Source organism: Paracoccus sigandri, from assembly GCF_003709565.1.
Lineage (GTDB): Bacteria > Pseudomonadota > Alphaproteobacteria > Rhodobacterales > Rhodobacteraceae > Paracoccus > Paracoccus siganidrum.
The window spans coordinates 1-53,761 of the sequence record NZ_QNRC01000002.1; the positions used below are offsets into that span (position 1 = coordinate 1).

Annotated in this window: 61 protein-coding genes, 3 tRNA genes and 1 other RNA gene (1 of these 65 cut by a window edge); 26 read left to right on the forward strand and 39 right to left on the reverse strand. The window is 68.2% G+C overall.

The features are described from left to right. On the forward strand, positions 1-459 hold a 459-nt coding region (locus tag C9E82_RS01470), incomplete at its 5' end, for an integrase core domain-containing protein (RefSeq protein ID WP_147482365.1). Continuing rightward, complete coding sequence (locus C9E82_RS01475; RefSeq protein ID WP_244935984.1) at positions 404-1,219, forward strand: serine hydrolase domain-containing protein; 816 nt, start codon at positions 404-406, stop codon at positions 1,217-1,219. The genes C9E82_RS01470 and C9E82_RS01475, both read left to right, overlap by 56 nt. Positions 1,220-1,799: 580 nt before the next feature. On the opposite strand, the gene C9E82_RS24330 is transcribed toward C9E82_RS01475, so the two are convergent. Further along, a complete protein-coding gene (locus C9E82_RS24330; protein WP_183154031.1) occupies positions 1,800-1,997 on the reverse strand; it encodes a hypothetical protein in 198 nt (65 codons plus the stop codon). On the opposite strand from C9E82_RS24330, the gene C9E82_RS01480 reads away from it, so the two are divergent. Next, positions 1,989-2,681 carry an alpha/beta hydrolase family protein gene (locus C9E82_RS01480; RefSeq protein WP_244935985.1) on the forward strand — a complete coding sequence of 231 codons (693 nt, stop codon included), beginning with the start codon at positions 1,989-1,991 and terminating at the stop codon, positions 2,679-2,681. The genes C9E82_RS24330 and C9E82_RS01480 overlap by 9 nt on opposite strands. A gap of 48 nt (positions 2,682-2,729) precedes the next feature. Here C9E82_RS01480 and C9E82_RS01485 read toward each other — a convergent pair whose 3' ends face one another. Genes C9E82_RS01485 through C9E82_RS01490 form a run of 4 tightly spaced genes read right to left on the reverse strand, consistent with a single transcriptional unit; the run spans position 2,730 to position 4,414 of the window. Further along, positions 2,730-3,485 (reverse strand): hypothetical protein, encoded by a 756-nt coding sequence (locus C9E82_RS01485; protein WP_119897223.1) that lies wholly within the window; start codon positions 3,483-3,485, stop codon positions 2,730-2,732. Between the two features lie 51 nt (positions 3,486-3,536). Continuing rightward, positions 3,537-3,713, reverse strand: a complete 177-nt coding sequence (locus C9E82_RS24335) for a hypothetical protein (protein WP_170162019.1) — start codon at positions 3,711-3,713, stop codon at positions 3,537-3,539. A 24-nt stretch (positions 3,714-3,737) separates the two neighbouring features. Continuing rightward, positions 3,738-4,121 carry a hypothetical protein gene (locus C9E82_RS24020; RefSeq protein ID WP_183154025.1) on the reverse strand — a complete coding sequence of 128 codons (384 nt, stop codon included), beginning with the start codon at positions 4,119-4,121 and terminating at the stop codon, positions 3,738-3,740. 5 nt (positions 4,122-4,126) lie between these two features. Beyond that, complete coding sequence (locus tag C9E82_RS01490) at positions 4,127-4,414, reverse strand: hypothetical protein (RefSeq protein WP_119897224.1); 288 nt, start codon at positions 4,412-4,414, stop codon at positions 4,127-4,129. A 99-nt stretch (positions 4,415-4,513) separates the two neighbouring features. Here C9E82_RS01490 and C9E82_RS01495 point away from each other — a divergent pair, with 99 nt between their 5' ends. From C9E82_RS01495 to C9E82_RS01505, 3 genes are all read left to right on the forward strand, one after another. Continuing rightward, entirely contained in the window at positions 4,514-4,855 is a 342-nt protein-coding gene (locus C9E82_RS01495) for a helix-turn-helix transcriptional regulator (protein WP_119897225.1), read from the forward strand. Between the two features lie 232 nt (positions 4,856-5,087). Continuing rightward, entirely contained in the window at positions 5,088-6,026 is a 939-nt protein-coding gene (locus C9E82_RS01500) for an ADP-ribosylglycohydrolase family protein (protein WP_240643463.1), read from the forward strand. A 67-nt stretch (positions 6,027-6,093) separates the two neighbouring features. Next, positions 6,094-6,285 (forward strand): hypothetical protein, encoded by a 192-nt coding sequence (locus tag C9E82_RS01505; protein WP_119897227.1) that lies wholly within the window; start codon positions 6,094-6,096, stop codon positions 6,283-6,285. Positions 6,286-6,388: 103 nt separating this feature from the next. Here C9E82_RS01505 and C9E82_RS01510 read toward each other — a convergent pair whose 3' ends face one another. Beyond that, positions 6,389-7,366 (reverse strand): nucleoside recognition domain-containing protein, encoded by a 978-nt coding sequence (locus tag C9E82_RS01510; RefSeq protein ID WP_119897228.1) that lies wholly within the window; start codon positions 7,364-7,366, stop codon positions 6,389-6,391. Positions 7,367-7,484: 118 nt separating this feature from the next. On the opposite strand from C9E82_RS01510, the gene C9E82_RS01515 reads away from it, so the two are divergent. After that, a complete protein-coding gene (locus C9E82_RS01515) occupies positions 7,485-7,937 on the forward strand; it encodes an Lrp/AsnC family transcriptional regulator (RefSeq protein ID WP_119897229.1) in 453 nt (150 codons plus the stop codon). A 253-nt stretch (positions 7,938-8,190) separates the two neighbouring features. Here the strand turns inward: C9E82_RS01515 and C9E82_RS01520 are convergent. From C9E82_RS01520 to C9E82_RS01545, 6 genes are all read right to left on the reverse strand, one after another. Continuing rightward, positions 8,191-8,266: transfer RNA gene (locus C9E82_RS01520), tRNA-Val, on the reverse strand. A gap of 115 nt (positions 8,267-8,381) precedes the next feature. Next, complete coding sequence (locus tag C9E82_RS01525) at positions 8,382-8,891, reverse strand: CarD family transcriptional regulator (protein ID WP_119897230.1); 510 nt, start codon at positions 8,889-8,891, stop codon at positions 8,382-8,384. Positions 8,892-9,285: 394 nt separating this feature from the next. Then, positions 9,286-9,624: a ferredoxin FdxA gene (gene fdxA / locus C9E82_RS01530; RefSeq protein WP_119897231.1), complete on the reverse strand. Its 339-nt coding sequence runs from the start codon at positions 9,622-9,624 to the stop codon at positions 9,286-9,288. A 32-nt stretch (positions 9,625-9,656) separates the two neighbouring features. Further along, positions 9,657-9,956 carry an RNA-binding S4 domain-containing protein gene (locus C9E82_RS01535; protein ID WP_119897232.1) on the reverse strand — a complete coding sequence of 100 codons (300 nt, stop codon included), beginning with the start codon at positions 9,954-9,956 and terminating at the stop codon, positions 9,657-9,659. Continuing rightward, on the reverse strand, positions 9,953-12,895 hold the full coding sequence (locus tag C9E82_RS01540; protein ID WP_119897268.1) for a helicase-related protein: 2,943 nt from the start codon (positions 12,893-12,895) through the stop codon (positions 9,953-9,955). The genes C9E82_RS01535 and C9E82_RS01540 overlap by 4 nt, the downstream gene beginning before the upstream one ends. 10 nt (positions 12,896-12,905) lie before the next feature. Beyond that, positions 12,906-13,352 carry a tetratricopeptide repeat protein gene (locus C9E82_RS01545; protein WP_240643459.1) on the reverse strand — a complete coding sequence of 149 codons (447 nt, stop codon included), beginning with the start codon at positions 13,350-13,352 and terminating at the stop codon, positions 12,906-12,908. Positions 13,353-13,552: 200 nt separating this feature from the next. Between C9E82_RS01545 and C9E82_RS01550 the strand changes: the two genes are divergently transcribed. The 3 genes from C9E82_RS01550 to C9E82_RS01560 all read left to right on the forward strand — a co-directional run bounded on the left by C9E82_RS01550 (position 13,553) and on the right by C9E82_RS01560 (position 15,286). Next, positions 13,553-13,837, forward strand: coding sequence for an SCP2 sterol-binding domain-containing protein (locus C9E82_RS01550; protein WP_119897233.1), 285 nt, complete (start codon positions 13,553-13,555; stop codon positions 13,835-13,837). A gap of 12 nt (positions 13,838-13,849) precedes the next feature. Continuing rightward, positions 13,850-14,791, forward strand: coding sequence for an alpha/beta fold hydrolase (locus tag C9E82_RS01555; protein WP_119897234.1), 942 nt, complete (start codon positions 13,850-13,852; stop codon positions 14,789-14,791). Between the two features lie 108 nt (positions 14,792-14,899). Then, on the forward strand, positions 14,900-15,286 hold the full coding sequence (locus C9E82_RS01560; RefSeq protein WP_119897235.1) for a hypothetical protein: 387 nt from the start codon (positions 14,900-14,902) through the stop codon (positions 15,284-15,286). A 40-nt stretch (positions 15,287-15,326) separates the two neighbouring features. Here C9E82_RS01560 and C9E82_RS01565 read toward each other — a convergent pair whose 3' ends face one another. The 10 genes from C9E82_RS01565 to gatC all read right to left on the reverse strand — a co-directional run bounded on the left by C9E82_RS01565 (position 15,327) and on the right by gatC (position 22,783). Next, positions 15,327-15,989 carry a phage holin family protein gene (locus C9E82_RS01565; protein ID WP_119897236.1) on the reverse strand — a complete coding sequence of 221 codons (663 nt, stop codon included), beginning with the start codon at positions 15,987-15,989 and terminating at the stop codon, positions 15,327-15,329. A gap of 10 nt (positions 15,990-15,999) precedes the next feature. After that, positions 16,000-16,434 (reverse strand): ElaB/YgaM/YqjD family protein, encoded by a 435-nt coding sequence (locus tag C9E82_RS01570; protein WP_119897270.1) that lies wholly within the window; start codon positions 16,432-16,434, stop codon positions 16,000-16,002. Positions 16,435-16,597: 163 nt separating this feature from the next. After that, a complete protein-coding gene (locus C9E82_RS01575) occupies positions 16,598-17,701 on the reverse strand; it encodes a Hint domain-containing protein (RefSeq protein WP_240643460.1) in 1,104 nt (367 codons plus the stop codon). A 334-nt stretch (positions 17,702-18,035) separates the two neighbouring features. Continuing rightward, positions 18,036-18,587 carry a glyoxalase superfamily protein gene (locus C9E82_RS01580; protein ID WP_119897237.1) on the reverse strand — a complete coding sequence of 184 codons (552 nt, stop codon included), beginning with the start codon at positions 18,585-18,587 and terminating at the stop codon, positions 18,036-18,038. Positions 18,588-18,866: 279 nt separating this feature from the next. After that, positions 18,867-19,034: a 50S ribosomal protein L33 gene (gene rpmG, locus C9E82_RS01585; RefSeq protein ID WP_011750518.1), complete on the reverse strand. Its 168-nt coding sequence runs from the start codon at positions 19,032-19,034 to the stop codon at positions 18,867-18,869. Positions 19,035-19,178: 144 nt separating this feature from the next. Then, positions 19,179-19,556: RNase P RNA component class A (rnpB, locus tag C9E82_RS01590), an RNA gene on the reverse strand. A gap of 115 nt (positions 19,557-19,671) precedes the next feature. Next, positions 19,672-20,319 (reverse strand): N-acetylmuramoyl-L-alanine amidase, encoded by a 648-nt coding sequence (locus C9E82_RS01595; protein WP_240643461.1) that lies wholly within the window; start codon positions 20,317-20,319, stop codon positions 19,672-19,674. Further along, entirely contained in the window at positions 20,316-20,984 is a 669-nt protein-coding gene (locus C9E82_RS01600; protein WP_119897238.1) for a hypothetical protein, read from the reverse strand. The genes C9E82_RS01595 and C9E82_RS01600 overlap by 4 nt, the downstream gene beginning before the upstream one ends. Positions 20,985-21,017: 33 nt before the next feature. Next, the gene (gatA, locus tag C9E82_RS01605) at positions 21,018-22,499 is read right to left on the reverse strand and encodes an Asp-tRNA(Asn)/Glu-tRNA(Gln) amidotransferase subunit GatA (RefSeq protein ID WP_119897239.1); all 1,482 of its coding nucleotides are present in this window, start codon (positions 22,497-22,499) and stop codon (positions 21,018-21,020) included. Beyond that, on the reverse strand, positions 22,496-22,783 hold the full coding sequence (gene gatC / locus C9E82_RS01610; RefSeq protein ID WP_119897240.1) for an Asp-tRNA(Asn)/Glu-tRNA(Gln) amidotransferase subunit GatC: 288 nt from the start codon (positions 22,781-22,783) through the stop codon (positions 22,496-22,498). The genes gatA and gatC overlap by 4 nt, the downstream gene beginning before the upstream one ends. Positions 22,784-22,861: 78 nt before the next feature. Here gatC and C9E82_RS01615 point away from each other — a divergent pair, with 78 nt between their 5' ends. Both C9E82_RS01615 and C9E82_RS01620 read left to right on the forward strand, forming a co-directional pair. Next, entirely contained in the window at positions 22,862-23,803 is a 942-nt protein-coding gene (locus C9E82_RS01615; RefSeq protein WP_170162020.1) for an AEC family transporter, read from the forward strand. 135 nt (positions 23,804-23,938) lie between these two features. Then, positions 23,939-24,013: transfer RNA gene (locus C9E82_RS01620), tRNA-Glu, on the forward strand. Positions 24,014-24,175: 162 nt separating this feature from the next. Here the strand turns inward: C9E82_RS01620 and C9E82_RS01625 are convergent. Both C9E82_RS01625 and C9E82_RS01630 read right to left on the reverse strand, forming a co-directional pair. Next, a tRNA-Leu gene (locus C9E82_RS01625) sits at positions 24,176-24,260 on the reverse strand. A gap of 48 nt (positions 24,261-24,308) precedes the next feature. After that, on the reverse strand, positions 24,309-25,910 hold the full coding sequence (locus C9E82_RS01630; RefSeq protein ID WP_119897273.1) for an NAD(P)H-hydrate dehydratase: 1,602 nt from the start codon (positions 25,908-25,910) through the stop codon (positions 24,309-24,311). Between the two features lie 155 nt (positions 25,911-26,065). On the opposite strand from C9E82_RS01630, the gene C9E82_RS01635 reads away from it, so the two are divergent. The 4 genes from C9E82_RS01635 (at position 26,066) to grxD (ending at position 28,787) form a co-directional block, all read left to right on the forward strand. After that, positions 26,066-26,404: a P-II family nitrogen regulator gene (locus C9E82_RS01635; RefSeq protein ID WP_090617546.1), complete on the forward strand. Its 339-nt coding sequence runs from the start codon at positions 26,066-26,068 to the stop codon at positions 26,402-26,404. A 77-nt stretch (positions 26,405-26,481) separates the two neighbouring features. Then, positions 26,482-27,888: a type I glutamate--ammonia ligase gene (glnA, locus tag C9E82_RS01640; protein ID WP_119897242.1), complete on the forward strand. Its 1,407-nt coding sequence runs from the start codon at positions 26,482-26,484 to the stop codon at positions 27,886-27,888. Between the two features lie 175 nt (positions 27,889-28,063). Continuing rightward, on the forward strand, positions 28,064-28,306 hold the full coding sequence (locus tag C9E82_RS01645; protein ID WP_119897243.1) for a BolA/IbaG family iron-sulfur metabolism protein: 243 nt from the start codon (positions 28,064-28,066) through the stop codon (positions 28,304-28,306). A 115-nt stretch (positions 28,307-28,421) separates the two neighbouring features. Beyond that, positions 28,422-28,787 carry a Grx4 family monothiol glutaredoxin gene (gene grxD, locus C9E82_RS01650; protein ID WP_119897274.1) on the forward strand — a complete coding sequence of 122 codons (366 nt, stop codon included), beginning with the start codon at positions 28,422-28,424 and terminating at the stop codon, positions 28,785-28,787. A gap of 92 nt (positions 28,788-28,879) precedes the next feature. On the opposite strand, the gene C9E82_RS01655 is transcribed toward grxD, so the two are convergent. From C9E82_RS01655 to alr, 6 genes are all read right to left on the reverse strand, one after another. Further along, the gene (locus C9E82_RS01655) at positions 28,880-29,812 is read right to left on the reverse strand and encodes a hemolysin family protein (RefSeq protein WP_119897244.1); all 933 of its coding nucleotides are present in this window, start codon (positions 29,810-29,812) and stop codon (positions 28,880-28,882) included. Then, complete coding sequence (ybeY, locus tag C9E82_RS01660; protein WP_183154026.1) at positions 29,809-30,309, reverse strand: rRNA maturation RNase YbeY; 501 nt, start codon at positions 30,307-30,309, stop codon at positions 29,809-29,811. The genes C9E82_RS01655 and ybeY overlap by 4 nt, the downstream gene beginning before the upstream one ends. After that, entirely contained in the window at positions 30,302-31,384 is a 1,083-nt protein-coding gene (locus C9E82_RS01665) for a PhoH family protein (RefSeq protein WP_119897245.1), read from the reverse strand. The genes ybeY and C9E82_RS01665 overlap by 8 nt, the downstream gene beginning before the upstream one ends. Before the next feature lie 143 nt (positions 31,385-31,527). Then, positions 31,528-32,247, reverse strand: a complete 720-nt coding sequence (locus C9E82_RS01670; protein ID WP_119897246.1) for an ABC transporter ATP-binding protein — start codon at positions 32,245-32,247, stop codon at positions 31,528-31,530. Continuing rightward, positions 32,244-33,008, reverse strand: a complete 765-nt coding sequence (locus tag C9E82_RS01675) for an MlaE family ABC transporter permease (protein ID WP_119897247.1) — start codon at positions 33,006-33,008, stop codon at positions 32,244-32,246. The genes C9E82_RS01670 and C9E82_RS01675 overlap by 4 nt, the downstream gene beginning before the upstream one ends. After that, positions 33,005-34,021, reverse strand: a complete 1,017-nt coding sequence (alr, locus tag C9E82_RS01680; protein WP_119897248.1) for an alanine racemase — start codon at positions 34,019-34,021, stop codon at positions 33,005-33,007. Before alr ends, C9E82_RS01675 begins: the two co-directional genes overlap by 4 nt. A gap of 148 nt (positions 34,022-34,169) precedes the next feature. Between alr and C9E82_RS01685 the strand changes: the two genes are divergently transcribed. Together C9E82_RS01685 and C9E82_RS01690 are read left to right on the forward strand one after the other, a co-directional pair. Then, positions 34,170-34,481 carry an ETC complex I subunit gene (locus tag C9E82_RS01685; protein WP_119897249.1) on the forward strand — a complete coding sequence of 104 codons (312 nt, stop codon included), beginning with the start codon at positions 34,170-34,172 and terminating at the stop codon, positions 34,479-34,481. Between the two features lie 203 nt (positions 34,482-34,684). Further along, the gene (locus C9E82_RS01690) at positions 34,685-35,455 is read left to right on the forward strand and encodes an isocitrate lyase/PEP mutase family protein (RefSeq protein WP_119897250.1); all 771 of its coding nucleotides are present in this window, start codon (positions 34,685-34,687) and stop codon (positions 35,453-35,455) included. A gap of 92 nt (positions 35,456-35,547) precedes the next feature. Here the strand turns inward: C9E82_RS01690 and C9E82_RS01695 are convergent, their stop codons facing one another. From C9E82_RS01695 to C9E82_RS01720, 6 genes are all read right to left on the reverse strand, one after another. Continuing rightward, positions 35,548-36,330, reverse strand: a complete 783-nt coding sequence (locus tag C9E82_RS01695) for a crotonase/enoyl-CoA hydratase family protein (RefSeq protein ID WP_119897251.1) — start codon at positions 36,328-36,330, stop codon at positions 35,548-35,550. Next, positions 36,323-37,186 carry a hydroxymethylglutaryl-CoA lyase gene (locus tag C9E82_RS01700; protein ID WP_119897252.1) on the reverse strand — a complete coding sequence of 288 codons (864 nt, stop codon included), beginning with the start codon at positions 37,184-37,186 and terminating at the stop codon, positions 36,323-36,325. Before C9E82_RS01700 ends, C9E82_RS01695 begins: the two co-directional genes overlap by 8 nt. Then, entirely contained in the window at positions 37,179-37,856 is a 678-nt protein-coding gene (locus C9E82_RS01705) for a glutathione S-transferase family protein (RefSeq protein WP_119897253.1), read from the reverse strand. The genes C9E82_RS01700 and C9E82_RS01705 overlap by 8 nt, the downstream gene beginning before the upstream one ends. After that, positions 37,853-39,784 (reverse strand): acetyl-CoA carboxylase biotin carboxylase subunit, encoded by a 1,932-nt coding sequence (locus tag C9E82_RS01710; RefSeq protein WP_119897254.1) that lies wholly within the window; start codon positions 39,782-39,784, stop codon positions 37,853-37,855. Before C9E82_RS01710 ends, C9E82_RS01705 begins: the two co-directional genes overlap by 4 nt. Positions 39,785-39,866: 82 nt before the next feature. Continuing rightward, positions 39,867-40,352 (reverse strand): O-acetyl-ADP-ribose deacetylase, encoded by a 486-nt coding sequence (locus tag C9E82_RS01715; RefSeq protein WP_119897255.1) that lies wholly within the window; start codon positions 40,350-40,352, stop codon positions 39,867-39,869. 64 nt (positions 40,353-40,416) lie between these two features. Continuing rightward, a complete protein-coding gene (locus tag C9E82_RS01720) occupies positions 40,417-42,021 on the reverse strand; it encodes a carboxyl transferase domain-containing protein (RefSeq protein WP_119897256.1) in 1,605 nt (534 codons plus the stop codon). Between the two features lie 152 nt (positions 42,022-42,173). Here C9E82_RS01720 and C9E82_RS01725 point away from each other — a divergent pair, with 152 nt between their 5' ends. Continuing rightward, positions 42,174-42,785 carry an OmpW/AlkL family protein gene (locus C9E82_RS01725; protein WP_119897257.1) on the forward strand — a complete coding sequence of 204 codons (612 nt, stop codon included), beginning with the start codon at positions 42,174-42,176 and terminating at the stop codon, positions 42,783-42,785. 91 nt (positions 42,786-42,876) lie between these two features. On the opposite strand, the gene C9E82_RS01730 is transcribed toward C9E82_RS01725, so the two are convergent. The 3 genes from C9E82_RS01730 to C9E82_RS01740 are packed head-to-tail and all read right to left on the reverse strand — an operon-like array spanning position 42,877 to position 45,100. Further along, entirely contained in the window at positions 42,877-43,380 is a 504-nt protein-coding gene (locus C9E82_RS01730; RefSeq protein WP_119897258.1) for a lysozyme inhibitor LprI family protein, read from the reverse strand. Between the two features lie 23 nt (positions 43,381-43,403). Next, the gene (locus tag C9E82_RS01735; protein WP_119897259.1) at positions 43,404-43,940 is read right to left on the reverse strand and encodes a lysozyme inhibitor LprI family protein; all 537 of its coding nucleotides are present in this window, start codon (positions 43,938-43,940) and stop codon (positions 43,404-43,406) included. Next, positions 43,940-45,100 carry an isovaleryl-CoA dehydrogenase gene (locus C9E82_RS01740; protein WP_119897260.1) on the reverse strand — a complete coding sequence of 387 codons (1,161 nt, stop codon included), beginning with the start codon at positions 45,098-45,100 and terminating at the stop codon, positions 43,940-43,942. The genes C9E82_RS01735 and C9E82_RS01740 overlap by 1 nt, the downstream gene beginning before the upstream one ends. Positions 45,101-45,287: 187 nt before the next feature. Here C9E82_RS01740 and C9E82_RS01745 point away from each other — a divergent pair, with 187 nt between their 5' ends. From C9E82_RS01745 to C9E82_RS01775, 7 genes are all read left to right on the forward strand, one after another. After that, entirely contained in the window at positions 45,288-45,785 is a 498-nt protein-coding gene (locus tag C9E82_RS01745) for a winged helix DNA-binding protein (protein WP_119897261.1), read from the forward strand. Continuing rightward, positions 45,779-46,351 carry a histidine phosphatase family protein gene (locus C9E82_RS01750; RefSeq protein WP_119897262.1) on the forward strand — a complete coding sequence of 191 codons (573 nt, stop codon included), beginning with the start codon at positions 45,779-45,781 and terminating at the stop codon, positions 46,349-46,351. Before C9E82_RS01745 ends, C9E82_RS01750 begins: the two co-directional genes overlap by 7 nt. A gap of 12 nt (positions 46,352-46,363) precedes the next feature. After that, entirely contained in the window at positions 46,364-47,269 is a 906-nt protein-coding gene (cbiB, locus tag C9E82_RS01755; protein WP_119897263.1) for an adenosylcobinamide-phosphate synthase CbiB, read from the forward strand. Between the two features lie 169 nt (positions 47,270-47,438). Next, positions 47,439-48,659 (forward strand): efflux RND transporter periplasmic adaptor subunit, encoded by a 1,221-nt coding sequence (locus C9E82_RS01760; RefSeq protein ID WP_119897264.1) that lies wholly within the window; start codon positions 47,439-47,441, stop codon positions 48,657-48,659. After that, complete coding sequence (locus C9E82_RS01765) at positions 48,656-50,611, forward strand: MacB family efflux pump subunit (protein WP_119897265.1); 1,956 nt, start codon at positions 48,656-48,658, stop codon at positions 50,609-50,611. Before C9E82_RS01760 ends, C9E82_RS01765 begins: the two co-directional genes overlap by 4 nt. A 167-nt stretch (positions 50,612-50,778) precedes the next feature. Next, a complete protein-coding gene (locus C9E82_RS01770) occupies positions 50,779-52,854 on the forward strand; it encodes a TonB-dependent siderophore receptor (RefSeq protein ID WP_244935986.1) in 2,076 nt (691 codons plus the stop codon). Then, positions 52,848-53,761 carry the 5' portion of an ABC transporter substrate-binding protein gene (locus tag C9E82_RS01775; RefSeq protein ID WP_240643462.1) on the forward strand. 16 nt of this gene lie beyond the right edge of the window, so only the first 914 of its 930 coding nucleotides appear in the window; the start codon lies at positions 52,848-52,850; the stop codon falls past the right edge of the window. Before C9E82_RS01770 ends, C9E82_RS01775 begins: the two co-directional genes overlap by 7 nt.

The following is a 53,761-nucleotide window of genomic DNA, read 5'->3' on the forward strand; positions in this document are numbered from 1 at the left end:
GAGTTCACCCGGGAATGTCTGGCGATCCGCATCGGTCGCAAGCTCAACTCCACCGACGTCATCGACGTCCTGTCCGATCTGTTCATCCTGCGCGGTGTTCCCGGCCATGTTCGTTCCGACAACGGCCCGGAGTTCATCGCCAGGGCCGTGCGGGAGTGGATCGTAGCCGTCGGCGCAAAGACCGCATTCATCGAACCGGGAAGCCCATGGGAGAACGGCTACTGCGAGAGCTTCAACTCGAAGCTGCGTGACGAACTGCTCAACGGGGAGATCTTCTATAGCCTCGCCGAGGCAAGGGTCATCGTCGAGGCATGGCGACACTACTACAATACCGAGCGGCCGCACTCATCGCTCGGATATAAACCCCCGGCACCGGAGGCCATCATCTGGCCTGCGCCGCCGCGTGGATCGGCACCGTCATCTGCACAGGCCATGGCAGAAAAGCCGATCATGCATTAAAGCTGAAACCGGACCACCCTATGGGGGCAGGCCACTGACAGGTTACGACTTCTCACTACGCCAGCTTTTGGGTCATACCTCGGGCCTTCCGGATTACTACTCTCTCGCCTCCTACAGAAAAGGGGTTGCCGCAAATGAAGAGCCTTGGCCCGCCGCGCAATTGCGGGAAGCGGCGATGGCGCAGGGCAGGCTCTTCGCGCCGGGGAAGGGTTGGTTCTATTCTAATCTAGGTTACATGCTGGCGCGGGATCAGATCGAAGATGTAACGCAGCAATCATTCTCAAGCCTCGTCAAGCAGATGATCTGCGATCCACTCAGCCTCCGGAGTGTCGAACTCGCGCTCACGCGGCGCGATTTCGACCGCATCCATTGGCCGAGCGCTTCAGGATATCACCCAGGCTGGGTTTACCACGGCTGTCTTACCGGCACTGCCGTCGATGCGGCGAAGATCTTGCATGCCCTATTCATGGGTGAGTTGCTCAATGCGCCCACGCTTTCTGAAATGCGGATCCATCATCCCCTCGGTGGAGCCATTGAGGGGCGGCCATGGACAGAATGCGGCTATGCACTGGGCCTCATGAGCGGGCGTTGTGGGGAGGCTGGTCGGGTCATAGGCCACTCTGGCGGAGGGCCGTTTAGCGTCAATGCGGTCTACCATTTCCCCGATCTACCAACGCCCATCACTGTCGCGAGCTTCACAGACGGCAAAAACGAGGGTGTCGCGGAATTTGCGGCTGTCAAAGCGGCACTGCGCGACTGACCGCTTTGTCCCGCAAAGCCGCCGTCATCGATCCCTGTAAGCTCTGCTGGTTCGCGGGCCGCTGACAGCCCAATCTCACAGCCTAACACCCCCGGGGGTATCGCTCTCCCCTGCCCCCTCCCCTGGGTCGCAAGGGCAGTTCTTCGGCCCATCTGGATCCGTCATCCACGCGGCAAGGCACGCCCTTTCCGCCGTCACGACGCGTCACGGGGCTATGCTGGCGGCATCAAGCACCGCGCTTGCCAGGCCGCCAGACCTCCCGCGATTGTGTCCAATACCCCCGCGACATGGTCCTCCGGGGATAGGGGATGGTATGCCCCGCGCGAGAACATATGCACGAGGATAGGGGGTGGGTATCGAGGCCGCTCTGCATGGCCCGCAGCGGCCATCTCTTCCGCTATCCGGGTTCAAGCTCGCCGGTCTTCGGTTGCCCGCTTGGTCCGTATTTCTGCGCACATTCCCGATGCGCAGGATTTTCGTTGCAATGCCGCTCATCCGGTACCCTGCGAAGAACTCGACCGTCCGCACGGCGCCTACGACATCCGGTTGATATTGCCCCCTCGCCAGCTTGACCCCGCGATCACAAAGGGGGCAGCGTCGCGACATTGCAGGAAAAAGGTTCAGAACCGTGCTCCGTCTCGCGCTTCTCGTCGCCGCCACGCTCGCCGCATCGCCTTCCCGTGGCGGAGAAACGGATCTGACGCTGGATCGCGGGATCGCCGCCACGCTCAGCATGCCCCAAGGCGAAGGTCCCTTCCCTGCCGTTCTCATGCTGCATGGCCTCGGCTCGACCCGCAACGAGATCGGCAACATCCATGTCGATAGCGCCGAGGTTCTGGCCGCGAGTGGCATCGCCTCGCTCAGGTTCGATTTCCGGGGATTCGGCAAGTCGGATGGCGATACCGGCGCGTTTACGCTCGACCGGCAGAACGAGGATGCGCTGATCGGCCTCGATGCGCTCATGGCCACCGAGGGCGTGGATCCCGAACGGATCGGCGTCATGGGCTTTTCCTTCGGCGGCGGGGCGGCGATCGAGCTGGCGGCAGCCAGGCCCGATGCGGTCAGGTCGGTGGTGGTCTGGTCCCCGGTCGGAGATTATGTCGCCGACATGCTGGACAGCCTGGGACAGGACGCCTTCGACCGGGCGGCCGAAGAGGGCATCGTGGGACTGGACCTGGGCTGGCGCACCATGGCGCTGAAGAAGGGTTTCTTCGACAGTCTCTTCGCCCATGACCTGCTGGCGGCGTTGGCCGCCTATCCGGGGCCGTTCATGATGATCAACGGCGAGGATGATTTTTACCGGGAATATGCCGCGCCGATGATCGAGGCCGCAGCGGGTGCCGACAAGAAGGCGCTGCTGATCGAGGGCGCCGATCATATCTTTCACGTCTATACGCCCAGCCGCTCGAAGGCTTTTGAGGTGATCGAGGCAACGGTGAAACGCTTCATCGAAACGCTCTGATCTGAACGCGCCACAGCTGCCGGATCTTCAATCCTCGGCGGCCTGCCCTCACCCGCTTGGCCCGTATTTTCGCCGCGCGTTGCCGATGCGCAGGAATTCCATGGCGATGCGGCGATCGTCGCGCCGGGCCTCAAGCTCATGGGGCAACCGTTCCGCGAAGGACAGGATCAGATCCAGCAGGTCGTGATCGCCAGCATGTTCGGCAACGAGTTCCAGTAGGAATTGCGCGATCTCGACCGGCTGGGGCGGGTGGTTTCGGTCGCAGTAATCCAGCATGAACGCGCGGAAGCGCAGCCGCAGGTCGGCCTGCCATTCGGCTTTCGTCTCGGCAAAAGCCCGCATGAGAGCTTGGCGCTGTTCGCGCTGCTTGCGGGCGGCATCGTCTTCGGGCGTGTCAGAGCTTTCGGCGGGGGTGTCGGGCATCTGGTCTCCTGACGGCTGCACTTCGGCGCCCTCGACGCCATGTTTCCCAGGCAACGGCTCCAGTGGCTCCCAGCACTCGGCCTTCCACATATGCCGCCGGTTCTTAAAGCGCCGGACAATCCGTGCTTCCCTGCCGCGCGCCTCGTAAGCCTCGGGCAGCTTCCGCGCGAATGGACCGATGAGCGTGAGCAGGTCGATATCATTCGTCTGTTCAGCCAGGACCTCCAGCATATAGGCGGCAAGATCAACCTTGCGCGGCGGATGCTTCAGCTGGCTCAGATCGGCAAAGACCCGAACCAGATGATCCCGCACGCAGCGCTGCCAGATCGCCTTTTCGGCGTCCGTCTTGTCCCGCTCGGGTCCGTCCGGGTTATGCGTCATCACCTTCCTGCCGAATGATTATCCGCCACCGTTTCCCTGCGATCCCGTGCCTCACCCCCGGTTGCGCCAAGTCCACTGGATCAGCCGCCAGCAGAGCCAGAGGAAGGCGGCTAACAGCACCAGGATAACGACAAAGCCCGCCAGCACGGCGTCGATTGATGCCAGATAGCCCAAGACGGCCACGATGGCGCAAATGGCCAATACGAGACGAAACTGATCAGGGCTCATGTCAAACCACCTATTTGAAAGAGATCATTCAATTATTTTTCCGTCTATATCAAAACGCAACGCAGGCGTGGCATCAGGGCCAAGTTGAGGCGGCTCTTCCAAGTTTCCAAATATTTTTTCCGCTTCTTCTGGCGTCAACGTAATGACTATAGGCTCTCTATCTGCAGGCTGTATCGTTGCGCGATCTGTTTTTGTACCCACGAAGTAAGTGGTCGCCCCAATTGTAACGAGAACAATAAAGGAAACGACGACGATTAATTGCTGCTGCAGATGCTCAAGACCCTCACTCGCCAATATCAGGGTAAAGAATGAAATAACCACGGCCACCACCTGTCCAATAAGCGCAATGCTCAAGAACAACGTCAGCAGCACCTCCCATGACGGCAGCCATGCAGGCAGGTCGGCCAAAGTTATCACAGCCCCGCCCGCCGCTTGCACTCATTGGCACGGGTTCGAAGATGGCCCTCGCGCGCACGATCCGGCTGGATCGCAAACCCGGCGATCCCGAGGACCGGGATCCAGGTCACGCTGTTCTGCGCCTGCCGGGCTTGCTTGTTCGCCGCCTCCTGCCGCTGCAGTTCCTCATGTACGGTGCTGCAGGGCCAGATCGAGGCATGCGGCCCCGACGCTGTCTCCGGGGCCGCCGCGCAACCCGCCAGGACAGCACTTGCCACCAGAACCCCGCCAAGTTTGAACAGCATACCGACTACCTCCCCAAGAACCAAAGCCTGCTTCTAATATCCACAAAAAACAAATCATAGTCGATTTATAGCGTCAAGCCATGAAGCCTACTTGGCTGCATGGACAAGGATCTCAAGCGCTTCATCGCGGGCCAGCTGCGCGCCTACCGCCGCGCCGCCAGGCTGAACCAGGCCGAGCTCGCCGAGCGGATCGACCGCACCTCCGAGGCGATCTCCAATATCGAGCGCGGCAAGAGCCTGCCGGCGCTGGACACGCTGATGGCGATCTCAGAGGCGCTCGGGGTGCCGATCCGCGAGTTCTTCCCCGATCAGGGCTTTGACGACGACAAGAGCCCCAACCGGCTGCGGCTGGAGGCCGAGGCCCAGGCGACGTTGCGCAGCCTCAGCGACGAGCGCGCCAAGATCGCCCTGGCGCAGCTGAAGGCGCTGGCGAGCGCGTGAAAGGCGGCGGCGATCAAGTGCAGCACATGTAGGCGATGCAGGCAATTCACGGGGATGGATCAAGAGGGGCCGTGCCCCTCAGGCGATCTTGCGCGACTCAGCGATTATCGCCCCAAGATCATACGGGTGCAGGTGGAGGCGCTGGCAGGAGCCTGAAACTGCGCTGAATTGCGCAAGTGGTATGAGCGTGCTTTCCTGCGCGGGCTTACTCTCTCAGCTTCGGGCGCAGAACATGAACATACCATCTCTCACGCATTCATCGGGTATAGCGGACCGTGCATGCGGTGCATTGATTGGTCTTGCTGTGGGCGATGCTTTGGGGGCGCCAGTAGAGTTTCGGCCGCGAGGTAGCTTTTCTGCGGTAAGCGAAATGCGCGCCGGTGGGCGGTTTCGCCTCCCCGCCGGGGCCTGGACGGACGACACGGCCATGGCACTCTGTCTGGCCGATAGTCTTCTCGCGGCACCGCATCTGGATGAAGCTGACCTGCTGGACAGATTCTGCCGTTGGGCGGAAACCGGGGAGAACTCCAGCACCGGCGTGGCCGTTGGAATTGGTCAGATAACCTTGCGGAATCTCGGCCATTACCGGAGGACCGGTCATCTGGCGGCGCCCCAGCCACACGGACGCGCTGATGGCAACGGTGCCTTGATGCGGATTGCGCCGGTCGCCATCATGCATCACACATCTGCAGATAACGCCTCTGACACCGCTATTCGGCAAGGCAAGACCACGCACCATTCTGCCCCGTCTGACGCGGCCTGTGGCTTCACCGCGCACCTGATTGCCCAGATGATTCAGGGTGTCAGCTGGACCTCTGCCATCTCCAGCAGTTTAGCAAAGGTTTCCGACGAATACCTGCGATTGCGGATCGACAGGAGACATGACGAAGCTGAGCCGCCCTCAACCGGATTTGTATTGGATACGATTGAGGCCGCACTTTGGGCCATAGAACGCACCGACAGCTTTGAGGCCGCACTGATCCACGCCGTCAATCTGGGCGTTGATGCCGACACGGTAGGCGCGGTGACAGGACAGATTGCCGGGGCGCGATACGGGCTCTCAAGTATTCCAGCGCGCTGGTTGGAGCTGCTCGTACAGCGGGAGCGGATTGAAGCCGTCGCCAGAAGCCTCCTCGCCAAATCAACATCGGAGCAGGATATAAATAATTAAAGCAGATACTTGCGCACGCTGCCCCCGCATTTTTTCATCGGGATGATAACCCAATGAGGAGAAAATCATGGCAGACAAGGATCAAGGCGCAGTCTGGGGCACGGTGATGCTGGCGGGCGCGCAGATGGTGGAATGGCGGATCGAGGGCGCGGACGAACCGGTCGAAGGCACCGACCTGCGCAGCTTCTTCCGAGCCATGGCGGACAGGTCCGAAGGACGGGAGGCAGCGATCAGGGTCAGCTTTCTAGTGAAATGCTGAGTGGGTGGGACTGCAATCCAGCCCGTCTTGCGGATCTTGATGGAGCAGACCGGCGCTGGCTTACCGGTGTTTTGAACCTTTTACCGTCATGCGAGACGCGTCGTCATCGGCTGACCGCCTGCGGGTTTGGTGCCCGGAACGCCCATGTGAAGAAGGTCTCGTCGGAGACGGTTCGAAGAAGGCCGGCAATTGCAGCAGTCGCGGCCACGGCGAAAGCGAGCCGTCCTCCAAGAACAGCGCCGATGTCGGCACCAAGCGCCACGACAATCAGCGTGTCCTCGATGACGCTATGCGCGAACCCCATGAAAACGCACGAGACAAAGACCTGGCGTGGCGATACCGCTCCCGATCGTGCCTCGCGGATCAACAGACCTCCGCCATAGGATATTCCCAGGAACAGACCGACTGCGGTGAAGTGCCCGGCCTCGCCCCGTATTCCAGCAAGCCGCAGCAAGGGCGCGAGCGCCTTCATTACAAGCTTCAGAAGCCCTGTGACCCTCAGCACCTCAAGCCCCCACGACAAGGCCAGGAGGATGACGAGCATGGAGATCATCGTCTCCAGGAGGCCTGCGAAGAATCCTGTCCATTCGGGTGTGGCGCTCATCGGAATCCAGGTCGGGTTCACCGGCGCCGACAACCAGCCCGTGGCGGCAAGCAGGCGATGCAGCAGGAAGGCATAGAGCACGCCGCCCAGGATGCGCAGAAGCGTTGTCGTGATCATCCGGGGCCCCGCCTGCTGGATGATCTTCTGCTCGATCGGCAGGCCATGCGCAAACAGAAGCAGCGCCGAGAAAACCGTGATGTCCGCCACACTCAGCGAACTCGCCGGGACAAGGACGAAGATCAGGGGAACAGCCCCCCAAATTCCGACCAGCATTCCGCTCAGCCATGCCAGCCCCAATTCCGGCGGCAGCCCGACGAGACCCATGACAGGCGCGAATGCAGGAGCAACCGCCTCGATCACACCCATCCGCGACAGCAGTTCCGTCATGATCGTGATCGGAACCATGATCCGGGCGAGCACCCAATAGATTTCGAGCGTTTCCAGGGTCTTGCGCGAGGCGGCTATGAGGACCGGCATCAGAGGGCTCCTGTGACATTGCCCTGACCTTCTACCCCGAGCCCGATCGCATATACGGTCAAAGATTGCGCATCCCTGCAATTTTATTGCATTCTTGGCTTGGGACGGAATGACGCAAATGGACCGGATAGACAGAAAGCTCCTGAACCTTCTGCAACGTGACGCATCGAGAACGAATGTGGCTATGGCCGACGAGGTCGGGCTGTCTCCATCCAGTTGCCTGCGTCGGGTCCGGCGGCTGCGCAAGACGGGCATCATCGACCGCATTGTCGCGATCCTGAATCCCGCCAAAACCGGGCGCGTGCTGAAGGCGCTGGTCACGGTCGAACTGAAGCTTCATGGAGAGCAGCACATGCGCCGCTTTCTGGATCTGGCGATCGCCGAAGAAGCCGTATCGCAAGCCTATGCCGTGACAGGCGAGACCGATGTCGTCCTGATGCTGTCCCTGCGCGACATGGAAGAATTCGACGCGCTCTGCGACAGGTTGTTCCGCGACAAAACCAATATTGCCCGCTTCTTCACCATGATGGTGATCCGCACCGCGAAAGAGGAAACGGCAATTCGTCTTTGAGCGCAGCATATCCGGCAGCCGAGCCAATGGCAGCTTCGTCCCGCACAGCTGCCGCGCCCGGCATCCGTCATGCTGTCATGTCACGTCAGGCATCTGGATCGGCCCCCGAGTGACCTTGTCACCCTGAGCCTCTCCGATTCCGAGTGACCGCGAAGTGACCGCGAACATCTTCGGATATGGTGACAAGATGTCCGGCCCCGCCTCCGAGGGCAGCTAAGCACATCAGAAATATACCAAAAACGCCGCAAGGGAATGGTGGGCGGTGAGGGATTCGAACCCCCGACATCTTCGGTGTAAACGAAGCGCTCTACCAGCTGAGCTAACCGCCCGCCCGCGGCCCTTCTAGCGCGGGAGCGGGGCGGATGCCAGACCCTCGCCGCGTCGCCAGGCATGGAAAAGGGCCGGTCGCTGGGACCGGCCCGGATCGGTGCAACTTCGGCGAAATCAGGCGGCGCGAGAGATCAGGACCTCGTCCACCCGCTTCTGGGCGGCGCCCTCGTCAAGGCCGCCGACGGCGGCCACTTCGCGGGTCAGGCGGTCCAGCGCGGCTTCATAGAGCTGGCGCTCGGAATAGGATTGCTCGCGCTGGTCGTCGTTGCGGTGCAGGTCGCGCACCACCTCGGCGATCGACATCAGGTCGCCCGAATTGATCTTCTGCTCGTATTCCTGCGCCCGGCGCGACCACATGGCGCGCTTGACGCGGGCCTTGCCCTTCAGCGTCTCCAGCGCACGGTCGATCAGGTCCGGGGTCGAGAGGCTGCGCATCCCGATCTCGGCGGCGCGGGCGGTCGGCACGCGCAGGGTCATCTTGTCCTTGTCGAAGGAGATGACGAACATCTCCAGCCGCAGCCCCGCGACTTCCTGCTCTTCGATCGAGACGATCCGGCCAACCCCATGAGCCGGATAGACGACGAAATCATCGGGGCGGAATTCGTTCTTCTTGGTCTTGGACATATGGCTTCCTCTAGGTAGCGCCCCAGGGAACGGGACACAAAAGACCGCAAGCGGCGACTGCCGCCTTCGGTCAGATCTTGTTCTTGTCTCAGACCCCGGCCCGGCAGAGGGCGTTGGGTCGGCAGCATGCCAAACGCATCCAGCAGACCCTGAAGCGGATCAGCGCCTGACGGATGCGACAGCAAGGTGAACATATCACAAAACGCGCGCCAAAAAAAGCACCGCGAAACCCGCATGAATGCAGCTGCAGAATGACGTTAAATCGTTCAAGGACAATGCGTTGGAGAATATTCGGTGAAAATTCACCTCGCCGCGGCGCCGCGAATCGCCCGCAAAACCACGGCGGCCGCAAGACCCGGCCCGCCAGGCTGGCGGGGCCTTGCCGAGGCCGGGATCAGTCGCCCTCGCCCGGCGCTTCCGAGAAATATTTCCCCAGCTTGCCCTCGACCCCGTCCATTTCGGTGGCGGTAGGCAGCGGGTCCTTCTTCTGGGTGATGACCGGCCAGATCTCGGAATATTTCCGGTTGAACTCGACCCATTGATCCATGTCCGGCTCGGTATCGGGACGGATCGCATCGGCCGGGCATTCGGGTTCGCACACCCCGCAATCGATGCATTCGTCGGGATGGATCACAAGCGTGTTCTCGCCTTCGTAGAAACAGTCCACCGGACAGACTTCCACGCAGTCGGTATATTTGCACATTATGCAGTTATCGGTCACCACGTAGGTCATCTGGCGCGCTCTTGCTTGATCCTTGCGGCCATTCACCTAGTCCCTTCGCCCGGATCAATCAACCCGTCAGAATGTTCAAGATAGAGGCCCTGGGCCTCGGTCGCGGGTCCGCGGCGGCTGCCAAGCGCAAGAACCCGCAGCGCGCGGACACGGCCATAGGCGGAAACCGTCAGTTCGTCGCCCACATGCAGCGCCCGGCCGGGCTTGCGGCAGGGCTGGCCATTGACGCGGATGCCGCCGGCCTCGATCCGCTCGGCCGCCAGTCCGCGCGACTTGAACAGCCGCGCGAAGAACAGCCATTTGTCCAGCCGCAATCCCTCGGCGCCGCTCACTTCTTGTCTTTGAGCGTGGCGAGAATCGCGAAGGGGCTGTCCGGGTCGATCTTGCGCTCGGGCCGCTCGGGGCGCGAGGAGAAGGTCTTGGGCTTCTGCGCTCCGGGCTTGCCGCCCTTCGTCGGGCCGCCCTTGCCGCGCGGCTGGCCGCCGTCGCGCGCCCCGCGTTCGCCAGGCTGGTCCGGGCGCCCGTCGCCCCGCTGCCCATCACCGCGCTGCCCGTCACCCCGCTGCTGATCGCCGCGCGGCTGGCCGCCCTGGCGGCGCCCCTGCCCCTCGCCCTGCGGGCGGCGATGGTTCGCGCGCGGACGCGGCGCCCAACGGAACGTATAGAAGACCTCCATCTCGGGCGCAGGCTCGGCCGCTTCGGATGCCTCGCCCTCGGCCGCTTCCCCGGTCTCGCCGGCGGCTTCCGCCTCGGCGCGGCGCTTCTCGGCCTGTTCGGCTTCCCATTTCGCGCGGGTCTCGGCGGCCAGGACGCTTTCCTCCTCGGTCATCGGCGCATCCGTGGCCTCGGGGTTCGCCGCCGCTTCCGCCGCAGGCTCCGGCACCGCCGGTTCGGGCGCCTTGAGCTTGACCCGCTCGCCCTTCTCGGCGGCATAGCCCAGGCCCTGCATCAGCCCGGCGAACTGTTCCAGCGTCATGCCGGTGATCGACAGCATGTCGGGATTGGCCTCGAAACCGCCGCGCGTGTCCTGGCTGCGCAGCAGGTCGGCCAGGCGCTCCAGCATGTCGATGCGGATCGCGCGCTCGCCCGCCGGGCGATAGCCGGACAGCGTGTAATAGCCCTCGGGCACCTCGGGGATATGCGGGATCGTCACCAGGCCCGGCGGCGGGCTTTCGGGGAATTCGTCCAGCCCCTCGGCCAGCGACCACAGCACCAGCCGCAGCCGCGTCGGCGCGGGCTTCAGGAGCGCGGGCAGGAAGATGGTGAACTGGCCGAAGCGGACGCCATGCTTGCGCAACAGGCCCCGCGCCTCCTGGTCCAATTCCTTGACCTCGGCGGCGACCCCCTCGCGCGGCAGCACGCCGAGCGATTCCACCAGGCGGAAGGCGAAGCCGCGGGCCAGCCCCGCCAGCCCCTCGTCGCGCTGCATGGCCAAGAGCGGCTCGAACAGGCTGGCCGTCTTGCGGTCGATGAAATGCTGCAGCCGGCGGCGGACCTTCTCGGCGATCTCGGGGCCGGCCTCGTCGTCCACGAAGACCTCGATGCCGGGATGCAGCGCATCCGGGCCCTTGACCAGCTTGCCGACGGCGGCGGTGCCCCACATCAGCCCGCCCTGTTCGGTGAAGTCCAGCTCCGTGTCGGGCGCGTTGTAGAAACGGTCGGCGCGCAGGTGAAACTCGGGCCGCAGCGCCTCATGGCTGGCGCGGTTCAGCGTCTTCGCCTCGTCCGCCGTCGCGGTCTGGTCGGGGCGAAACCGGAAACCTTCGAGACGGCCGGCGAATTCGCCCTCGACCGTCACTTCGCCCTTGTCGTTCACTTCGGCCACAAGGCTCTCCTTCTGATTGAGCCGGCGCAGCAGCACCGAGGTGCGCCGGTCCACGAAACGTTGGGTCAGCGCCGCGTGCAGGGCGTCCGACAAGCGGTCTTCTACAGCGCGAGTCTCGTTACGCCAATGACTTTCGTCCTGCACCCAGCCGCTTCTTTGCGCAACATATGTCCAGGTCCGAATATATGCGAGCCGTTTCGAAATCGCATCGATATCGCCATGCACCCGGTCGATCCGATTGACCGCGCGCGCCAGCCAGTCCGAGGGAATCGCCCCCTCCTGCAGGAAGCCGAAGATGCGCGCCAGCAGGCCGACATGCTCGGCCGCCGAGATGCCGCGGAAATCAGGGACCCGGCAGACCTCCCACAGCAGCCGCACGTCGCGCCCGTCCTGTACCCGGTCGCGGATCTCGGGCATGTCGCGCAGGCTCTTCAGCGCCGCCAGGTCGTCGGCCTCGCGGCCCCGGCCCAGAAGGTCGTCGCCCGAGGGCGCCTCGAGGCTTTGCACCAGCCGGTCGATCGTGCCGAATTCCAGCGCCGCATTGCGCCAGACCAGCCGCTGGATCGGCGCGAAACGGTGATTCTCGATGGCCTCGATCAGCCCCTCGTCCAGGATCCGCGCCTCGCCGGTGACGCCGAAGCTGCCCGCCTCGGTATGGCGCCCGGCGCGGCCGGCGATCTGGCCCATCTCGTGCGGGAACAGCGGCCGGACGCGGCGGCCGTCGAACTTGTGCGTGGCGGAAAAGGCGACATGGCGGATGTCCAGGTTCAGCCCCATGCCGATGGCGTCGGTGGCGACCAGGTAGTCAACCTCACCGTTCTGATACATGGCGACCTGGGCGTTGCGCGTGCGTGGGCTCAGCGCCCCCATGACCACCGCGCAGCCGCCCTTCTGGCGGCGGATCAGCTCGGCCATGGCATAGACATCATCGACGCTGAACCCCACGATCGCCGAGCGCGAGGGCATCCGGCTGAGCTTCTTCGAGCCCGCCCAGCTGAGCGTGGACAGCCGCTCGCGCCGCTGGAACTGCACGCCGGGCACCAGCGCCGCGATGGCCGGGCGCATCGTGTCGCTGCCCAGCAGCAGCGTCTCGTGCAGCCCGCGCATGTTCAGCAGCCGGTCGGTGAAGACATGGCCCCGCTCCGGGTCGGCGCAAAGCTGGATCTCGTCGATGGCGACGAAATCGGCGCCGATCTCGGGCATGGCCTCGGTGGTGGCGACCCAGTATTGCACGCGCTCGGGCACGATCCGCTCCTCGCCCGTGACCAGCGCGACGACCGAGGGGCCGCGCGCCTTGACGATCCGGTCATAGACCTCGCGCGCCAGGAGGCGCAGCGGCAGGCCGATCACCCCCGTCCGGTGCGCCAGCATCCGCTCGATGGCATAATGGGTCTTGCCGGTATTGGTCGGCCCGAGGACGGCCGTCACCCGGCCCTTGGAAAGCATATTCATGGCGCTAGATCTGGGTGCCTGCGGTTTCGCGTTCCAGACGGGCGACGGCATCGATCGCCTCTTGCTGATGCGGGTGGATCTTCAGGCTGGCGCGATAGGCCTCCAGCGCGCGTTCGGGATCGCCCATCTCCTCCAGCAGGACGCCCAGCTGGGTCAGTGCGCCGAAATGCCGCGGCTCCAGCTCCAGCGCGCGGGCCAGATCGGACGCCGCCGGGCCGAAATGGCCCATCATCGCGAAGGCCGCCGCCCGCGCCTGCCAGCCCGCCGCGAAATCCGGGGCATGGTCGGTCAGCGCGGTCAGGTGGCCGATGGCGCTTTGCGGATCGCCCTCGTCCAGCGCGCCCTCGCCCCGCTGCAGCAGCATGTCCATCGCCGCAGAGCCGGACCTGGACCATTCGCGCAGGATGTCGGATTCGGCGATGCGCCAGCCCTCGCCCTCCGGCTCGGCCAATTGCCTAAACATTTCGTCAAGATCGCCCCGCTCTTGCGCGAAGCCGGTAGCCATGCCGCAAAGGATCAGGCAGAGTGCCCAGAACGCGCGGCGGCTTGCCGCTACGATATGGTGGAAAAGGAAACCATAGGCGCGCATACAGGAACTGTAACCCAGCCCGCATGTCGGGCGCCAGAGTTAGCGCGACCAAGAGGATGCATATGAGCGATGTTGTGAACGCGGCGGTCAGGAAGCTGGAAGAAAAACTGGGCGGCTTCTCGTCCACGGCGAAATTCGTGATCGAGGACGAGGGCTCGATCATGATCGATTCCGAAGGCGTGCGCGCGGGCGACGGCGAGGCCGAGGTCACGCTGCTGGCCAGCCGCGAGACCTTCGAGGGCATCCTGGACGGCAGCGTGAACCCGGCGACCGCCTTCATGATGGGCAAGCTGAAGATCGACGGCTCGATGGGCGTCGCCATGCAGCTTGGCCAGGCGCTGAGCTGACCCGCGGGCTTCGTGGAACCGGCGCCCTTCCGCCAGCTTCCCGGCGATCATGGCCGCCCCGCACGGGCCTTCCGGGTCCGTGCGGATGACGGCGTGCATCTGCGCCTGGCGCTGTGGGAGGGCGAGGATCCCCGGCAGGGCACCATCCTGCTGTTTCCCGGCCGCACCGAATATGCCGAGAAATATGCCGCGGTCGCGCAGGAGCTGAACGCGGCCGGCTATGCCGTGCTGACCGTGGACTGGCGCGGACAGGGCCTGTCCGACCGGCTGCAGGACGATCCCCTGCCGGGCCATGTCGGCGATTTCTCGGATTACCAGCGCGACGTGATCGAGATGGTCGTGGCAGGCACCGATCTGGACCTGCCGCGGCCCTGGCACCTGCTGGCCCATTCGATGGGCGGCTGCATCGGCCTTGCGGCGCTCCATGCCGAACTGCCGGTCGAGCGCGCGGTGTTTTCGGCGCCGATGTGGGGCATCCGCCTGGGGATGATCCCGCATTGGTTCGTACGCGGCGCGACGCATCTGGCCTCGCGGCTGGGGCGCGGCGGCCGCGTGGCGCCGCAGCGGGGCGGCGCCAGCAGCTATGTGCTGGACGATTCCTTCAATGCCAATCTGCTGACCCATGACGTCGACAACTGGACCCGGATGGTGCGCGAGGCGGCGGCCTGGCCCGACCTGACCATCGCCGGCGCCAGCTATGACTGGGTCGCGAAGGCCCTGGCCGAGTGCCAGCGCCTGGCGCAGCTGCCCGCGCCCGACCTGCCGGCGCTGATCGCCGCCGGGGACGAGGAACAGATCGTCTCGCTGCCCGCCATCCGGGAACTGGCCGGGCGCTGGGAGGGCGCCGAATTCCTGGAAGTCGCCGGTGCCCGCCATGAACTGATGATGGAGATACCGCCGCTTCGGCAGACCTTCATGGAGGCGGCCCTGGCCCATTTCCGTGCCGCCGGCTGAACCCGCGCGCCCGGCCGCGCTGGCCTGCGGCCCCTGCCCCGTCTTCCCGGATGCGATTGATCTTTGTTGTATTGCGTCAGCGCATTTCCGAAATAATCTGTTGATATTATGGAACATACATCGCTGCATTTCCTGATTGTCGAAAAGGACCCGTTCATCGCCCGCGACATGAGCGATGGGCTGGCGATCGCCGCGCCGGGATGCTCGGTCGAGGTGCTGAAATCGCCCGAGGAACTGCCCTTCGGCGCCGGCAGGCCGGCCTTCCCCTCGGCGCGCCGCCGGACGGTGCTGATCACCAAGCTGACCGTGGCCGAGATCGACGCCATCGGGCTGGCGGTGATCGCCGCGCAGATCAATGCCCTGATCGTCCTGCGCCAGGGCGAGGACCCCTTGGAGCTGATCCTGGCGCGCGGCTGGTTCTGCCTGCCCGCCCCCTTCACCGGCGACGACCTGGCCGAGCTGATCGCCGCCGTGAATCACCAGATCGCCTGCTGACGGACGGAAAAAAGGGCCCCTTGGGGGCCCTTTCGCATTGTCACAGAAGGTCATCCTCGTCGAAATCGACGGGATCCTCGCGCGGGCGGTCGCGCAATCGGGCGGCAAGCGTGACGCCGACGGCGAAGGCCGCCAGCAGCTTGGCCATGCTGCCCGCATTGCTGTTGGCCGCCGCCCCGGCCTTTTGCGAGGCCCGCCCCGCCGCCTGCCGCGCCGCCTCCACATTCTCGCCGGTCAGCCCGGCCTTGCGCGCGGTATCGCGGGCAAGGCCCTGGACGCGGCGCTCGGTGTCGCTGGCCAGCTTGTTGGCGCGGAACGAGGCCTGGTCCAGCAGCGAATGCACCTTGTTTCCCGCCATGTCGGCCATGCGCGCCGCCTCGGTGCGGGCGCGGTCCACGGCGGCATCCGCGGCCAGGTTGACCCGTGCCTCGACCTCGCGCTTCAACTCGTCGGTGGTCGGCATCGCGTGACGCGGCCGGGCCGCGACCAGCAGCAGGATCGCGCCGATCGCGACGAAACCGGCGCCGATGGCCAGCGAGGCATAGATCGGCCCCCAGCCCAGCCCGCTGTCCAGCGCGCTCCACAAGGCGGCCAGCAGGAAGCCCGCGGCGATGGCGAAGACCACCCCCGCCGCCGCCTTGAAGGCCGAGCGGCGGGCGGTATCCGTCAGCGCAAGCTTCAGGCGCTGCGCGTAGTCGAACATCCGCGCGACCTCAGCGGCGCGCCAGGATCAGGCCGACCAGAAAACCGACGCCCGCCGCGATCCCCAGCGCCTGGGCGGGGTGGCGGCGCACCATCTCGGAGACCTCGTCATAGCGCTCTTCGGCATAGCCGGCGACCTCATGGGCCTTGCGCTGACCGGCGTCGTAAAGGCGTTCGGCCTCGGCGCGGGCGCGTTCGGCATATTCCTCGCCCGCCTCGCGCGCGCGCTCGGCATATTCGCGGCCGGTTTCGCGCACGCTGTCGGCCAGTTCCGCGCCACGTTCCTTCAGCCGGTCGACCGAGGCATTGTCGGCCAGGCGATCCGCAGTCTCGCGCGCGTCCTCGGCCACCTTGCGGGCGCCGCTGCGCAGGTCCTCGCCCGCCTCGCGGGCCGCGGCCTTCACGTCTTCCTTGATGTTTTCAGCGGTCTTCTCGATCTTTGCCATCGTGACTTCCTTTCCGGTGTCCATGTCACCTTCGACATCAACTTTCGCCAGCACAACACCCGCGAAACCGCATCGTTCCAGCAGCCCGAAGAAATAATCGCCGGGCACGGAAAAAGGGCCGGACGGCTGCCGCCCGGCCCTTCCCCATGCGATCGGCGTGGCCTCAGTTGACCAGCGCCCGTCCGTTCTGCACATGGCGCATCGCCATCTTGCGGCCCTGGCGGCCCGAGACCAGCGGGCGGGCCGAGACCGGCGCATGGTCGCGCAGGCGCAGTTCGGGGAACAGCGTGAAGATCTCTTCCCGCGCCGCCTTGCCGACCATCTTCAGCGCCTCGGGGCCGGTGAACAGCGATTCCGATTCGGCGCCATTGGCGATGACGACCTCGTGCCGCTCGAACAGCATGTGGAAATATTCCACGCCCGCCACGTCCTCGGCGACATCCACGCCGTCGATGGTGACCAGCTGCTTGGCCGCGACCAGGACCTCGGAGGTGCCGAACATCCGCTGCGCGATGCGCGAGCGCACCAGCATCCGGTGCTGCGGCGAGACCAGCAGGTCCTGGGCGGGCACCGCCTCGCCAAGCGCGCCGGCGGCGATGCGGATCGGGCGCAGCTTCGGATTGGCGGCCAGCGCCTCGGCCTCCAGCCGGACCGAGCCGATCCAGCGCAGCGGCTGCAGCCCGTTGTCGCGGGTCACGATCAGGTCGCCCTCGGCCAGCTCCTCGATGGCACGGGGGCCCTCGGCGGTCTCGATCAGCGTGCCACGCGCGAAGCAGGGGAAGTCCTCGGGCTGCGGATAGGGAATCCTCGCGATATCCCTTGCGCTGCCCGGCACATAGCTCAGCTGCACCCCCGCCGGCGGCCAGGAACCGTCGCCCGAGGTATCGAAGGTGAAGCCGACGATCGGGTCGGCCTGACTGCCCACCGGGTTGATGCTGACGGCAACCATCTCATAGGTATTGCCATCGGCATCCTGCACCGTGATCATGTATTCGTTTTCGACCTTGTGGCCGACCGGCCAGTCTTCGCCGTTCAGCGAGACCCCTGCGACCAGCAGCTGGTAATGCGGATCGTCGTCGTCGAACGACCCGTCCTCGTCATTGATCTGCAGCACGGCCAGGCTGCCCGGCGCGAAGCTGAACGAGGGCGGGTTGGCGGCTTCCCAGCTGTCGCCCTGGCCGTCCTGCCAGAAGAGTGCCGCGGTTGCAGGATCGGTGTCGAAGGTGAAGGCGCTGATCGGGATAATCGGTAAATTGTAAACAGGCATTGTCGCTCCGTTCTTTGACTACTGGTGACAGACCCGGTGAAGGATCGATGTAGGTCGAAGACGGAATATGTCTGTGGGGAGAAAGGATTGGGCCGGAAAAACAATGGCCTGACTCATTACATCTCTGCAGACGGCATCCGCGCATCGAGCCCGCCGCACACACAGGGCGGACAATCATGCTCTAGCCCAGGGCGCGGCGGCCCACAACCTGCCTCTATCGTCAGGTCAGGCGATCCGGCACCGACATGGCGCCGGATAGCTTGCGGAAGCGGCAGATGCGCGCGGCCCGCCAGGATGGAAGCGCCGCGCCCGCGATCGGCCGCCGGCAGACCGGTCAGCCGCCGGTCAGTTCCATGAAGCGGATGCGGTTGTTGAACGGGTCGATGACCTGCATCTCCAGCCGGTCCTCCACCTGCTCCAGCCCCGGCCGCATGTAGCGGTAGTTCTTCGCCAGCAACTCGGCATGGAAGGCGCGGATCCCGGTCATGTAGACGCACATGTTGCCGCCCGGCGTCGCATCGCCGGAATGTTCGGACAGGTGCAGCCGCAATCCGCCCCGCGAGATCTGCGTGTAGAGCGGGAAGTTCTCGCCGTAGCGATGTTCCCAATCGGTGCCGAAGCCCAGGAAATCCAGGTAGAATTCCCGCGCCTTGGCGACATCGAAGATGCGGATGATGGGGACCGCCTCCTCGAAGCGGATCGCCTCGGCCGCGGGGCGGGCCTGGGCTTCGGCCGCGATCCGGGCCGCAAGGATGTTCCAGTTGCCGAAGCCCAGTTGCCGCGCTACCAGTTCCAGCGCCTCCGCGTGGGTGATGGCCGTGCCGTGTTCGGCCAGGGCGGCGCGCAGCGCCTTGGCCATGGCCTTTCCGTCGCGATGATCGCGCATGTCCGTCCCTCCATCCGGGCGATGGCCGTGGTCAGCGTCCGCATTGCCGACATGCCGCCCGAGCCTGTGAAACGGTCAGGAAAGCGTGGCGAGGCGTTCGCCAGACCCCTTCGGGGCGCGGACTGCGGGCCGCCTCTGGCCCTGCCGGCAGGTTAGCGCGGCCGCAGGGCGCTGTCAGCAGGGATTCGGCATGGCGCGCCCCCCTTGCGGCTTCGGTCCATGCGAAAAGGCCGCGTCCCCTGCGGGCGCGGCCTTCCATGTCCGGTCGGAAAGGCGATCCTACTTGATCTTGCCTTCCTTGTATTCGACATGCTTGCGAACGACCGGGTCGTATTTGTTGACCGTCATCTTTTCGGTCATCGTGCGGGCGTTCTTCTTGGTCACGTAGAAATGCCCGGTCCCGGCCGTCGAGTTCAGACGGATCTTGATCGTCGTCGGCTTCGCCATGTTGTTCGCTCCTGCTGCGGGGCCGGACGCGCGGTGCAAACCCCGTGGAATTCCTTTGGAAGCCCGCCTTTTAGCGACGATGCGGGCGAAGTCAACCGCGAATCGGCGCGAATTCGGGCCGCTTTCCCCGGTTTCGGGGCGATGATGCGCGGAGGGCCTGTAAGCCGGATTCTGTCCTCCGGGGTCGCCCCCGGATGGATGGCCATTCCTCTGGCCCGGCCGTTGCCGGCCGGATCTGGCTGCCTACCCGGACCTGCTGGGGCAAGGCGGCCCTGCGGATCGCTCCGCGCGCGGTCCCTATTCGGCATTGCTCCCGGTGGGGCTTGCCATGCGGGGACCGTTGCCGGCCCCCCGGTGGGCTCTTACCCCACCGTTTCACCCTTGCCGCCCGCGAGGGGCGGCGGTCTGTTCTCTGTGGCGCTTTCCCTGGGGTTGCCCCCGCCGGGCGTTACCCGGCACCGTCGCCTCATGGAGTCCGGACTTTCCTCGACAGTTGCCTGCCGCGGCCATCCGGCCCTCCGCGCCCGGCCGATATGCGGTCCCCGGGGGCAAAGGTCAATGCCGAATGGGGGCGCTGCCCCCGCCGCCCGTGCCGGGCGGCCCCCCCGGGATATTTGGGCCAAGATGAAAGCGGTTGTCAGGCGCGGGCGGTCAGGGCGGCCAGCGCGGCGGCGGCGCGGCGGTCGGCCGCGTTCTCGGGGCCGCGCGCCCAGGGGCGGAAGCGCAGGCGGAAGGCGGCAAGGCGGGTGGCCGGATCAGCGGCGGGATAGCCGATCGCGTCGAGGCTGGGGGCGAGCGGCAGGTCGGGGCCCTGGCCGGGCCAGAGCGCGAGGCCCTGGCGGGCGAGGCCCTGCCAGTCGAAGCGCGGGCCGGGATCGGACTTGCGGCCCGGCGCCATGTCGGAATGGGCGATGATCGCCTCGGGGCCCAGCTGCCAGCGGGACATGATGGCGCGCAGCAGCGCGCACAGCGCCTGCATCTGCGGGGCGGCGAAGGGGCGGTCGCCGGGATTGGCGATCTCGATGCCGATGCTGCGGGAATTCACGTCGTCGCGCCCCTGCCAGGACCCCGCGCCGGCATGCCAGGCGCGGCGGGTTTCCGGGATCAGCGCCTCGGCCCGGCCGGCCTCGTAGATCAGCCAATGGGCGCTGACCTCGGCCTCGGGGTCGCAGAGCCGGGCGCGGGCCGAGGCGGCATCAGTCATGCCGGTGTAATGCAGCACGACCAGCTCGATCCGCTGGCCGCGCCGGTCGCCGTGATTGGGGCTGGGGAAGCCGCCCGTCAAGGCTGGCGCAGCGGGCGCGGGTCCCAGCCGCAGACGAAGCCGTCGCCATCGGGGTCCATGCCGCGCGGATCGACCCGCGGGCCGCCGGCCGAGAGGAAGGCGATCTGCGCGGCCTCGGGGCTGGCGAAGCTGGCGCAGGCCTGGGCCGCCTGGGTGGCCGAGCCGGGGCCGCGCGCATAGAGCGCGTTGCCGGGCGCATGGCGGGTCTCGGCGGCGTAGCGGTGAAGGACCGGGACCGAGCCTGGATAGGGGCCGTCATTCGCCGCCAGCGGCGCATTGCGCGCGGGGGCCCTCGCCGCCGGTGCGGCAGCCGCAGCCGTCGCGGTCGCCGGGGCCGCAGTCGCTGGGGCCGCAGTCGCTGGGGCCGCCGTCACCGGGGCAACCGGCGCGCTGGCCGTCACCGTGCTGCTGCGCCGCGCCCCGATGCCCATCGTCGCCGGCACCGGCACCGGCGAGCGGCCGGCGATCTGTTCGGCCGTCGGCGCCTCGAAGGGGCGGGCCACGGGAATCACCGAGGGCGCCGCGCCGTTGGAGATCAGCGCCGCCTCGCGCTGGGTCAGGTAAGCGCCATAGGGCGAGCCGTCGAACCGATAGTTCGGATTCGCGCCCAGATGCTCGCCACAGCCGGCCAGCGCCAGCACCGAAATCAAGACCCAGCCGCGCATGTCGCCTCCGTTAGCTGCCTGTCTGGCCGAACCCTACCACCAGCGGTCGGGCTTGGCCACAAATCCCGCCGCGCGTTCCAGGACCAGCGCGTGGTTCAGAAGATCGCCCTCCTCGAAGGGCCGGCCGAACAGCTGCAGCCCCAGCGGCAGCCCCTGCTTGTCCAGCCCCACCGGCACCGAGATCCCCGGCAGGCCGGCCAGGTTCAGCGTCACCGTGAAGACGTCGTTCAGATAGGCCTGCACCGGGTCGGACTGGTCCAGCGACCCCAGCGGGAAGGCGGCCGAGGGCGTAGTGGGCGCCAGGATCGCGTCGATCCCGTCGGCGAAGGCATCGTCGAAGTCGCGCTTGATCAGCGCGCGGACCTTGCGGGCGCGGTTGTAATAGGCGTCGTAGAAGCCCGCCGACAGCACATAGGTGCCGATCATCATGCGGCGCTGGACCTCGGGGCCGAAGCCCTCGGCGCGGGTCTTCTCGTACATCTCGGTGATGCCGTCGCCCTGCCCCAGCTTCGCGCGGCGGCCATAGCGGACCCCGTCATAGCGGGCCAGGTTCGAGGACGCCTCGGCCGGCGCGATCACGTAATAGGCCGGCAGCGCGTATTTCGTATGCGGCAGGCTGATATCGACCACCTCGGCGCCGGCGTCGCGCAGCATCCGGGCGCCCTGCTGCCACAGCGCGTCGATTTCCGGGGGCATCCCGTCGACGCGATATTCGCGCGGGATGCCGATGCGCTTGCCGCGGATGTCGCCGGAAAGGGCGGCCTCGTAATCCGGGACCGGCCGGTCGGCGCAGGTCGAATCCTGCGGATCGCCTGATGCCATCGCGCCCAGCATGATCGCCGCGTCGCGCACCGTCTTGGTCATCGGGCCGGCCTGGTCCAGCGAGCTGGCATAGGCGATCACCCCCCAGCGGCTGACCCGGCCATAGGTCGGCTTCAACCCGACCGTGCCCGTGAACGCCGCCGGCTGGCGGATCGAGCCGCCGGTATCCGTCCCGGTCGCCGCCAGGCACAGATCCGCCGCCACCGCCGCCGCCGATCCGCCCGAGGACCCGCCCGGCGTCAGCTTGCGCCCGTCCACCTTCCACGGGTTCACCGCCGGGCCGTAGCAGCTGGATTCATTGGCCGAACCCATGGCGAATTCGTCCTGGTTCAGCTTGCCCAGCATCACCGCGCCGGCATCCCACAGGTTCCCGGTCACGGTCGATTCGTATTCGGGCGTGAAGCCTTCCAGGATGCGGCTGGCGGCCTGGCTGGGCACGCCCTTCACGCAGAAGACGTCCTTCACGCCGATCGGGATCCCGGTCATCGGCGCGGCCTCGCCCGCCCGGATGCGCCGGTCGGCGGCGGCGGCCATGTCGCGGGCGCGATCAGCCGTGCCGTGGACGAAGGCGTTCAGCGCGCCCGCCCCCTCGATGGCAGCCAGGCAGGCCTCGGTCAGTTCCGCCGAGGTCACCTCGCCCCTGGCCAGCGCGTCGCGGGCGTCAGCGATGGTCAGTCTGTTCAGCTCGCTCATTCCACCACCTTCGGCACGGCAAAGAAGCCCTCGCGCGCGTCGGGGGCGTTGGACAGGATCTTCTCGGGCATCCCGCCCGTGGTCACGACATCCTCGCGCCGCTTCAGCCGCATGGGCGTGACGCCGGTCATCGGCTCGACGCCGGTCACATCCACCTCGTTCAGCTGTTCCATGAAGTGCAGGATGCCGTTCAGTTCGCGCGCCAGCGCCGGCAATGCGGCGTCATCGACCGCGATGCGCGACAGATGGGCGACCTTGCGGGCCTCGTCCTCGGTGATCGACATGGCTTTTCCTTTCGTTGCTGCGCGGTCTACAACCCCGAGGGCGAGGCTGCAAGAAGCCCGCGCAGCCGAGGAGACGCCGTGCAACCCGCCCTGTCGGTCCTGCCCGTGATCCTGCTGGTCGTGGCCGGCCACCTGGCCCCGCGCTGGCAGATCATCGCCCCCGCCAGCTGGGCGGGGATCGAGCAGCTGGGCTTCCGGCTGCTGTTTCCCGCGATCCTGCTGACCTCGATCTACCGGGCCGAGCTGTCGCCCGGCGCGCTGGCCCCCTGGCTGGGGACGCTGATGGCAGCCTTCGCGCTGACCGGGGCGGCGGCGCTTCTGCTGCGCCGCCCGCTGGGGCTGTCCAATCCGCGCCTGACCTCGCTGTTCCAGGGGGCGCTGCGCTTCAATTCGCTGCTGATCCTGGCGGTGGCGGCGCAGGGGCTGGGGCCGGCGGCGATGAGCGACCTGGCGGTGGCGCTGGCGCTGCTGATCCCGCTGTTCAACATCGCCGCCATCGTCGCCCTGACCCTGTGCCCGCCCAGGGACGCCACCACCATCCCGCCCGGCCATCCCATGCGCCGGATCACGGCCGAGATCCTGCGCAACCCGCTGGTGATCGGCTGCGCGCTGGGTCTGGCGCTGAACCTGTCGGGGCTGGACCTGCCCGCCTGGATCCTGTCGCCGCTGGACTGGCTGGGCCAGGGGGCGCTGGCGGTGGGCCTGCTGAGCGTCGGCGCGGGGATCCAGCTGCGGCGGCTGATCAATCGCGACCCGGCGCTGTGGGTCGGCGTGGCCATGCGGCTGGTGCTGTGCCCGGCGCTGTTTCTGCCGCTGGCGCTGCTGGCGGGCCTGCCGGCGGGCCAGATCGCCTCGGGTCTTCTGGCGGCCGCGGCACCCGGCGCGCCGGCCGGCTATATCCTGGCGCGGCAGATGGGCGGAGACGCGGATTTCTATGCCGACATCTTCACCTGGCAGACCCTGCTTGCGGCCATCGGCCTGCCGCTGTGGCTGTCGGTGGCGGCCGTTTTCGCAGCCTGACGGGCGGTTCCGGCGCCTGCCCCGCAGGGCGCGAAAAAATTCCGCATGGCGGTGATTTTTTCCCCTTGCACCCATCCGCGGCCTCGCCTAAACACCGCTCCACGCCGCCGGGACGACCGGCAGCGGTGAAAAGGTGGCCCGTTCGTCTATCGGTTAGGACGCCAGGTTTTCAACCTGGAAAGAGGGGTTCGATTCCCCTACGGGCTGCCACTCCATCCCATTTGTCACTGAAAATCAGGCTGATACGCCGGATTCCTGAATCCGCCCTATCAGCCGGACAGACCGACCCGCGACGCGCTTCCCCAGCAGCGGCCATCGCCGTTTCTGCCTGTCGTGGCCGCTGGTCCTGTCCAGGTCGTCATGTTCGCTGATTGGTGCGGGTGGAGGGACTTGAACCCCCACGCCTTGCGGCGCCAGAACCTAAATCTGGTGCGTCTACCAGTTTCGCCACACCCGCATCCGGTCCGCCTCTTAGCAAAGGCCCGGACCGGAGGCGAGGGCGAAATTACAGCCCCGATTGCCGCAGGACCGCAGGCAGGGCCTCGGGCAGGTCGTCGGCGGTCAGGCCGGGGCCCAGCCGGCGCGCCGCCTGGCCATGCAGCCAGGTGGCCAGGCCGGTCGCCCGCAGCGCCGGCAACCCGCGCGCCAGAAGCCCCGCGACCAGGCCGGCCAGCACATCGCCCGCGCCCGCCGTCGCCAGCCAGGGCAGGTCGAAGGCGGAATGGATCATCGCCCGGCCGTCCGGCGCCGCGATGACCGTGTCGGGCCCCTTCAGCAGCACGATCGCCCCTGCCCGCGCGGCGGCCTCTCGCGCGGCGTCCAGGCGCGAAAAGGCCGGGCCGCGCATGGCGGCGGGATCGTCGGACCCCGATTGCAGGCGTTCGGCGATGTCCGGGAAGAGGCGCCCGAACTCTCCGGCATGGGGCGTCAGCACGCAGGCCTCGTGCAGCGCGCCGGCAAGCGCGGGATGCGTGGCCAGCGCCGTCAGCGCATCGGCGTCCAGCACACAGGGCCGGCGGCTGGCCAGCAGCGCGGGCAGCAGGACCGCCGCGCGGTCGATGCCGCAGCCCGGACCCAGGCAGAGGCCCGAGATGCGGCGATCGGTCAGCAGCGCGGTCAGGTCCTCGGCCCCGTCCATGGGTCGGCGCATCAGCGCATCGGGCGGCTGCGCATGTTCCGCCATCGCCGCGTCCGGCGGGCACAGCGTCACCAACCCCGCCCCCGCCCGCAGCGCCGCGCGCGCCGACAGCCGGGCGGCGCCGCCTCGGCCGGGACCGCCGGCAATGACCAGCGCATGGCCGTGACTGAACTTGTGGCCGTGACGGGTCCGGCCCTTGTCCAGGCCGGCCCTTACAACCGCCGGGACCGGCTGGCAGCGGCCGTCGGCAATGTCGAAGGCCGGCCACAGGCATCCCAGGCGGATGCCGGCCCCCTGGCCTTCGCGCCATTCCCTGAGGCCGATATCGGCGATGACCAGCTGGCCGCAGAGGATCGGCCCCTGCTCCAGCAGATGGCCCGGCTTGGGGCTGTCGAAGGCGACCGTCAGCCGCGCGGCGGGGGCGTGTTCCGCAGTGCCGCGCGGCCAGCCCAGCATGGCGCCGCTGTCCATGCACAGCCCGCTGGGACAATCCACCGCTACCAGCCCGTCGCGGAACCGGCTGTCGCCCAGATGGCGCAGGATGGTGGCGATCTCGCCCTCGGGCGGCCGGGTCAGGCCGGTGCCGAAGATGGCATCGACATGGACATCGCTGTCGGGACCGTCGCGCAGCGCCTGTTCGGTCAGCGGCAGGATCGGGCCGATCGCCAGCCATTGCCGCCTCATCGCTTCCGCATCGGGGCCCGGCGCATTGTCCAGCCCCAACACCCTGACCCGCCAGCCCGCCTGATGCAGGCGCCGCGCGATCACATAGCCGTCGCCGCCATTGTTGCCCGGACCGCACAGCACCGTGACCCGCCCCGGCCGGGGCCAGCGCAGGCGAATCTGTCCGGCCACGGCGCGGCCGGCGCGCTCCATCAGCGCCGCTCCGCTGACCCGGCCGCTGGCCATCGCCGCGGATTCGGTGGCGCGCATCTGGGCGGTGGTGAGGATTTCTGTGCCAATCGGCATCGTGATTGCCTGTTTTTCGGGATGATTGCACATAATTTGTGCAATCATCCGGGTTCCGAGGATCTTGCCGGCCAAAGGACCGGCGCTGTCATTTACCGCACCGATCAAACGCGCCAATCAGGCTTCAGGCAAGCCGCGAGGAAGGGTCTATTGCGATGAAAAAGATCGAGGCGATCATCAAGCCGTTCAAGCTGGACGATGTGAAAGAGGCGCTGCAGGAGGTTGGCGTGCAAGGGCTTTCGGTCACCGAAGTGAAGGGCTTCGGTCGTCAGAAGGGTCACACGGAGCTGTATCGCGGCGCCGAATATGTCGTCGATTTCCTGCCCAAGGTGAAGATCGAGATGGTGCTGCCCGACGACCAGGTCGAGGCCGCCATCGACGCCATCGTGGGCGCCGCCCGCACGGAAAAGATCGGCGACGGCAAGATCTTCGTCTCGCCCGTCGAACAGGCGATCCGCATTCGCACTGGCGAAACCGGGGACGACGCGGTTTAACCCGAACCAGGACAACGAACTTCCGGGCCCGGTCGGATATTGCGCAGCCGGGCCGCATTCACGGAGAAAGGGAAGAGATGGATATCAAGGAAGTATTGCAGCTGATGAAGGACGAGGAAGTCGCCTATGTCGACGTCCGCTTCACCGATCCCAAGGGCAAGCTGCAACATGTCACGCTGGACGTGGACCTGGTCGATGAGGACTTCTTCGAGGAAGGCTTCATGTTCGACGGCAGCTCGATCGCCGGCTGGAAGTCGATCGACCAGTCCGACATGAAGCTGATCCCCGACCCGGCCTCGGCCTATGTCGACCCGTTCTATGCCGAAAAGACGCTGTGCGTGCATTGCAACGTGGTCGAGCCCGACACCGGCGAGCCCTATTCGCGCGACCCGCGCGGCACCGCGCTGAAGGCCGAGGCCTATCTGAAATCCTCGGGCGTGGGCGATGCGGCCTATTTCGGCCCCGAGGCCGAGTTCTTCATCTTCGACGACGTGCGCTATTCGGTCACGCCGCAGAAGGTGGCCTATCAGATCGACGCGGTCGACGCCGCCTGGAACACCGATACCGAATATGAAATGGGCAACCAGGCCCATCGCGCGGCCCACAAGGGCGGCTATTTCCCGGTGAACCCGGTCGACGCGGCCCAGGACATCCGCGGCGAGATGCTGTCGACGATGAAGCGCATGGGCATGAAGGTGGACAAGCACCACCACGAGGTCGCCAGCGCCCAGCACGAGCTGGGGCTGATCTTCGGTTCGCTGACCGAACAGGCCGACAACATCCAGAAATACAAGTATGTCATCCACAACGTCGCCCATGCCTATGGCAAGTCGGCGACCTTCATGCCCAAGCCCATGAAGGGCGACAACGGGTCGGGGATGCATGTCAACATGTCGATCTGGAAGGACGGCAAGCCGCTGTTCGCGGGCGACAAATATGCCGACCTGTCGCAAGAGGCCCTGTGGTTCATCGGCGGCATCCTGAAGCACGCCAAGGCGCTGAACGCGCTGACCAACCCCTCGACCAACAGCTACAAGCGGCTGATCCCCGGCTTCGAGGCGCCGGTGCTGCGCGCCTATTCCGCGCGCAACCGTTCGGGCTGCGTGCGCATCCCGTGGACCGAATCGCCCAAGGCCAAGCGCGTCGAGGCCCGCTTCCCCGATCCGGCGGCGAACCCCTACCTGGCCTTCGCGGCGCTGCTGATGGCCGGCCTGGACGGGATCCGCAACAAGATCGATCCCGGCCCGGCCTCGGACAAGGACCTCTACGACCTGCCGCCGGAAGAGCTGGCCGAGATCCCGACCGTCTGCGGCAGCCTGCGCGAGGCGCTGGAAGAGCTGGAGAAGGATATGGACTTCCTGCTGGCGGGCGACGTCTTCACCCGCGACCAGCTGGAGGGCTACATGGCCCTGAAATGGGAAGAGGTCTACGCCTACGAACATACCCCGCACCCGGTCGAATACGCGATGTATTACAGCTGCTGACCGGGCCGGCACGGGAACAGGAAAAGGGCGCCTTCGCGGGCGCCCTTCTTCATTGCCGCCCCCCCGGGGCCGCGCGCATTGGCAGCGGCCGTGGCGATGGGGGGCGATGGGGCATGGGCTTGCGGGGCTTTCCGCCATATCCTACATCTGGAAACAACTGCGAAAGGACCCCGACATGGCGATGGAAGCCCATGACATCGAAGCGCTGATCCGCGCTGCCTTCCCCAATGCCCGGATCACCATCACCGACCTTGCCGGTGACGGGAACCACTATGCGGCCGAGGTGATCGATGAAAGCTTCCGGGGCCAGAACCGGGTCCAGCAGCAGCGGGCGGTCTATGCGGCGCTGCAGGGCCGGATGGACGGCCCCGCGGGCGAATTGCACGCGCTGGCGCTGACGACCAAGGCGCCGGACTGAGACGGGATCGACCGGACGCCGCCCGCCGGGGCGCGGGGCGGCAGAGGGCGTGACGGCGAAGGGCATGGCAGACAGGGACCCGCCGATCGCGGGCCCGGACCAAGAGGACGAGACGATGACCACCGATGTGAAGAACCGGATCCAGGACCTGATCGACGCCCATGACGTCGTGCTGTTCATGAAGGGCACCAAGGAAATGCCGCAATGCGGCTTCTCCAGCCGCGTGGCCGGAGTGCTGAACTACATGGGCGTCGAATACAGCGACGTGAACGTGCTAGCCGACCAGGACGTGCGCCAGGGCATCAAGGATTTCTCGGACTGGCCGACGATCCCGCAGCTCTACGTCAAGGGCGAATTCGTCGGCGGCTGCGACATCATCACCGAGATGACGCTGTCGGGCGAGCTGGACCAGCTGTTCGACCAGAAGGGCGTGGGCTACGACAAGGACGCCGCCGACAAGATCCGCGAAGCCAATGCCTGAGCGGCGCGACACGGAATGAGACAGGGGCGCCCCAGCGGCGCCCCAGTGTCGTTTGGCTGTGACGTTCAGCTGTGCCGCTCTGGTCTCGGCGGTCAGCGCGCCTGGCGCGCGGCCTCGCTGGTCTCGGCGGCCTTCTCGGCGGCGGGCAGGCGCATCCGGACGCGCTTGATCCGGCGCGGATCGGCCTCGACGATCTCGAATTCGGCGCCGGAATCGTGGCGGATCAGCTCGCCCTCCTCGGGCACGCGGCCGGCCAGCGCGAACAGCAAGCCGCCAAGCGTGTCGATATCCTCGTCCTCTTCCTCCTCGAACAGGCGCAGGCCGGTCTCGGCCTCGACCTGATCCAGCGGCGCGCGGGCCTTGATCAGCCACTGGCCGGGCTTTTCCTTCAGCCACAGGACGTCCTGGCCCTCGTCATGCTCGTCCTCGATCTCGCCGATGACCTGCTCGATCAGGTCCTCGATCGTGACCAGCCCGTCCACCCCGCCATATTCGTCGATGACCAGCGCCATGTGGATCCGCTTCTGCTGCATCTGCTGCAACAGCACCCCGATCGTCATCGAGGGCGGCACATAGAGCAGCGGGCGCAGCATCGGGCGCAGGTCGAAATCGCTTTCATGGCCGAAGCCGTGCTTCAGCGCCAGGTCCTTCAGGTGGATCATCCCCAGCGGGCTGTCCAGCGCGCCCTCATAGACCGGGATGCGCGAGAAACCGTGTTCGCGGAACATCTCAACCAGTTCCTGAAGCGCGATCGTATCGGGCGCGGCGATGATCTCGGCCTTGGGCACGGCCACGTCGTCCACGCGCATCCGGCGCAAATTCACCATGCCCGGCGCATCCGGCGGGCCGGCCTTCTCGCCCGGCTCGGCCCCGCCCTCGTCATCCGCCCCGGTCAGCGCCCCGAAGAAGCGCCCGAAGAACCCGCGCGGTCCGGGAAGGTCGCGGCCATCGCCGCCGACACCATCCGCCGTTCCTGCGGGCTCGTCGCCCAGGGGGTGCTCGGGTAATCGCGGCTCGGAATTCATCGGTCTTCCTCTTGATAGGGATCTGGAATCTGCAGCTTCTGCAGGATCGAACGCTCGGTCGCCTCCATGGTCTCGGCGTCCGGGTCGTTTTCGTGGTCATAGCCCAGCAGGTGCAGCACGGCATGGACCAGAAGATGGGTGACGTGATGGTCGAAGGGTTTGCCCTGCAGGCGGGCCTCGGCCCGGCAGGTGTCCCAGGCGATGGCGATGTCGCCAAGCTCGTCGGTCTGGGGCAGGCCGGGCCGGTCGCCCGGCGCGCGCGGCGGGGCGTCCTGCGAGGGCCATGACAGCACGTTGGTCGCGCGCGGCTTGCCGCGGAAATCGGCGTTCAGCGCCGCGATGCGGGCATCGTCGCAGCCCAGCACAACGACCTCGGCCGCGCCGATCCCATGCCAGTCCAGCGCGGCGCGGGCCGCGCGCTCTGCAAGGGCCTCAAGACCCGCTTCCCCCCATCGGTCATCCTCGATGACGGTATCGACGCATATCTCGTCAGGCATCGTCTCGCTTCGGCCGGCGCGGCACATGGCTGCCGCGCGGCTCCTCGGTTTCACCCCTTGCCAGCGCGGCGGCATCCTCGGCGTCATAGGCCTCGATGATGCGCGCGACAAGCGGATGGCGCACGACATCGCGCGCGGTGAAATAGCTGAAACTGATTCCCTTCACGCCGTCAAGGATCTTCTCGGCATCGACCAGCCCCGATCCCATGCCGCGCGGCAGGTCGATCTGGGTGCGGTCGCCGGTGATGACCATGCGGCTTCCCTCGCCCAGGCGGGTCAGGAACATCTTCATCTGCATGGTGGTCGCATTCTGCGCCTCGTCCAGCACGACGAAGCTGTTGGCCAGCGTCCGGCCGCGCATGAAGGCCAGCGGCGCGATCTCGATCCGCTTCTCCTCGATCAGCTTCTGCATCTGCTTGCCGGGCAGGAAATCGTTCAGCGCGTCATAGAGCGGCTGCATGTAGGGATCGACCTTGTCCTTCATGTCGCCGGGCAGGAAGCCCAGCCGCTCGCCCGCCTCGACGGCGGGGCGCGACAGGACGATGCGGTCGACATGGCCGCCGATCAGCATGGTCACGCCGACGGCGACGGCCAGATAGGTCTTGCCGGTGCCGGCCGGGCCGATGCCGAAGGCCAGCTCATGCTCGAACAGCGCCCGGACATAGGCCTTCTGGGCGTCGGTGCGGGGTTCCACCGATTTCTTGCGGGTGCGCAGCTCGTAATTGCCGCCGGCGAACATCTCCAGCTGCGCGGCGGGAGAGCTGTCGCCCCCCTCCTCGATGCCCATGCGCAGCGCCGCCTCGATCTCGGCCAGCGAGACCGGACGGCCCTGTTCCAGCCGCGCGTAAAGACCACGCAGCAGCTGCGCCGCCTCGGCCTGCGCCTCGGGGCCGCCGACCACGGCAAGCTGGTTGCCGCGGCGCAGGATGTGGATGCCCAGGGCTTCCTCGATCCGCGCCAGGTGCCGGTCATTGGCACCGCACAGGTCGATCAGCAGCCGGTTGTCGGGAAATTCCAGCAGGGTTTCGCTTGGATGGCTTGCGACGGGGGGCGTAGGCGAAAGGCCCAAATTCATCTCCAGCTAGAGTCCTCTGCCCTCATGGTGGCAATCATGGGGGATTCGCACAAGATGCAGTTGGCCGATTGCGTGGCATGAATGCCGCGACTGGCGGCAATCTGGCCGGAACATGCCGAAATCTGCGCGAAGTTCATGCAAATTCAGCCCTGTCCGGCGGGATCGTGACCCAGAAACCCGGCCAGGGGCGCGGCCCCCTCCATCGCCGCGACCGGCCCCTCCCAGGCAAGCCGGCCGTCCTGCAGCAGCATCACCCGATCGCCGATCGCCCGCACCGAATCCATGTCATGGGTGATGGTGATCGCGGTCGCGCCGGTCTCGGTCACGATAGAGCGGATCAGCGCGTTGATCCGCGCGGCCCGGATCGGGTCCAGCCCGGTCGTCGGCTCGTCGAAGAAGATCACCTCGGGGTCGTCGGCGATGGCGCGGGCAAGCCCCGCGCGCTTGGCCATGCCGCCCGACAGCTGCGCGGGCATCAGATCGGCGGTCTCGGGTCCCAAGCCGACGCGCGCCATCTTCTCCAGCGCGATGGGCCGGGCCTTGTGGTCGGGCATCCGCTGGCGCAGGCGGAAGGCGACGTTCTGCCAGACCGACAGGCTGTCGAACAGCGCCGCGCCCTGGAACAGCATCCCGAAGCGCGCCATGAAGGCGGGCCGCGTGGCCTGGTCCAGCGGGCGGCCCTGCCACAGCACCTGGCCGGCATCGGGCGCCTCCAGCCCCAGGATGCATTTCAGCAGCACCGACTTGCCCATGCCCGACTGGCCGATGACGCAGAGGCTCTCGCCCTGCCCCACCGCCAGGTCGATCCCGGCCAGCACGGCGCGGGTGCCGAAGGACTTGTGCAGGCCGCGGATCTCGATCATCGGAAGAACAGCCCGGTCAGCACGAAATTCGCGGCCAGGATGCCGACGGCGGCGGCGACCACGGCGGATTTCGTGGCCCGCCCCACGCCCGCCGCGCCGCGCCCGGCGCGCATCCCGAACCAGCAGCCGCACAGCGCCACGATCAGCCCGAAGACCGCGCCCTTCAGCAGGCCCGAGACCACGTCCCAGCTTTCCAGATAGGCCCAGCTGTTCGCGACATAGCCGGCCGAGCTGAAGCCGAGCGACCGGGTCCCGACCAGCCAGCCACCCATGATGCCGATCACGTCGCCCACGCCGACCAGCAGCGGCACGGTCAGCAGCGCCGCCCACAGGCGCGGCGTGACCAGCCAGCGCATCGGATCGGTGGACAGCGTCACCAGCGCGTCGATCTGTTCGGTCACCTTCATCGTGCCGATCTCGGCCGCGATGGAACTGGCGACGCGGGCCGCGACCATCAGCCCGCCCAGGACCGGGCCAAGCTCTCGCACCATGCCGATGGCGACGATGGCCGGCACGACCTCGGCCGCCTGGAAGCGCGCGCCGCCCGAATGGATCTGCAGGGCCAGCGCCGCGCCGGTGAACAGCGCCGTCAGCCCGACCACCGGCAGGGACAGCCAGCCGATCTGGAACAGCTGCGCGGCGAAGGCGCGCCCGTGGAAGGGCCGCAGCCGGAACAGCCCGCGCAGGGCGAACAGCGCCACCGCGCCGACGGCCCGCAGCAGGGAAAGGCTGGCGCGTCCGGTCAGCCGGACAGGGTTCACAGGTAGGTCCGCTTGTAGCGACCGCCAAGCGAGGTCAGGACCTCGTAGCCGATGGTGCCGGCGAAATCCGCGACCGCGTCGATGGGCTGTTCGGGGCAGATCAGCTCCAGCATCGCGGGAACGGTTTCAAGCGCGGTGACATCGGCGGTGATCAGGTCCATCGAGACCCGCCCGACGATCGGACAGGCCACGCCGCCCGCGTAAAGGCTGGCGCCGCTGGAGGACAGCGCCCGCAGGATGCCATCCGCGTAACCGGCCGCGACCGTGGCGATGCGGCGCGGAGCCTCGGCCGTCCAGGTGGCGCCGTAGCCCACGAATTCGCCCGCCTGCACCACCCGCAGCTGGATCACCGGCAGCGACAGGCGCACCACCTGGCGCGCATCGGCAAAGGGCAGCCCGCCATAGAGGCCGACGCCCGGCCGCACCAGGTCGAAATGATAGTCCGGCCCCAGCAGGATCCCGCCGGTCGCCGCCAGCGACAGCGGCACCTCGCAGCCCTCGGTCATGGCGCGGAAGGCGGCAAGCTGGGCGGCATTGGCGGGGTGATCGGGCTCATCGGCGCAGGCCAGGTGCGACATGATGAAATCGGGACCCGCCGCCAGGGCCTCGTCGCGCAGGCCGGCCCATTCGGCGGCTTCCATGCCCAGCCGGTTCATGCCGCTGTCCAGCTGGATCGCGAAGGGCTGGCCGGGGCGCATGGTCCGGTCGCGGAAGAACTGCTCGGCGCTGTTCAGGACGGGCACCAGGCCGGCCAGGTCCTCGCCCTCCATATGCCCCGACAGCACGTTGATGCGGGCGTCATCGGGCAGCAGCGGCCGGATCGCCCGGCCCTCGGCGGCCAGCGCCACGAAGAAGTCCCGCGCGCCCGCCTGGTACAGCGCCGGCACCACCCGCGCCGCGCCCAGCCCATAGGCATCCGCCTTCACCACCGCCGCCGCGCGCGCGCCCGGCGCCTGCTGCGCCAGCGCCTTCCAGTTGGCCACGATGGCCGGAATGTCGATCTGCAAAGCCATATGCCTCGCTTGCCCCCGCCTTGCATCCGCGTCAAGCCCCGTTCTCAGGCCCCATTCTCTGGCTTGGCCTGCCGCGCGCGTTCCGGGACTTGATCAATGCCGCGCCTTTGGCGATAACCGGCCAGCTACCAGCCGAGGGGAAACCGTCATGCGCGTCCGCATCTATCAACCCGCCCGCAACGCCATGCAGTCCGGCACGGCGCGCAGCAAGGGCTGGGTGCTGGAATTTCCCTCGGCCGACGCGCGCGAGATCGATCCGCTGATGGGCTGGACCAGCAGCGACGACACCCAGAGCCAGGTCCGCCTGCGCTTCGAGACCCGCGAGCAGGCCGAGGAATACGCCCGCGAACACGGCCTCGACTATGTCGTGCAGGAGCCGCACAGCCGCGCCCCGAACATCCGCCCCCGCGGCTATGGCGAGAATTTCGCCACCGACCGGCGCGCGCCCTGGACCCACTGAGGCTTGACCAGCGCTCGGGGCGACATCCTCCGCCAGTCTCCCCGCGCCGACACCGTGGCGAAAGATCATGAACGCCCGAAAATCGGCCGCACGCGGCGTCGATCGGCGGTAAGGATGGGCATGTCGCAGGATCGTCCCGGCCCTCGCAGGCGGCGGGCGGGACCCGGCGGCAGGTCAGGACCACGACAGGGGAGAAGACGCGCATGACCTCTCAGACCAACAAGGCCCGGCAGTTCCGCGAGTTGCATCGGCCCGGCGACCCGGTCATCCTCTATAACATCTGGGACGCCGGAAGCGCGGCGGCGGTGGCGCGCAGCGGCGCGAAAGCCATCGCGACCGGCAGCTGGTCGGTCGCCGCCGCGCAGGGCCATGCGGATGGCGAGGATCTGCCGCTCGATGAGATGCTGGCCATCATCGGCCGGATCGTCGACAGCGTCGAGCTGCCCGTCACCGTGGATTTCGAAGGCGGATATGCGCCCGATCCCGAGACGGCCGCGCGGAACGTGCAGCGGCTGTTGCGGCTTGGCGCGGTCGGGCTGAATTTCGAGGACCAGGTGGTGAAGGGGCCGGGCCTTCACCACATCGACGACCAGATCGCGCGGCTTCGCGCGGTGCGTCGCGCCGCAGACGAGCTGGGCATCCCGGCCTTCGTCAATGCCCGCACCGACGTGTTCCTGAAGGCCGCGCCGGATGCCGACCCCGGCGGGCTGCTGGCGGAGGCGCTTGCGCGCGGGGCCGCCTATGCCCAGGCGGGGGCCGACGGGTTTTTCGTCCCCGGCCTGACCGATAGTGAGCTGATCGCGCAGATCTGCACGCGGATCGCCCTGCCGGTCAATGTCATGGCGCCCTGCGATCCCCAAAGGGTGCGCGCCCTGGCGAAGCTGGGCGTGGCGCGGATCAGCTTCGGGCCCGCGCCCTATCGCGGCTTCTCGGCCTTCCTGGAACGCGAGGCGCGCAGCCTCGCCGCAAGCTAGGGCGCGCGGGTCGTTCGTCCTTGCCGGAACGCCTTGCGGTCATCGACCGGGGGGTTCCGCCCAGGGTCTTATGGGCGCCAGCCGCCGCCCGGTCAGCCCTGCCAGCTGGGCTTGCGCTTCTCGAAGAAGGCGGTGATGCCTTCGGGGGCCTCGTCGCCTTCCCAGGCGGCGACAAGCCGGTCGATGCTGTCCTCGATCACCGCCACGTCGATCCGGGGGCCAAGGGCGCGGCATTGCGCCTTGGCGGCGGCGATGGCGCCGGGAGCGCCCAGCAGGAAGGGGGCGACCTCGGCCTCGACGGCCTGGTCCAGCGCCTCGGGCGCGACCGTCCGGGCCAGAAGGTTCAGCGCCACCGCCTCCTCGGCGCCGAACAGCCGGCCCGAGAAGAAGACCCGCCGCGCCCGGTCCTCGCCCATCCGGGCCAGCACATAGGGGCCGATGGTGGCCGGGATCAGGCCCAGCTTCACCTCGGTCAGCCCGAATTTCGCATCGGATGCGGCAATGGCGATGTCGCAGACCGCCATCATGCCGACCCCGCCGCCGAAGGCATTGCCCTGGACGCGCCCGATCAGCGGCTTGGGCAGCCCGTTCAGCGCCGACAGCATCCCGGCCAGCACCCGCGCGCCGGCCCGGCGCTGGTCGGCGCTGGCGGCGATCTGCGCCTTCATCCAGCCCAGATCGCCGCCCGCGCAGAAGCTGGTCCCCTCTGCCGCCAGCACCACCACGCGCACGGCGGGATCGGCGCCCAGCTGCGCGGCGGCCTGGGTCAGCTCCTCCATCATCTGCTGGGACAGCGCATTGTGCTTGTCGGGCCGCGCCAGCCACAGGGTGGCCACGCCGCGCGCGTCGGTGTCTATACGGATCGTCTCAAACATCGCGTCCCTCCCGCATGGCGCGGGCCATTGCCGCCGCCCTGCCGATGATCTCCATGTCCAGCCCATGCGCATGGCCGCGCGCGGCCAGATGCGCCGCCACCCGTTCGGTCGCGACATTGCCCCTGGCGCCCGGCGCATAGGGACAGCCGCCCAGGCCCCCCACAGCCGCATCGAAGACCCTCAGGCCCCGCGCAAGGCTCGCGTCGATATTCTCCAGCGCCCGGCCGGCGGTGTCGTGGTAATGCCCTGCCAGATGTTCGGCCGGCAGTTCCTGCAGCACCGCCGACAGCATCGCGTCGATGCTCTCGGGGCGGCCCTGGCCGATCGTGTCGCCCAGGCTGACCTCGTAGCAGCCCATGTCGCGCAGCGCCGCCGCCACGCGGGCGACATTCGCGGGCGGCGTCGGGCCGTCGAAGGGGCAATCCGTCACCACGCTGACATAGCCGCGCACCGGGATGCCATCCGCCTGCGCCGCCTGGGCCACCGGGGCCAGCCGCTCCAGGCTTTCGGCGATGCTGGCATTCAGGTTGGCCTTGCTGAACCCTTCCGAGGCGCTGGCGAAGATCGCCACCTCGCCGGCCCGCGCCGCCTTCGCGCCCTCATAGCCCTTCATGTTCGGCGTCAGCACCGCATAGCTGACGCCGGGGGCGCGGCGGATGCCCGCCATCACCTCGGCCGCGTCGGCCATCTGCGGCACCCATTTCGGCGAGACGAAGCTGGTCACCTCGATCCGCCGGAAACCCGCCTGCGACAGCAGGTCGACCAGCGCGATCTTTTCCGCCGCCGGGATCAGGCGCTTTTCGTTCTGCAGCCCGTCGCGCGGGCCCATCTCGAAGATCTCGACCGTCTCAACCATCGGGGGCCTCGTAGAAATCGCGCTGATAGATGACCGGCGTGCCGGGGGCCGGCAAAGCCGCGCGGAAGGCGGGCCGGGCCTCGCAGCGCGCCAGATAGGCGGCCAGCGCCGGGCGGTCGTCCAGTCGGACGAAGCGCGCGGCGATGAACACGGCATAGCCCACGGCGCAATCGACGCCCGAGAAGCCCTTGCCCATCAGCCAGTCATGGCGCGCCACGGTGGCCTCGACCAGCGACAGCGCCCGCGACAGCCGCGCCGCCTCCAGCCGCATGACCGTGGGCGAGCGCATCTGCGCCTCGCGCAGCACGATATGCTGCTGGGTCAGGATGGCGATATGCTGGCCGAGCGTTTCCGCGAAATGCAGCCAGTCCAGCCAGCCGGGCCGCCCCTCCTCGCCCGGCGCGCGCCACAGATGCGGTGCCCGCGTCTCGCACAGATATTCGATGCAGGCGCCGGATTCGTGCAGCGTCAGCCCGTCGATCTGCAGGGCGGGGACCCGGCCGACCGGGTGGATGTCGCTGTAGGGCGGCCGGCGCATGGACTTGTCGAAGAAGGACAGCTCTCGCAGGTCATGGTCGCAGCCGATCTCGTGCAGCAGCCACAGCACCCGCATGGAACGCGACAGCGGCACGTGCCACAGGACAGGACGCAGGACGGGGCGATCGCTCATGCCGCGTCTTCCTCGGCCAGGCGGATCAGCGGGGCGCCGGCCTCGACCTGGTCGCCCGCCGCCGCCAGCACCTCGGCCACGACGCCGTCGCGGGCGGCGGTCAGGCTGTGCTCCATCTTCATCGCCTCCAGCACGGCCAGCCGGTCGCCCGCCCTGACCGCCTGGCCCGCCGCGACATGGACCGATTTCACCAGCCCCGGCATGGGCGAGCGGGTCAGCGCCTCGCCCGCCTCGCCCGCCGTGTCGCGGGCCAGCGGGTCCAGCGGCGCCAGATGCACGGTGCGGCCGCCGAAGACGCTGATGCCCGCGTCATGGGCCACGATCCGGTTGCGGCGCAGCGCGTCGTCGACCCACCAGCGATCGCCCTGCCAGCGGACCTCGTGGGCGGTGCCGTCCAGCGTGACCCGCGCGGCGCCGGGGCCATGCACCTCCAGCAGCGCCTCGCCGCCCTGCCAAGCGATGGTCCGGCGTAGCGGCTGCCACAGGGTGACGCCGCCCTTGACCTTGGGATCGGCCAGCCCGGCCAGGCCGATCACCGCCAGGGCACGGGCGCGCGGATCGGGCTCGGCGGCGGCGACCAGCGCATCCAGGTCGCGGGCGATCAGGCCGGTATCGACCTCGCCCTCGCGGAAGCCCTCGTGCCGGGTCAGCGCGATCAGGAAGTCCAGGTTGGTGACCGAGCCCGCGACCTCGGTATCGACCAGCGCGGCTTCCAGAGCCCTGAGCGCGATGGCGCGGGTGGCGCCATGGGTGACCAGCTTGGCGATCATCGGGTCATACCAGGGGCTGATCGCGTCGCCCTGCCGCACGCCGGTCTCGATCCGGGCATTGCCGGGGAATTCAAGATGCGCCAGCCGGCCGGTGGCGGGCAGGAAGCCCGCCGGCACGTCCTCGGCATAGAGCCGGGCCTCGAAGGCATGGCCGGTGATGGTCAGCTCCTCCTGCTTGGCGGGCAAGGGCTCGCCGCTGGCGACGCGCAGCTGCCATTCGACCAGGTCGACGCCGGTGATCGCCTCGGTCACCGGATGCTCGACCTGCAGGCGGGTGTTCATCTCCATGAACCAGAAGCCGTCGGGGCGCAGGTCCTGGCTGCCATCGACGATGAACTCGATGGTGCCGGCGCCCTTGTAGCCGATGGCCTCGGCGGCCCGGACCGCCGCCGCGCCCATGATCTTGCGCATCTCGGGCGTCATGCCGGGGGCCGGGGCTTCCTCGATCACCTTCTGGTGGCGGCGCTGCAGGGAACAGTCGCGCTCGAACAGATGGACCGCGCGATGGCCGTCGCCGAAGACCTGCAGCTCGATATGGCGGGGCTGGAGGATGTATTTCTCGATCAGCACCGCCGGGTTGCCGAAGGCGTTTCGCGCCTCGGACCGGGCCGAATCCAGAGCGTCCATGAAATCCGCCGGATCATCGACGCGGCGCATCCCCTTGCCGCCGCCGCCCGCCACCGCCTTGATCAGCACCGGCCAGCCGATCCGCGCGGCCTGGTCGGCCAGATGCGCGGGGTCCTGGTTCTCGCCGTGATAGCCCGGCACGACCGGCACACCGGCCTCCTCCATCAGCGCCTTGGCCGCGTCCTTCAGCCCCATCGCCCGGATCGCGCGGGCCGAGGGGCCGATGAAGACCAGCCCGGCAGCTTCGACGGCATCGACGAAATCGGGATTCTCGGACAGGAAGCCATAGCCCGGATGGATCGCCTGCGCCCCGGTCGCCTGCGCGGCCGCGACGATCGCGTCGCCGCGCAGATAGCTGTCGGCAGGCGCCGGGCCGCCCAGATGCACGGCCTCGTCGGCCAGCGCCACATGCCGCGCGCCACGATCGGCGTCGGAATAGACCGCGACCGTGGCCACGCCCAGGCGGCGGCAGCTGTCGATGACGCGGCAGGCGATCTCGCCGCGATTGGCGATCAGGATCTTCGAGAACATGGCGGCTCCTGCGCTGTGCGGCGACCGCCGGGGGCTTCGCGCCCCCGGACCCCCGCGGGATATTTGGACCAAGATGAAAGGCTCATGCCAGAGCCTCTTCGAGGATGCGGGCCGAGGCCGCGTCGAAACCCACCAGCGTCACCTGCAGGGTGCCGCGATGGGCGCGGATCGTGTCGACGGCGATGCGGGCGGCGCGCTCGGGGGGAAAGGCGAAGATGCCGGTGGAAATGGCCGGAAAGGCGATGCTGGCCAGCGCGTGGTCCCGGGCAAGCCGCAGGCTGCTGCGATAGGCCGAGGCCAGGGCCGCATCCTCGCCCTGGTCGCCGCCGCGCCAGACCGGCCCCACCGCATGGATGACATGGCGCGCCGGCAGGCCGTGGCCGGCGGTCAGCCGCGCCTCGCCCACCGGGCAGCCGCCGATCCGGCGGCATTCCTCCAGCAGGCCCGGCCCGGCGGCGCGGTGGATCGCGCCATCGACCCCGCCGCCGCCCAGAAGCGTCCTGTTGGCGGCGTTCACGATCGCATCCACCGCCAGCACGGTAATATCCCCCTGCCAGACCCGGATCATCGCCCCCGCCTCAGCTTCTTCGTTGTCCCAATACCCCCGCCGGAGGCGCCCATGATCGCCCCCCTCACATGCGGAAGACGCCGAAGCGCGTCGGCGCGATGGGCGCGTTCAGGCTGGCGCGCAGCGACAGGCCCAGCACCTCGCGGGTCTTGCGCGGGTCGATGATGCCGTCGTCCCAGAGCCGCGCCGAGGCATAGAGCGGATGCGACTGGCGCTCGAACATCTCGATGGTGGGGCGCTTGAACTCGGCCTCTTCCTCGGGCGACCAGCTGCCGCCCTGCCGCTCGATGCCGTCGCGGCGCACCGTGGCCAGCACCCCGGCCGCCTGCTCGCCGCCCATGACCGAGATGCGCGAATTGGGCCAGGTCCACAGGAAGCGCGGCCCGTAGGCGCGGCCGGCCATGCCGTAATTGCCCGCCCCGAAGCTGCCGCCGACCAGCATGGTGATCTTCGGGACATTGGTCGTCGCCACCGCCGTCACCATCTTGGCGCCGTGCCGGGCGATGCCTTCGTTTTCATATTTGCGCCCGACCATGAAGCCGGTGATGTTCTGCAGGAAGACCAGCGGGATGCCGCGCTGGCTGCAGAGCTCGATGAAATGCGCGCCCTTCTGCGCGGCTTCCGAGAACAGCACGCCATTGTTGGCGACGATGCCGACCGGGCAGCCCTCGAGATGGGCGAAGCCCGTCACCAGCGTCTCGCCGAAGCGGGCCTTGAACTCGTCGAAGCGAGAGCCGTCCACGACCCGCGCGATCACCTCGCGGATGTCGTAGGGGGTGCGCAGGTCGGCGGGCACGACGCCCAGGATCTCGTCGGGGTCATGGGCGGGCGGCTCGGGCGATTGCCAGGCCACCGTATCCGGCAGGCGGCGGTTCAGGTTGGCGATGGCGCGGCGGGCCTGGGCCAGCGCATGGGCGTCGTCCTCGGCCAGGTAGTCGGCCACGCCCGACAGCCGCGTATGCACGTCGCCGCCGCCCAGGTCCTCGGCGGTGACGACCTCGCCGGTCGCGGCCTTCACCAGCGGCGGGCCGGCCAGGAAGATCGTGCCCTGGCCCTTCACGATGATGGTCACGTCCGACATGGCCGGCACATAGGCGCCGCCCGCCGTGCAGGAGCCCATCACCACGGCGATCTGCGGGATGCCCTTCGCGCTCATCCGGGCCTGGTTGTAGAAGATGCGGCCGAAATGGTCGCGGTCGGGAAAGACCTCGTCCTGGTTGGGCAGGTTCGCGCCGCCCGAATCGACCAGGTAGATGCAGGGCAGGTTGCATTCCTCGGCGATCTCCTGCGCGCGCAGGTGCTTCTTGACCGTCATCGGGTAATAGGTGCCGCCCTTGACCGTCGCGTCATTGGCCACGACCATCACCTCCTGTCCGTGGACGCGGCCGATCCCGGCGATCACGCCCGCGGCCGGGGCCGCGCCGTCATACATGCCATGCGCCGCCGTCGCGCCGATTTCCAGGAAGGCCGAGCCCGGATCCAAGAGGTTCGCCACGCGTTCGCGCGGGGGCATCTTGCCGCGGGCGACATGGCGCTCCAGCGCGCGGGCGCCGCCGCCCGCCGCGGCGGCCTCGGCGGCCTCGCGCGCGGTGGCCAGCAGCGCCAGATGCGCCTCGCGATTGGCGCGGAAGGCGTCGGAATTGGTCAGGACGGCGGATGTCAGCTTCATGGGCGCAACTTTCGGGTCAGGCGGCGGACGAGGGAGCAGGCGCGGCGCGATGTCGCAGCGCGGGCTTTGCGGCGAATGGTTTGATCTGGATCATGTTTCCCGCCGCCGGAGGGGTTCAGGGCAGGCATGGCACAAGGAAAAGGAGCCATGTGATGAAGACGCTTTGCATCGCCGCGGTCGCGGCCATCGCCCTTGCCGGACCGGCCGCCGCGCAATCGGCCGGGGACTGGACGGTCGGGATCGGGATTGCGAACGTCAATCCGAAATCCGACAACGGCACCCTGGCCGGCGGCACGGTCCCGACCAGCATCGACGACAACACCCGCCCGCAGATCACCGTCGAATATTTCATCCGCGACAATATCGGCATCGAGCTTCTGGGCGCCCTGCCCTTCAGGCATTCGATCCGCTCGAACGGGACCGAGATCGGCACCGTCAAGCACCTGCCGCCGGTCGTCTCGCTGCAATATCATTTCGACGCGACGCCGCAGCTGAAGCCCTTCGTGGGGGTCGGCGTGAACTTCACCGGCTTCTTCGACGGCGAGGCGAAGGGACCGCTGACCGGCAGCACGCTGCAGGTCAAGAACTCCTGGGGCCTGGCCGCGCATCTGGGCGCCGATTACTGGATCAACGACCGGGCCGCGCTGCGCGCCGACCTGCGCTGGATCGACATCAATTCCGACGTGCTGCTGGACGGCGCCAATATCGGCGAGGTCGAGGTCGACCCGGTGGTCGTCGGGCTTTCCTATGTGATGAGGTTCTGACCGGCCGGAACCGACGGGGACAGCGATCGGGGGGCGCGGGTCGTGGGGGTCGCGCCCTTCGCCTGTCCTCGGAGGAATCGCCACCGCCATCTCAGCCCCCGCCATCCTGCAGGCGGCCGTCCAGCAGCGCGCGGTGGCGGGCGGCCTCGTCGCGGCGGCAGCGCAGCGTGGCCAATTCGCCATTCTCGCCGCGTGCGGCCGCGGCCTCGCCGGTCCAGTTGCACAGGTCGTCGCGAAAGGCGATCCAGGAATGTTCGGCCCGGCGCAGCATGTCCTGCGGCCCGGCGCCCGCCGCCGCTTCCTGCTCCAGCAGCCGGCGATAGGTGGCGGTCAGTTCCGCCTCCCATGCCTGATGGGCCGCGTCGAGGCAGTTCCATTGCGGGAAATCCGGGTCGTCGCCGCGATATCGGTCGCGCGCATAGTCCAGGCAGGCCGCCATGCCGGCCTCCGTGCAATCGACCTGGGCGCCTTGCGAGGACGCCTCGGCCAGGCATTGGCTGATCGCCGCCGGATCAAAGCCCGAGGCGTCGCCCGCCATCGCGGCGGGGGCGGCCAGACCCGCGGCCAGCCAGAAAAGCAGTCCTGCCTTGCGCATCCTCTCCTCCCCGGCGGCGCCTGCTACATCCCCTCGCCGCGATACTGGTCCAGCCACAGATATTGCCGCGCGGTCAGGATCAGCGCGCAATGCAGCCCGGCCGGGCCGCCGCCGGTGCCGCCGCCCCAGCGGCTGCGCTCATAGCCGCAGGCGGCGTCGCGGAAGGCGATCCAGTGGCGCTGCATGTCGCGCAGCAGCGGCACCTCCTTCTCGGCGGCCGAGCCCATTTCGGCCATGCTCCTGTCGGTCTCCTCGGACTGCGCCATGACCTCGCGGTAAGCCTCGTTCAGCTTGGCGTCCCACAGGTCCAGCTCGTTTCCAAGGCAGACCGACATGCCGACCGTCGTGGACCCGTCGTCGCTGTCCATGCAGGGATCGGCGGCGGCGCCGATGCAGCTTTCGCGCGCGTCCGTCGCGCCGTCGCCGCGTCCGCTCTCCGTCAGGCATTGCTCCAGCAGCGCGGCGTCGAAGGCCGGCCCGTCCTGCTGGTCCTGCGCCGCGGCGGCAGCGGCGCCAAGCGCCAGGGCCGCGCCCAGGGCCAGCTCGCGCAGCCCGGCCATCAGACCAGCCCCATCAGTTCGCGGCCGATCAGCATCCGGCGGATTTCGCTGGTGCCGGCGCCGATCTCCATCAGCTTGGCGTCGCGGAACAGCCGGCTGACCACGCTGTCGTTCAGGAACCCCGCCCCGCCAAGCGCCTGCACCGCCTGATGGGCCTGCACCATCGCCTGTTCACTGGCGTAGAGCACCGCGCCCGCCGCGTCCTGCCGCGTGACCTTGCCCGCGTCGCAGGCCCGCGCCACCTCGTAGACATAGGCGCGCGCGGTGTTCAGCGCGACATACATGTCGGCGATCTTGCCCTGCATCAGCTGGAACGAGCCGATCGGCTGGCCGAACTGCCTGCGGTCGCGGAGATAGGGCATCACCTCGTCCAGGCAGGCGGCCATGATCCCGGTGCCGATGCCCGACAGCACCAGCCGCTCATAGTCCAGCCCCGACATCAGCACGCGCACGCCCTTGCCCTCGGCGCCCAGCACGTTCTCGAAGGGGATCTCGCAATCCTCGAAGATCAGCTCGCCCGTGTTCGAGCCGCGCATCCCCAGCTTGTCGAAATGCGGGCTGGTCGAGAAGCCCTTCATGCCGCGTTCCACGATGAAGGCGGTAATGCCCTTGCTGCCCGCCTCCGGGTCGGTCTTGGCATAGACCACCAGGGTGTGGGCGTCGGGGGCGTTGGTGATCCAGTATTTGCTGCCGTTCAGCACATAGCGGTCATTGCGCTTCTCGGCCCGCAGCTTCATCGAGACGACATCGCTGCCCGCGCCTTCCTCGGACATGGCCAGCGCGCCGACATGTTCGCCGGAACACAGCTTCGGCAGGTATGTCGCCCGCTGCTCATCCGTGCCGTTCAGCTTGATCTGGTTCACGCAGAGGTTGGAATGCGCGCCATAGGACAGGCTGACCGAGGCCGAGGCCCGGGCGATCTCCTCGGTGGCGACGACATGGGCCAGGTAGCCCATACCGGAACCGCCCCATTCCTCGGGCACGGTGACGCCCAGCAGGCCCAGTTCGCCCATCTCGGTCCACAGCTCGTTCGGGAAGGCGTTGCTGCGGTCCACCTCGGCGGCGATCGGCTTGACGCGTTCCTGCGCCCAACGATGCACCATGTCGCGCAGCGCGTTCACGTCCTCGCCCAGATCGAATTCCATCCCCTTGGTGAACATCGCGCCCCTCCCCGGTTTATTGAACGTGCGTTCATTTAAGAAATAGCGCCTGGCACGCCCTGCGTCAAGCGAAGCCTGCGCGCTTGGCGGCCATGCGTCAACCGGCAGGGGAAAACCCGCCCAAGGGGGGCGACGGGCGGGCGCGGATCGGCTATGAGATGGCCAGGCAGCCAAGGGGGTTTTCGCCATGGTGGATCGGGACAGGCTTCCCGGCCGGGACGGCACGCCCGCCGGATCCGCGGCGCTGGACGAGTTGGAGCAGGCGATGGCGCTGTGCCTGAACAGCCTGCATCGCTGCATGACGCGCTGCATGGCCTCGGCGGGCCGGGCGGGCATGTCGCCCCTGGAGATCTTGATCCTGCAGGAGGCCGAGGCCCATGGCCCGCCGCGCCGCTTCGCCGATCTCTGCCTGTCGCTGGGGATCGAGGACCAGCACCAGGCCCATTACGCGATCCGCAAGCTGGTCGCGGCCGGCCTGCTGCGCCAGGGCCGCGACGGCAAGGAAAAGACCGTCGCCGCCACGCCCGAGGGCCATGCGCTGTGCCTGCGCTATCGCGCGGTGCGCCAGCAATCGCTGGATCCGCTGCGGCCGGGCCAGGCGGACGGGCTGCCCGGCATGGCGGCCCTGCTGCGCGATCTGTCAGGGCTTTACGATCACGCGGCGCGGGCGGCCTCGACGTGGTAAGGCTGGCGATCCTGCGCCACGCCCCCGCGCTGACCGATGGCAGGCTGGCCGGGCGCAGCGATGTCGATGCCGATTGCGGCGCCGAGGCCGCCTTCCGCCAGATGCGCCAGCGGATCGAGGCGCTGCTTGGCACCGATCTCCAGACGCTCAGCAGCCCGGCGCGGCGCTGCCTGCAGACGGCGGCGGCGCTGGGTCTGGGCACGCCGCCGACGCGGCCCGAATTGTGGGAACAGGATTACGGCGCGTGGGAGGGGCTGGCCTATGACCGCCTGCCCGACCTGGGCCCCCTGCCCGCCCGCGACCTGGCCCGCCACCGCCCCGAGGGCGGCGAAAGCTTCGAGGATATGGCCGCCCGCGTGCATCCGCTGCTGCGCGCGCTCACCCGCGACACGCTGATCGTCGCCCATGCCGGGACGGTACGCGCGGGGCTGTCGCTGGTGGTCGGCCCCGCCGCGCTGTCCTTCGCGGTCGCGCCGCTGTCCTTGACGGTGCTGAGCCGTTCGGGCAGGGACGGCCCGGACGCCGAATGGGCGATCGAGGCGGTGAACCTGACCGCCCTCTGCTGAACGGACGACCGCATGGCTGTGACGGCCCTGATCGCGCTTCTCATCGACGCCTGCATCGGCTGGCCCGACCGGATTCACGCGCGGATCGGCCATCCGGTGACATGGCTGGGGCGGCTGATCGGCGCGCTGGACCGGCGCTGGAACCGGGGCCGCGCGCGGGTGCTGCGCGGGGCGCTGGCCAGCCTCGTCGTCATCGGTGCCGCGCTGCTCCCGGCGCTGGTCCTGCAATCGGCTCTGGGGCCCTGGCTGGCGGGTGTGCTGGCATGGCCGCTGGTCGCGGCCCGGTCGCTGGACGATCACCTGCGCGCGGTCCGGCGCCCGCTGGCGGCGGGCGACCTGCCCGCCGCGCGCGCCGCCACGGCGATGATCGTCGGCCGCGACGTCAGCCGCGCCGACGAGCCCGCCCTGTCGCGCGCCGCCATCGAGAGCCTGGCCGAGAACGCCTCGGACGGGGTGATCGCGCCGCTGTTCTGGGCGGCGCTGCTGGGGCTGCCGGGGATCGCGGCCTACAAGGCGATCAACACGCTGGATTCGATGATCGGGCACCGCACGCCCCGCCATGCCGAATTCGGCCGCTTCGCCGCCCGGCTGGACGACGCCGCGAACTGGCTGCCCGCAAGGCTGACCGCGCTGCTGATCGCGGCGGCCGCGCTGTCGCGCCCGGCGCTGCGCTGCGCGCTGCGCGACGCCCGCGCGCACAGATCGCCCAATGCGGGCTGGCCCGAGGCGTCGATGGCCGGGGCGCTGGGGGTGCGGCTGTCGGGGCCGCGCGTCTACGCGGACCGCGTCGCACAGGAACCCTGGCTGAACGGCGCGGCCCCGGATCCCGATGCCGCCGGCATCGGCGCGGCGCTGGCGATCTATCGCCGGGCGGTGGCGCTTGGCGGGCTGGTCCTGGCGGCGCTGGCGCTGGCGTGACAGCACGCCACCCTTCACATCCCCGGCATCCGGCACCCCCGAAGCCGGGGGCGTTTCCTTTTCGTTTGCCTGGCGATGGGTATTGCCGGACATGACTATCGCCGCGACGGCGGGCGCGCGCCCTGCGCGCCGCATCCGCCCGGACGGCCCATCGACAGGCTAAGACGACATGACCAAACGCTTCCGGCTGATCCTGACCGTTCTCATCCTGGGGGCGCTGGCCGCGGCCGCCTATCTGTGGTGGCGGGGCGACGCGGCCGCGGTCCAGCCCGCGGTCATCAGCGCCCCCGTCACGCTCGGCACGGTGGAACAGACCGTGCTGGCCGAGGGCACGATCAAGCCCCTGCGCATGGTCGCGGTGGGCGCGCAGGTCTCGGGGCGGATCACCTCGGTCAACGTGAAGCTGGGCCAGCAGGTCAGCGAGGGCGACCTGATCGCCCAGATCGATTCGGTCACCCAGACGAACGACCTGCGCAATGCCGAGGCCTCGCTGGCCAATGTCCGCGCCCAGCTGGCCTCGCAACAGGCGCAGCTGGCGCTGGCCGAGCGCACGCTGGAGCGGCAGGCCCAGATGCGGCGCAACCTGTCGGTGACGCAGGCCGATTTCGACAGCGCCGAACAGGCCGTGGCCGTCGCCGAGGCCCAGATCGAGGCGCTGGAGGCGCAGATCGCCCAGGCCGAGATCGGCATCGAGACCGCCCGCGCCAACCTGGACTATACCCGCATCACCGCGCCCATCGACGGCACGGTGCTGGCCATCGTCAGCCAGGAGGGGCAGACGGTGAACTCGGTCCAGCAGGCGCCGACCATCGTGGTGCTGGGCCAGCTGGACCAGATGCAGGTGCTGGCGCAGATCTCCGAGGCCGACATCACCCGCGTCAAGCCGGGCCAGCCGGTCTGGTTCACCACCCTGGGCGAGCCAGAGCGGGTCTATCGCGCCACCCTGGAATCGGTCGAGCCCGCGCCGGAATCCATCGTCAACGACAGCAGCCTGGGCGGCACGGCGGCATCCTCGGGGACCACCTCGACCGCGATCTATTACAACGGCCATTTCACCATCCCGAACGAGGACGGAAGGCTGCGCACCTACATGACCGCGCAGGTCCATATCGTCCTCGGCCGGGCCGAGGAGGTGCTGACCGTGCCCTCGGTGGCGCTGGGGCAGCTGGACGGGGATGGCCGCCACGCGGTGCGGGTGCTGGGCCGCGACGGCCAGATCGAGACGCGGCAGGTCCAGATCGGACTGAACGACAAGGTCAGCGCCGAAGTGGTCGCGGGCCTGTCCGAGGGCGACCGCGTGGTGACCGGCCAGGCGGCGGGCGCGACGGGGGGCGCGCAGGGATCCGGCGCGGGCGGGACGCGGCGGGTGCCGATGGGGATGCTGCGATGAGCGCGGGCGGCCCGATCATCGAGCTGCGCGGCGTGGGGCGCGAATACCCGGCGGGCGAGAACACCGTCACCGTGCTGCGCGACATCGACCTGACCATCCGGGCGGGCGAATTCGTCGCCGTCATCGGCGCCTCGGGCTCGGGCAAGTCGACGCTGATGAACATCATCGGCTGCCTGGACCGCCCCAGCGCCGGCAGCTATCGCATCAAGGGGCGCGAGACCGCCCGCCTCGACCCGGACGAGCTGGCCGCCCTGCGCCGCGAAAGCTTCGGCTTCATCTTCCAGCGCTATCACCTGCTGGGCGAGCTGACCGCGCTGGGAAATGCCGAGATCCCGGCGATCTATGCCGGCGAAAGCCCCGCCTCGCGCCGCGCCCGCGCCGGGGCGCTGCTGGACCGGCTGGGCATGGCCGAGCGCAGCCACCACCTGCCCGGCCAGCTGTCGGGCGGCCAGCAGCAGCGGGTCTCGATCGCGCGGGCGCTGATGAACAATGCCGAGGTGATCCTGGCCGACGAGCCGACCGGCGCCCTGGACAGCCAGAGTGGGCAAGAGGTGCTGCGCATCCTGGAAGAGCTTCACGCCGAGGGCCGCACCGTCGTCATCGTGACCCATGACCCGACCATCGCCGCCCGCGCCGAGCGGGTGATCGAGATCAGCGACGGCCGCATCATCCGCGACAGCGGCGCCGCCGCCGCGCCCGGCGCCCCGGAAGCGCGACACCCGCCCGCCTCCTCGGGGCTGATCCGCGCGCTCTGGACCCGCTTCACCGAGGCGTTCCGCATGGCGGTGCTGTCGATGCGCGCCCACAAGCTGCGCAGCTTCCTGACCATGCTGGGGATCATCATCGGCATCGCCTCGGTCGTCTCGGTCGTGGCGCTTGGCGAGGGCTCGCGCCAGAAGGTGCTGGAAAACATCTCGGGGCTGGGCACCAATACGCTGGAGATCTTCGCCGGCCGCGATTTCGGCGACATGCGCTCGGGCCGGATCACCACGCTGGTCGTGGCGGATGCCCAGGCGCTGAGCAGCCAGTCCTATGTCGCCGCCGTGACCCCCACGGTCAATGCCAGCGCGACGCTGCGCTTCGGCGCGACCGCCGTCAACGCCCAGCTTCGCGGCGTGGGCGAACAGTATTTCGACGCCACCGGCACCACCATCTCCCAGGGCCGCGCCTTCGACGCCGCCGGCCTGCGCGACATGGCGCAGGACGTGGTCATCGACGAAAACACCCGCGCCAGCCTGTTTCCCGACGAATCGGTCGATCCCATCGGCCAGGTCGTGCTGGCCGACAATGTCATGCTGCGGGTGATCGGTGTGGCCAGCACCCGGCAGATGGGACCCGGCGGCGGCCAGAGCCTGTCGCTCTACCTGCCCTATACGACGGTGCAGGCGCGGTTTCTGGGCTCGACCAGCCTGGCCAGCATCACCGTGCGCGTGGCCGACGACGTGGATACCGCGCTGGCCGAACAGGCGGTCGAGGCGCTGCTGACCCAGCGCCACGGCACCAAGGACTTCTTCATCGTCAATACCGACGAGATCCGCCAGACCATCACCGCCACCACCCGGACGCTGAGCCTGCTGATCGCCGCCATCGCCGTCATCTCGCTGCTGGTGGGCGGGATCGGGGTGATGAACATCATGCTGGTCTCGGTTTCCGAACGGGTGGCCGAGATCGGCGTGCGCATGGCGGTCGGCGCGCGACGCAGCGACATCATGCAGCAGTTCCTGATCGAGGCCGTGCTGGTCTGCATGATCGGCGGCGTGCTGGGCATCGCCGCGGCGCTTGGTTTCGGCGCGGCCTTCGGGCGGATGACCAGCGAATTCGCGCTGGTCTATTCCTCGGGCTCGATCCTGGCGGCGGTGGCCTCGGCCTCGCTGATCGGCGTGGCCTTCGGCTTCCTGCCCGCCCGCAACGCCTCGCGGCTGGACCCGGTGGCGGCCCTGGCGAAGGGCTGAAACCGCCGCCCCTGTTGCGGGAAAGCCATGAAACGGGCGGCCCGGAAGGGTTGATTAATCGCCCAGTCAACGGGCATTTGACTTTTCCGACTGTTTCTGTCGTTAACTGGCCTGACCACCGCTCAGCCAGGATCGCGCAAATGCCCCTTTCGCCCCGTTCCGCCCTCATGCTCGGCGCCAGCATCCTGGCGCTGTCCCATCCCGCCCTGGCCCAGGAGGCCGGTGAGGCCGCCCCGACCGCGGCCTCGGGCGACCAGGCCTTCATCCTGGGTGAGATCGTCATCACCGCCAGCGAAGTGGCGGGCTATTTCGCCGATGGCGCCCAGGCGGCGAAATCCAGCCTGCCCACCAGCGAGGCATCGCAGTCGATCTCGGTCGTGACGAACCAGCAGATCGTCGACCAGGGCGCCCAGAACCTGGGCCAGGCGCTGAACTATACGGCGGGCATCAACAGCCAGCCCTTCGGCATCGACCCACGCTTCAACAACCCGACCATGCGCGGCTTTGGCACCGACAAGGCGCAATATGTGAACGGGCTGCGGCAAGGCCGCTTCTTCGGGGCGGTGGATTACGAGACCTACGGGATGCAGCAGGTCGAGGTGCTGCGCGGCCCGACCTCCTCGCTCTACGGTTCGGGAATGCCTGCCGGCGTCATCAACCAGGTGACGAAACGCGCCCAGTCCAGCGATTTCGGCGAAGCCGGCCTGTCCTATGACAGCAACAACGGCAAGCAGGTCTTCGTGGACATGAACCGCGCCGCCAGCGACACGCTGTCCTGGCGCCTGACGGCCATCGGCCGCGACATCCGCCCGCAGATCGACGAGTTGAAGAACGAGCGCGGCTATGTCGCCGGCGCCGTGCGCTGGTCGCCGGATGCGGCGACGACCATCGATTTCATGGCCTCCTACACCAGGGACGCGCCGATCGCTCCGCCGGGCATCCCCTATGGGCTGACCGAACTGGCCGATGCCAAGGACCTGCGCGACCTCTATACCGGGCATAGCGGCTGGGACGACAGCGACCGCAGGATGTGGAACCTGGGCCTGGAGATCAGCCACGAACTGGACAGCGGCTGGACCCTGACGCAGGGCTTCCGCTATGAAAAGCTGGATTGGGACTATACCGGCACCTATGTCAGCACCGAGGCCGTCATCAACCCCGACGGCAGCTTCCTGCGCGGCGCCAGCCGGCAGAACGAAAGCAGCGACACCATCAGCCTCGACACCCGCCTTTCGGGCGAGGTGACGACCGGACAGGCGATACACAGCCTGATGTTCGGCATGGATGTCCGCCAGTACAAGGCCGACGAATCCAGCCAGAACGAACGCAACCTGACCAGCTTCAACTGGCTGGATCCTGACAACTACGGGCCGCTGCCGGTCTTCACCGGCGCACCCAATGTCGGCTCGGTCAAGCTGCGCCAGGTCGGCCTTTACGCGCAGGACGAGATCACTTGGGGCAACTGGCGCGCCTCCGCGGGACTGCGCTACGACTGGGCCAAGCAGACCGGCACCCAGTACGGTCTCCCCGCCGAGTTCAAGGAGAACGAGTGGACGGGCCGGGCCGGGCTTTCCTATGTCTTCGACAATGGGCTGGTGCCCTATGTCAGCTATGCCACGTCGTTCGAGCCGCAGACCGGCCTGAACGAGAACGAGGAACCGCTGCTGCCGACCGAGGGCAAGCAATGGGAAGTCGGCATGAAATACCAGCCTGCGGGGATCGACGGCCTGGTCTCGGTGGCGGTCTATGACCTGCGCCAGACCAACGTGAACCAATGGGCCGGCACCAGCCCCGACGGCTACAACCTCTATCGCCAGATCGGCGAGGTGAAGTCGCGCGGGGTCGAGCTGGAAGCGACCGCCGCAATCGGCGAAGCCTGGGACGTTCGCGCCAATTTCGCCTATAACGACACCAAGCAGGTGGGCGGCTCGAACACCGGCCAGCCGATGTGGAACGCGCCGCGTCATACGGCGGGCGTCTGGCTGGATTACGACTTCGGCAACGGCTGGCGCACCGGCGGCGGCATCCGCTATGTCGGCAGCCGCATGGATGTCAGCAACACGCACGAGTTGGACAGCTTCACGCTGGTCGACCTGGGCGCGACCTATGCCCGCGACAATTTCGAGGCCCGGCTGAACATCGCGAACCTGACGGATGAGGCCTACCTGGCCACCTGCGGATGGTTCGGCTGCTATTACGGCGAAGGCCGCACCGTGACCGCGACGCTTGCCTACAAGTGGTAGACCGGCCGGCCGCATCCTTCCGGCCCGGCCGCCGTGCCGTCCTGACCGCCGCTGGCAGCCTGCTGGCGGCGGCTTTCGTGCCGCTGCCCGGCCGTGCCGCGACCGCGACCGCGCCCCGGCTGGCGGCGATCGACTGGGCGATGCTGGAAACCGCCATCGCGCTTGGCCACATGCCGCTGGCCGCCTGCGAGCTGATCCGCTATCGCGCCGATGCCGTCGCGCCGCCGATCCCCGATCATGTCACCGACCTGGGCCTGCGCGGCGCCCCGAATTACGAGCTGCTGCAGCTGACCCGGCCCGATCTGATCCTCAGCTCTCCCTATTACACCCGCTACGAGGACCGGCTGCGCGCCATCGCGCCGGTCCTGTCGCTGCCCTTCTACCTGCCGGGCGAGCCGCCCCTGCCCCACGCGCTGGACGCGCTGGAGGCACTGGCCGAGGCCATCGGCGATCCGGCCTCGGGGCAGGCCGCGCGGGCGCGGACCGAGGCCGAACTGGACGTGCTGACCGAAAGGCTGCGCCCCTTCGCCGACCGGCCGGTCTGCGCCGTCAACCTGGGCGATGCCCGCCACCTGCGCGCCTTCGGCCATGACAGCATGTTCGGCAATCTGCTGACCCGGCTGGGCCTGCAGAATGCCTGGAGCGGCGCGACGCGCTTCAGCTTCCTGGCCCCGGTGCCGATCGAGGAGCTGGCCAGCCTGCCCGAGGCGCGGCTGGTCATCGTCGGCAACATCCCGCCCCAGGCCGCGCACGGTCTGCGCCGCAGCGTGCTGTGGCGGGCGCTGCCGCCGGTGGCGCAGGGCCGCGTCTATCGGCTGGGCCGCATCAACCCCTTCGGCGGCGTGCCCGCCGGGCTGCGCTTCGCCCATCTGCTGGCCGATGCCCTGCAAGGCGGCCCCACATCCAT

Bases quoted from the DNA above. Each gene is read 5' to 3' on its own strand.
- gatA (WP_119897239.1), bottom strand. From the start codon at position 22,499: ATGAGCGAGCTGAACAGACTGACCATCGCTGACGCCCGCGACGCGCTG.
- rpmG (WP_011750518.1), bottom strand. From the start codon at position 19,034: ATGGCGAAGCCGACGACGATCAAGATCCGTCTGAACTCGACGGCCGGG.
- C9E82_RS01505 (WP_119897227.1), top strand. From the start codon at position 6,094: ATGGCAGACAAGGATCAAGGCGCAGTCTGGGGCACGGTGATGCTGGCG.
- C9E82_RS01560 (WP_119897235.1), top strand. From the start codon at position 14,900: ATGGAACATACATCGCTGCATTTCCTGATTGTCGAAAAGGACCCGTTC.
- fdxA (WP_119897231.1), bottom strand. From the start codon at position 9,624: ATGACCTACGTGGTGACCGATAACTGCATAATGTGCAAATATACCGAC.
- C9E82_RS01570 (WP_119897270.1), bottom strand. From the start codon at position 16,434: ATGGCAAAGATCGAGAAGACCGCTGAAAACATCAAGGAAGACGTGAAG.
- C9E82_RS01495 (WP_119897225.1), top strand. From the start codon at position 4,514: ATGGACAAGGATCTCAAGCGCTTCATCGCGGGCCAGCTGCGCGCCTAC.
- C9E82_RS01490 (WP_119897224.1), bottom strand. From the start codon at position 4,414: ATGCTGTTCAAACTTGGCGGGGTTCTGGTGGCAAGTGCTGTCCTGGCG.
- C9E82_RS01630 (WP_119897273.1), bottom strand. From the start codon at position 25,910: ATGCCGATTGGCACAGAAATCCTCACCACCGCCCAGATGCGCGCCACC.
- C9E82_RS01730 (WP_119897258.1), bottom strand. From the start codon at position 43,380: ATGCGCAAGGCAGGACTGCTTTTCTGGCTGGCCGCGGGTCTGGCCGCC.
- C9E82_RS01670 (WP_119897246.1), bottom strand. From the start codon at position 32,247: ATGATCGAGATCCGCGGCCTGCACAAGTCCTTCGGCACCCGCGCCGTG.
- C9E82_RS01485 (WP_119897223.1), bottom strand. From the start codon at position 3,485: ATGACGCATAACCCGGACGGACCCGAGCGGGACAAGACGGACGCCGAA.
- C9E82_RS01635 (WP_090617546.1), top strand. From the start codon at position 26,066: ATGAAAAAGATCGAGGCGATCATCAAGCCGTTCAAGCTGGACGATGTG.
- C9E82_RS01765 (WP_119897265.1), top strand. From the start codon at position 48,656: ATGAGCGCGGGCGGCCCGATCATCGAGCTGCGCGGCGTGGGGCGCGAA.
- C9E82_RS01575 (WP_240643460.1), bottom strand. From the start codon at position 17,701: ATGCCTGTTTACAATTTACCGATTATCCCGATCAGCGCCTTCACCTTC.
- C9E82_RS01600 (WP_119897238.1), bottom strand. From the start codon at position 20,984: ATGCGCGGCTGGGTCTTGATTTCGGTGCTGGCGCTGGCCGGCTGTGGC.
- C9E82_RS01480 (WP_244935985.1), top strand. From the start codon at position 1,989: ATGCTGCATGGCCTCGGCTCGACCCGCAACGAGATCGGCAACATCCAT.
- C9E82_RS24330 (WP_183154031.1), bottom strand. From the start codon at position 1,997: ATGCAGCATGAGAACGGCAGGGAAGGGACCTTCGCCTTGGGGCATGCT.
- C9E82_RS01725 (WP_119897257.1), top strand. From the start codon at position 42,174: ATGAAGACGCTTTGCATCGCCGCGGTCGCGGCCATCGCCCTTGCCGGA.
- C9E82_RS01705 (WP_119897253.1), bottom strand. From the start codon at position 37,856: ATGAGCGATCGCCCCGTCCTGCGTCCTGTCCTGTGGCACGTGCCGCTG.
- C9E82_RS01540 (WP_119897268.1), bottom strand. From the start codon at position 12,895: ATGCTTTCCAAGGGCCGGGTGACGGCCGTCCTCGGGCCGACCAATACC.
- glnA (WP_119897242.1), top strand. From the start codon at position 26,482: ATGGATATCAAGGAAGTATTGCAGCTGATGAAGGACGAGGAAGTCGCC.
- C9E82_RS01710 (WP_119897254.1), bottom strand. From the start codon at position 39,784: ATGTTCTCGAAGATCCTGATCGCCAATCGCGGCGAGATCGCCTGCCGC.
- grxD (WP_119897274.1), top strand. From the start codon at position 28,422: ATGACCACCGATGTGAAGAACCGGATCCAGGACCTGATCGACGCCCAT.
- C9E82_RS01760 (WP_119897264.1), top strand. From the start codon at position 47,439: ATGACCAAACGCTTCCGGCTGATCCTGACCGTTCTCATCCTGGGGGCG.
- C9E82_RS01715 (WP_119897255.1), bottom strand. From the start codon at position 40,352: ATGATCCGGGTCTGGCAGGGGGATATTACCGTGCTGGCGGTGGATGCG.
- C9E82_RS01580 (WP_119897237.1), bottom strand. From the start codon at position 18,587: ATGCGCGATCATCGCGACGGAAAGGCCATGGCCAAGGCGCTGCGCGCC.
- C9E82_RS24335 (WP_170162019.1), bottom strand. From the start codon at position 3,713: ATGAGCCCTGATCAGTTTCGTCTCGTATTGGCCATTTGCGCCATCGTG.
- C9E82_RS01665 (WP_119897245.1), bottom strand. From the start codon at position 31,384: ATGAATTTGGGCCTTTCGCCTACGCCCCCCGTCGCAAGCCATCCAAGC.
- cbiB (WP_119897263.1), top strand. From the start codon at position 46,364: ATGGCTGTGACGGCCCTGATCGCGCTTCTCATCGACGCCTGCATCGGC.
- alr (WP_119897248.1), bottom strand. From the start codon at position 34,021: ATGGCTTTGCAGATCGACATTCCGGCCATCGTGGCCAACTGGAAGGCG.
- C9E82_RS01770 (WP_244935986.1), top strand. From the start codon at position 50,779: ATGCTCGGCGCCAGCATCCTGGCGCTGTCCCATCCCGCCCTGGCCCAG.
- C9E82_RS01700 (WP_119897252.1), bottom strand. From the start codon at position 37,186: ATGGTTGAGACGGTCGAGATCTTCGAGATGGGCCCGCGCGACGGGCTG.
- C9E82_RS01740 (WP_119897260.1), bottom strand. From the start codon at position 45,100: ATGTTCACCAAGGGGATGGAATTCGATCTGGGCGAGGACGTGAACGCG.
- C9E82_RS01500 (WP_240643463.1), top strand. From the start codon at position 5,088: ATGAACATACCATCTCTCACGCATTCATCGGGTATAGCGGACCGTGCA.
- C9E82_RS01695 (WP_119897251.1), bottom strand. From the start codon at position 36,330: ATGTTTGAGACGATCCGTATAGACACCGACGCGCGCGGCGTGGCCACC.
- C9E82_RS01720 (WP_119897256.1), bottom strand. From the start codon at position 42,021: ATGAAGCTGACATCCGCCGTCCTGACCAATTCCGACGCCTTCCGCGCC.
- C9E82_RS01515 (WP_119897229.1), top strand. From the start codon at position 7,485: ATGGACCGGATAGACAGAAAGCTCCTGAACCTTCTGCAACGTGACGCA.
- C9E82_RS01550 (WP_119897233.1), top strand. From the start codon at position 13,553: ATGAGCGATGTTGTGAACGCGGCGGTCAGGAAGCTGGAAGAAAAACTG.
- C9E82_RS01735 (WP_119897259.1), bottom strand. From the start codon at position 43,940: ATGGCCGGGCTGCGCGAGCTGGCCCTGGGCGCGGCCCTGGCGCTTGGC.
- C9E82_RS01685 (WP_119897249.1), top strand. From the start codon at position 34,170: ATGCGCGTCCGCATCTATCAACCCGCCCGCAACGCCATGCAGTCCGGC.
- ybeY (WP_183154026.1), bottom strand. From the start codon at position 30,309: ATGCCTGACGAGATATGCGTCGATACCGTCATCGAGGATGACCGATGG.
- C9E82_RS01690 (WP_119897250.1), top strand. From the start codon at position 34,685: ATGACCTCTCAGACCAACAAGGCCCGGCAGTTCCGCGAGTTGCATCGG.
- gatC (WP_119897240.1), bottom strand. From the start codon at position 22,783: ATGTCGATCACCGAGGACGAGGCCCGCAAGGTCGCCCATCTGTCGCGC.
- C9E82_RS01655 (WP_119897244.1), bottom strand. From the start codon at position 29,812: ATGAATTCCGAGCCGCGATTACCCGAGCACCCCCTGGGCGACGAGCCC.
- C9E82_RS01565 (WP_119897236.1), bottom strand. From the start codon at position 15,989: ATGTTCGACTACGCGCAGCGCCTGAAGCTTGCGCTGACGGATACCGCC.
- C9E82_RS01510 (WP_119897228.1), bottom strand. From the start codon at position 7,366: ATGCCGGTCCTCATAGCCGCCTCGCGCAAGACCCTGGAAACGCTCGAA.
- C9E82_RS01745 (WP_119897261.1), top strand. From the start codon at position 45,288: ATGGTGGATCGGGACAGGCTTCCCGGCCGGGACGGCACGCCCGCCGGA.
- C9E82_RS01645 (WP_119897243.1), top strand. From the start codon at position 28,064: ATGGCGATGGAAGCCCATGACATCGAAGCGCTGATCCGCGCTGCCTTC.
- C9E82_RS01525 (WP_119897230.1), bottom strand. From the start codon at position 8,891: ATGTCCAAGACCAAGAAGAACGAATTCCGCCCCGATGATTTCGTCGTC.